The sequence below is a fragment of the Micromonospora sp. ALFpr18c genome (assembly GCF_008868155.1).
GTDB lineage: Bacteria > Actinomycetota > Actinomycetes > Mycobacteriales > Micromonosporaceae > Micromonospora.
In genome coordinates this window covers 1-42009 of the sequence record NZ_WBKR01000028.1, presented here as the reverse complement: position 1 = coordinate 42009, position 42009 = coordinate 1, and the positions used below count along the sequence as shown (strand labels likewise).

44 protein-coding genes, 2 pseudogenes and 1 riboswitch are annotated in these 42009 nt (G+C 70.8%); of the genes and pseudogenes, 22 read left to right on the top strand and 24 right to left on the bottom strand.

What is annotated here, in order from left to right; genetic code table 11:
- The coding region (locus F8271_RS33035) for a hypothetical protein (RefSeq protein ID WP_225854267.1) at positions 1 to 208 on the bottom strand (208 nt) is incomplete at its 3' end.
- Between the two features lie 320 nt (positions 209 to 528).
- On the opposite strand from F8271_RS33035, the gene F8271_RS08440 reads away from it, so the two are divergent.
- The gene (locus F8271_RS08440) at positions 529 to 1263 is read left to right on the top strand and encodes a hypothetical protein (protein ID WP_151489130.1); all 735 of its coding nucleotides are present in this window, start codon (positions 529 to 531) and stop codon (positions 1261 to 1263) included.
- A 426-nt stretch (positions 1264 to 1689) separates the two neighbouring features.
- Here F8271_RS08440 and F8271_RS08435 read toward each other — a convergent pair whose 3' ends face one another.
- From F8271_RS08435 to F8271_RS08415, 5 genes are all read right to left on the bottom strand, one after another.
- Entirely contained in the window at positions 1690 to 2715 is a 1026-nt protein-coding gene (locus tag F8271_RS08435; protein ID WP_151489129.1) for a YihY/virulence factor BrkB family protein, read from the bottom strand.
- A gap of 63 nt (positions 2716 to 2778) precedes the next feature.
- Complete coding sequence (locus tag F8271_RS08430) at positions 2779 to 3588, bottom strand: ABC transporter permease (protein ID WP_151489128.1); 810 nt, start codon at positions 3586 to 3588, stop codon at positions 2779 to 2781.
- A gap of 9 nt (positions 3589 to 3597) precedes the next feature.
- The gene (locus tag F8271_RS08425; RefSeq protein ID WP_370461884.1) at positions 3598 to 4386 is read right to left on the bottom strand and encodes an ABC transporter permease; all 789 of its coding nucleotides are present in this window, start codon (positions 4384 to 4386) and stop codon (positions 3598 to 3600) included.
- Between the two features lie 268 nt (positions 4387 to 4654).
- On the bottom strand, positions 4655 to 4849 hold the full coding sequence (locus tag F8271_RS08420; RefSeq protein WP_151489126.1) for a DUF397 domain-containing protein: 195 nt from the start codon (positions 4847 to 4849) through the stop codon (positions 4655 to 4657).
- Positions 4840 to 5643, bottom strand: a complete 804-nt coding sequence (locus F8271_RS08415; RefSeq protein ID WP_225854265.1) for a helix-turn-helix transcriptional regulator — start codon at positions 5641 to 5643, stop codon at positions 4840 to 4842. The genes F8271_RS08420 and F8271_RS08415 overlap by 10 nt, the downstream gene beginning before the upstream one ends.
- Positions 5644 to 5881: 238 nt before the next feature.
- On the opposite strand from F8271_RS08415, the gene F8271_RS08410 reads away from it, so the two are divergent.
- Positions 5882 to 6109, top strand: a complete 228-nt coding sequence (locus F8271_RS08410; protein WP_151489125.1) for a flavin reductase — start codon at positions 5882 to 5884, stop codon at positions 6107 to 6109.
- Between the two features lie 81 nt (positions 6110 to 6190).
- Here the strand turns inward: F8271_RS08410 and F8271_RS08405 are convergent, their stop codons facing one another.
- On the bottom strand, positions 6191 to 7123 hold the full coding sequence (locus F8271_RS08405; protein ID WP_151489124.1) for an ABC transporter ATP-binding protein: 933 nt from the start codon (positions 7121 to 7123) through the stop codon (positions 6191 to 6193).
- 1192 nt (positions 7124 to 8315) lie between these two features.
- Between F8271_RS08405 and F8271_RS32255 the strand changes: the two are divergent.
- A pseudogene (locus tag F8271_RS32255) lies at positions 8316 to 8660 on the top strand (TRAP transporter large permease subunit); the annotation flags it as partial.
- Between the two features lie 148 nt (positions 8661 to 8808).
- The gene (locus F8271_RS08395) at positions 8809 to 9618 is read left to right on the top strand and encodes a TAXI family TRAP transporter solute-binding subunit (RefSeq protein ID WP_225854263.1); all 810 of its coding nucleotides are present in this window, start codon (positions 8809 to 8811) and stop codon (positions 9616 to 9618) included.
- A 6-nt stretch (positions 9619 to 9624) separates the two neighbouring features.
- Here the strand turns inward: F8271_RS08395 and F8271_RS08390 are convergent, their stop codons facing one another.
- A complete protein-coding gene (locus F8271_RS08390; RefSeq protein ID WP_151489122.1) occupies positions 9625 to 10161 on the bottom strand; it encodes a hypothetical protein in 537 nt (178 codons plus the stop codon).
- A pseudogene (dnaG, locus tag F8271_RS08385) lies at positions 10162 to 12064 on the bottom strand (DNA primase). It abuts the gene before it with no gap.
- Positions 12065 to 12241: 177 nt separating this feature from the next.
- Between dnaG and F8271_RS08380 the strand changes: the two are divergent.
- Both F8271_RS08380 and F8271_RS08375 read left to right on the top strand, forming a co-directional pair.
- Complete coding sequence (locus F8271_RS08380; RefSeq protein WP_151489120.1) at positions 12242 to 12526, top strand: type II toxin-antitoxin system Phd/YefM family antitoxin; 285 nt, start codon at positions 12242 to 12244, stop codon at positions 12524 to 12526.
- Positions 12523 to 12927 carry a type II toxin-antitoxin system VapC family toxin gene (locus tag F8271_RS08375; RefSeq protein WP_151489119.1) on the top strand — a complete coding sequence of 135 codons (405 nt, stop codon included), beginning with the start codon at positions 12523 to 12525 and terminating at the stop codon, positions 12925 to 12927. Before F8271_RS08380 ends, F8271_RS08375 begins: the two co-directional genes overlap by 4 nt.
- A gap of 7 nt (positions 12928 to 12934) precedes the next feature.
- On the opposite strand, the gene F8271_RS08370 is transcribed toward F8271_RS08375, so the two are convergent.
- The 3 genes from F8271_RS08370 to F8271_RS08360 are packed head-to-tail and all read right to left on the bottom strand — an operon-like array spanning position 12935 to position 15357.
- On the bottom strand, positions 12935 to 13756 hold the full coding sequence (locus F8271_RS08370) for a siderophore-interacting protein (RefSeq protein ID WP_151489118.1): 822 nt from the start codon (positions 13754 to 13756) through the stop codon (positions 12935 to 12937).
- 9 nt (positions 13757 to 13765) lie between these two features.
- Positions 13766 to 15013, bottom strand: coding sequence for a deoxyguanosinetriphosphate triphosphohydrolase (locus F8271_RS08365; RefSeq protein ID WP_151489117.1), 1248 nt, complete (start codon positions 15011 to 15013; stop codon positions 13766 to 13768).
- Complete coding sequence (locus F8271_RS08360; protein WP_151489116.1) at positions 15010 to 15357, bottom strand: VOC family protein; 348 nt, start codon at positions 15355 to 15357, stop codon at positions 15010 to 15012. Before F8271_RS08360 ends, F8271_RS08365 begins: the two co-directional genes overlap by 4 nt.
- Positions 15358 to 15611: 254 nt before the next feature.
- On the opposite strand from F8271_RS08360, the gene F8271_RS08355 reads away from it, so the two are divergent.
- A complete protein-coding gene (locus F8271_RS08355) occupies positions 15612 to 16112 on the top strand; it encodes a roadblock/LC7 domain-containing protein (RefSeq protein ID WP_151489115.1) in 501 nt (166 codons plus the stop codon).
- Between the two features lie 67 nt (positions 16113 to 16179).
- Here F8271_RS08355 and ppdK read toward each other — a convergent pair whose 3' ends face one another.
- Entirely contained in the window at positions 16180 to 18942 is a 2763-nt protein-coding gene (ppdK, locus tag F8271_RS08350; RefSeq protein ID WP_151489114.1) for a pyruvate, phosphate dikinase, read from the bottom strand.
- A gap of 258 nt (positions 18943 to 19200) precedes the next feature.
- Here ppdK and F8271_RS08345 point away from each other — a divergent pair, with 258 nt between their 5' ends.
- A complete protein-coding gene (locus tag F8271_RS08345; RefSeq protein WP_370461883.1) occupies positions 19201 to 20889 on the top strand; it encodes a beta-N-acetylhexosaminidase in 1689 nt (562 codons plus the stop codon).
- Between the two features lie 523 nt (positions 20890 to 21412).
- On the top strand, positions 21413 to 22069 hold the full coding sequence (locus F8271_RS08340; protein ID WP_151489113.1) for a C39 family peptidase: 657 nt from the start codon (positions 21413 to 21415) through the stop codon (positions 22067 to 22069).
- A 238-nt stretch (positions 22070 to 22307) separates the two neighbouring features.
- Here F8271_RS08340 and dusB read toward each other — a convergent pair whose 3' ends face one another.
- The 4 genes from dusB to F8271_RS08320 all read right to left on the bottom strand — a co-directional run bounded on the left by dusB (position 22308) and on the right by F8271_RS08320 (position 25884).
- Complete coding sequence (dusB, locus tag F8271_RS08335; protein WP_151489112.1) at positions 22308 to 23480, bottom strand: tRNA dihydrouridine synthase DusB; 1173 nt, start codon at positions 23478 to 23480, stop codon at positions 22308 to 22310.
- A 64-nt stretch (positions 23481 to 23544) separates the two neighbouring features.
- Positions 23545 to 24924, bottom strand: coding sequence for a glycine--tRNA ligase (locus F8271_RS08330; protein ID WP_151489111.1), 1380 nt, complete (start codon positions 24922 to 24924; stop codon positions 23545 to 23547).
- Between the two features lie 114 nt (positions 24925 to 25038).
- Positions 25039 to 25518, bottom strand: coding sequence for a hypothetical protein (locus tag F8271_RS08325; protein WP_151489110.1), 480 nt, complete (start codon positions 25516 to 25518; stop codon positions 25039 to 25041).
- A gap of 24 nt (positions 25519 to 25542) precedes the next feature.
- A complete protein-coding gene (locus tag F8271_RS08320) occupies positions 25543 to 25884 on the bottom strand; it encodes an antibiotic biosynthesis monooxygenase (protein WP_151489109.1) in 342 nt (113 codons plus the stop codon).
- 29 nt (positions 25885 to 25913) lie between these two features.
- Between F8271_RS08320 and F8271_RS08315 the strand changes: the two genes are divergently transcribed.
- From F8271_RS08315 to F8271_RS32250, 8 genes are all read left to right on the top strand, one after another.
- On the top strand, positions 25914 to 26171 hold the full coding sequence (locus F8271_RS08315; RefSeq protein ID WP_151489108.1) for a hypothetical protein: 258 nt from the start codon (positions 25914 to 25916) through the stop codon (positions 26169 to 26171).
- 54 nt (positions 26172 to 26225) lie between these two features.
- Positions 26226 to 27170: a metal ABC transporter substrate-binding protein gene (locus F8271_RS08310; protein WP_151489107.1), complete on the top strand. Its 945-nt coding sequence runs from the start codon at positions 26226 to 26228 to the stop codon at positions 27168 to 27170.
- Positions 27167 to 27928, top strand: a complete 762-nt coding sequence (locus F8271_RS08305; protein ID WP_151489106.1) for a metal ABC transporter ATP-binding protein — start codon at positions 27167 to 27169, stop codon at positions 27926 to 27928. The genes F8271_RS08310 and F8271_RS08305 overlap by 4 nt, the downstream gene beginning before the upstream one ends.
- 2 nt (positions 27929 to 27930) lie before the next feature.
- A complete protein-coding gene (locus F8271_RS08300; protein ID WP_151489105.1) occupies positions 27931 to 28803 on the top strand; it encodes a metal ABC transporter permease in 873 nt (290 codons plus the stop codon).
- A 37-nt stretch (positions 28804 to 28840) separates the two neighbouring features.
- Positions 28841 to 29140: a metalloregulator ArsR/SmtB family transcription factor gene (locus F8271_RS08295; RefSeq protein WP_151489104.1), complete on the top strand. Its 300-nt coding sequence runs from the start codon at positions 28841 to 28843 to the stop codon at positions 29138 to 29140.
- Positions 29137 to 29535, top strand: a complete 399-nt coding sequence (locus F8271_RS08290; protein WP_151489103.1) for a Fur family transcriptional regulator — start codon at positions 29137 to 29139, stop codon at positions 29533 to 29535. Before F8271_RS08295 ends, F8271_RS08290 begins: the two co-directional genes overlap by 4 nt.
- A gap of 158 nt (positions 29536 to 29693) precedes the next feature.
- Positions 29694 to 30302 carry a hypothetical protein gene (locus F8271_RS08285; protein ID WP_151489102.1) on the top strand — a complete coding sequence of 203 codons (609 nt, stop codon included), beginning with the start codon at positions 29694 to 29696 and terminating at the stop codon, positions 30300 to 30302.
- Positions 30303 to 30433: 131 nt separating this feature from the next.
- Complete coding sequence (locus F8271_RS32250; protein ID WP_192580195.1) at positions 30434 to 30601, top strand: hypothetical protein; 168 nt, start codon at positions 30434 to 30436, stop codon at positions 30599 to 30601.
- Positions 30602 to 30670: 69 nt separating this feature from the next.
- Here F8271_RS32250 and F8271_RS08280 read toward each other — a convergent pair whose 3' ends face one another.
- From F8271_RS08280 to F8271_RS08265, 4 genes are all read right to left on the bottom strand, one after another.
- Entirely contained in the window at positions 30671 to 32665 is a 1995-nt protein-coding gene (locus F8271_RS08280; RefSeq protein WP_151489101.1) for an acyl-CoA dehydrogenase family protein, read from the bottom strand.
- A 103-nt stretch (positions 32666 to 32768) separates the two neighbouring features.
- A complete protein-coding gene (locus tag F8271_RS08275; protein ID WP_151489100.1) occupies positions 32769 to 33272 on the bottom strand; it encodes a DUF6328 family protein in 504 nt (167 codons plus the stop codon).
- Between the two features lie 121 nt (positions 33273 to 33393).
- Positions 33394 to 34143 (bottom strand): sugar isomerase domain-containing protein, encoded by a 750-nt coding sequence (locus F8271_RS08270; protein WP_151489099.1) that lies wholly within the window; start codon positions 34141 to 34143, stop codon positions 33394 to 33396.
- Between the two features lie 100 nt (positions 34144 to 34243).
- A complete protein-coding gene (locus tag F8271_RS08265) occupies positions 34244 to 35074 on the bottom strand; it encodes an alpha/beta fold hydrolase (RefSeq protein ID WP_151489098.1) in 831 nt (276 codons plus the stop codon).
- 107 nt (positions 35075 to 35181) lie between these two features.
- A riboswitch (TPP riboswitch) is annotated at positions 35182 to 35286 on the top strand.
- Between the two features lie 74 nt (positions 35287 to 35360).
- On the opposite strand from F8271_RS08265, the gene F8271_RS08260 reads away from it, so the two are divergent.
- From F8271_RS08260 to F8271_RS08250, 3 genes are all read left to right on the top strand, one after another.
- On the top strand, positions 35361 to 35948 hold the full coding sequence (locus tag F8271_RS08260; RefSeq protein ID WP_151489097.1) for an ECF transporter S component: 588 nt from the start codon (positions 35361 to 35363) through the stop codon (positions 35946 to 35948).
- Between the two features lie 114 nt (positions 35949 to 36062).
- Positions 36063 to 37493: an ABC transporter ATP-binding protein gene (locus F8271_RS08255; RefSeq protein ID WP_151489131.1), complete on the top strand. Its 1431-nt coding sequence runs from the start codon at positions 36063 to 36065 to the stop codon at positions 37491 to 37493.
- Entirely contained in the window at positions 37490 to 38290 is an 801-nt protein-coding gene (locus tag F8271_RS08250; protein WP_151489096.1) for an energy-coupling factor transporter transmembrane protein EcfT, read from the top strand. Before F8271_RS08255 ends, F8271_RS08250 begins: the two co-directional genes overlap by 4 nt.
- A gap of 21 nt (positions 38291 to 38311) precedes the next feature.
- Here the strand turns inward: F8271_RS08250 and F8271_RS08245 are convergent, their stop codons facing one another.
- Positions 38312 to 38695: a hypothetical protein gene (locus tag F8271_RS08245; protein ID WP_151489095.1), complete on the bottom strand. Its 384-nt coding sequence runs from the start codon at positions 38693 to 38695 to the stop codon at positions 38312 to 38314.
- A 292-nt stretch (positions 38696 to 38987) separates the two neighbouring features.
- Between F8271_RS08245 and F8271_RS08240 the strand changes: the two genes are divergently transcribed.
- Positions 38988 to 39284 (top strand): MTH1187 family thiamine-binding protein, encoded by a 297-nt coding sequence (locus F8271_RS08240; RefSeq protein ID WP_151489094.1) that lies wholly within the window; start codon positions 38988 to 38990, stop codon positions 39282 to 39284.
- A 125-nt stretch (positions 39285 to 39409) separates the two neighbouring features.
- A complete protein-coding gene (gene gndA / locus F8271_RS08235) occupies positions 39410 to 40852 on the top strand; it encodes an NADP-dependent phosphogluconate dehydrogenase (RefSeq protein WP_151489093.1) in 1443 nt (480 codons plus the stop codon).
- A gap of 171 nt (positions 40853 to 41023) precedes the next feature.
- Here gndA and F8271_RS08230 read toward each other — a convergent pair whose 3' ends face one another.
- Together F8271_RS08230 and F8271_RS08225 are read right to left on the bottom strand one after the other, a co-directional pair.
- Complete coding sequence (locus F8271_RS08230; RefSeq protein WP_151489092.1) at positions 41024 to 41785, bottom strand: pirin-like bicupin family protein; 762 nt, start codon at positions 41783 to 41785, stop codon at positions 41024 to 41026.
- Positions 41782 to 42009: hypothetical protein (locus F8271_RS08225; RefSeq protein WP_225854261.1), on the bottom strand; the 228-nt coding region annotated here is incomplete at its 5' end. The genes F8271_RS08230 and F8271_RS08225, both read right to left, overlap by 4 nt.

Genomic DNA, 42009 nt, shown 5'->3' with positions numbered 1-42009 from the left:
ATTCGGAGTCGACCACGACGAACCCCATCACGATCCACCCGAACACCGGCGGACCGCAACCACCAACCAGCACCGAATCTTCGCGCACCATGCTGCGCCTCGAAGACGGCGCCGTGTTGCTGACCTGCAGAAATGGGCAAGAGCGGAATGGCTGATCGAAAACCAGGTCCACAACGTGCGAGATGTGACGTTCCGTGAAGATCTTCACCAGGCCCGCACCGGCACCGGACCCGCCGTCATGGCCACCCTGCGTAACACCGCAATCGGCTGGCACCACATCCACGGCGAACCCAACATCGCCCGCGCCAACCGACGCGCCGACCGTCGCTCACACGACCTCATAACCGCTGTGACCAGCAGTTACCCCAGAACGCAATAGCCCTGCACGACGGGGGCTGCGCTGGTGCTGACCTGCGCAAACGGACTACGCAATAGCCCTGTCTGCGGAACCCCGGCGTAAGGGATTCGGGCACTCCATGAACCAGCGGCAGTCGCCCTTCGTTACCTTATGAGTGGCCAATATCCTAGATGATTGGACGGTTTGAAGTGGATCCCACGCACATTAGTTCGCCAGGGCGCGGCCTGCATCATAACATCACTCAACTTGAAATGGCCGCTAAAGCCACCGCGAGGAACCTTCTCGCGGCCGAAGACCAACATCTGAACGAATGGGTAAGGTTGGTGAGAGAGACTGCGACCAACCCAATGCACTCCGCCTTCCGGGAGCAGACCGAGGAACTGAAGACGTCCTGCACGGAGTGGCAAAACAATGTAAATGTAGCAATGTTGATAGACTATATCTACAACACTCGAAACAATCGCCCTACGCAGTTTGAGGAATTTCTTGCTGCCCGCCGAGCAGCCAATTACCCCCCACCAGGCCACTTGCCACAGGCACCCGCACAGATGGCGCAGATGGCCAGCATTAGTTCGAGTCAGTACAGGCAGCAGCAGGTCACACCCCAGGCGTCGGAAAGGCGCGGAAGTGACGAATGGTGGAAAGCGCAGCTGATCAGTTTCGCGGATTCAGGAATTAGCCTTAAAGAGTTCGCGAAAAGGATCCAAGTTAATGGCTATTTGATGCAGAATATACTTAACGCGAGGGATAGTCCGCACATCTTTAACTCTTTACCTGACGACACCAAAACTACGATCGCAAAATCTCACTATCTTTGGCCGAATGCTATTCTTCCAGCGTCGACCGCTGCGACGACTTTCGCTGGCCATGCGCCAGGTGGCCAGGGCCGCCGAGGACCGAAGTGATCTCAGCAACGCATAAGGGTTGATTGCGCGACCAGGGCTATTGCGTAATCGCTTGAGTGCCGGCTGACCTGCGGGAACTCGCGGTCAACCGTCCGGTGCAGGTGGTCGGCTCGGCTGGGCACCGAAGCAGAAGTGGTGCGACCGAAGGCCCCGTAGCTCCGCAGGCCAATGGACCGGGACCACCAGGACAGGGGCTGCGCTGGAGTTGACCTGCGCAGACGGACTACGCAATAGCCCTGAGGTTGGCGCTTGACGCGAAGGAGCGCAAAGTGCAAAAAGCATTGGCTGGTTTTTTTGTGACTGAATAGGTGCCCGAGTCGAGACCAGAGCGACGCCGGGTCCGTTGGTGAGCCGCACCCCGAATTGAAGGGCTGCCTGCCGCGCTAATTGGTGCGGCAGGCAGCCCCTTCGACTCGATAACGCGAGTCACCGATCGGATTGCGCCCGGCGGGTCTTCCGCAGCTTGCGGTCGTCGCGCAGCTCGACGTACGGCTCGTCGTCGACCGCGTGACCGGCCGAGATGGCACGGCCGCGCTCCAGTTCCGCGTCGAACTCGGCGCCCAGCAGGATCGCGATGTTGCTCAGCCAGAGCCAGATCAGGAAGATGATCACCCCGGCCAGCGCCCCGTACGTCTTGTTGTACGAGCCGAAGTTGCTCACGTAGAGGGCGAACAGACCGGAGATCACCAGCCAGATCACCACGGCCAGCACCCCACCCGGGCTGACCCAGCGGAAACCGCCGTGCCGCGCGTTCGGCGAGGCCCAGTAGAGGATGGCGAACATCAGGCTGACGATGATCAGCAGCACCGGCCACTTCGCGACGTCCCACACCGTGACCGCCGTCGCGCCGAGCCCGATCACGTCACCGACCGATTCGGCGAGGCGACCGGTGAAGACCACGATCACCGCGGCGGCGAGCAGCAGCACCCCGATCACCGCGGTCACGCCGAGCCGGATCGGCAGCGTCTTCCAGATCGGCCGGCCCTCGGGCACGTCGTAGATAGTGTTCGAGGCGCGCATGAACGCGCCGATGTAGCCGGACGCCGACCAGAACGCGGCCACCAGACCGATGATCGCCGCGACACTGGCCAGGCCGCCGTTGTCCTGCGCCGTGCCGATCGCGTCGGTGATGATCTGCCGGATGCTGCCGGCCGGCACCGCCTGGTTCACGGTGTCCCGCACGCCGTTGGTGGCACTCGTGCCGAGCAGGCCGAGGATGGAGATCAACACCAGCAGGCCCGGGAAGATGGACAGCACGCCGTAGTAGGTCAGCGCCGCTGCCCAGTCGGTCAGGCTGTCGTCCTGGAATTCGGAAACCGTGCGGCGCATCGCCGCCTTCCAGCCACTGCCGGGCAGGTCGGTGGGGCTGTCCGGGCCGGCGTCGGGGCCGACCGGCGCGCTGGCGTCGTCGCGTTCACGGGCCTGGTGGGCGGAAGACTCGTCCGAGGCCATCGCCCCTCCTCATCGTCGGTGTCGTCACCTCCGACATGCCCCGTCGACGACGGCGCGTAACCACTACGGGTAGAGCAACCTGCCCATCCGTCGCGACGCCACCCGCAGGCCGACCCCCACCAGCACCAGCAGGTAGAGCACGTCGAGCAGCCACGCCCACCCACCGACGCCGAGGGTCACGTCGCGGATCAGGTGCACCGACCGGTACAGCGGAGTGACCTCGATCAGCCAGTGCAGCAGCATCGGGTACGCCTGCGCCGGCACGAACGTGCCGGAGAACAGGAACAGGGTGAACTGCGCCGAGCCCATCAGGTCGAAATCCTGCCAACTGCGCATGAAGGTGGACACCGCCATGCCGAGCGCGCCGAACGCGAACCCGACCAGCACCGCCGCCGGCAGAGCGGTCAGCGCCCGGACCACAGTGGTCAGGTCGAACGCGACCATCACCGCGAGGAACGCCGCCGAGTACGCGCTGCCCCGCAGCATCGCCCAGCCCAGCTCCCCGAGGGCGATCTCGAACGGCCGCACCGGGGTGGCGATCATCCCGTCGTACAGCTTCATGTACTTGAATTTGCCGAAGAAGTTGAACGTGGTCTCCGCCAGCGCCCCGGTCATCGCCGACGAGGCGAGCATCGCCGGGGCCACGAACTCGGCGTACGAGACCAGCCGCCCGTCGGGCAACGGCAGGTCACCGACCAGCGCCCCGACACCGATCCCGATGGAGAGCAGGTAGAGCAGCGGCTCCACGAAGCCGGAGAGCAGCAACAGCCAGTAGACCGACTTCAACGCCGCGACGTTGCGTTCGACCACCGACACCGACCGCCGGGACGCGGCGGAGACGTCGACCAGCCGGGGCAGGACCAGCGTGAGCACGAACCCTCCCTAGACGACGAGCTTGCGACGGAACGCGCGCAGCGCCAGCAGCCACCCGGCGACCGCCCAGGCGGCCAGGTAGAGCAGGTGCCCGACGATCGACCACTGCGGTGCGACGCCGAGCGTGGCGGCCCGGCACAGGTCGACGGCGTGCCACAGCGGCGTCGCGTACGCCAGCCAGCGCAACGCCTCGGGCAGCGACTCGACCGGGAAGAACACCCCGGCGAACAGCGTCATCGGGATGACCGCGAACCGGAACAGCATCGCCAACCAACTGTCGCTGGACACCGACGCCGCGTACGCGAAGGTCGGCGCGGCCACGGCGAGCCCGAGCAGCGCGACCACCGGCAGGGCGGCCACCGCCCACGGTGAGCGCAGCGCCCCGAACAGCCCGGTCACCAGCAGGAACGCCGCGATCGTGGTGAGCACCCGGAACAGCACGAACGCCAGGTGCCCGGCGACGATGTCGCCCACCCGCAGCGGCGACGCGCCCTGCGCGAAGTAGGTCTTGACCCACCGGAAGTTGCTGAACACCGGCCACGTCGAATCGCCCACGGCCACCTGGAGCGCGGTCGACGCGATCAGCCCCGGGACCAGCCAGTCGAGGTAACGCACTCCGCCGACACCCTGGTCGATGTACGCGCCGACGCCGAACCCGAAGCCCAGCACGGTCAGCACCGGCAGCAGGAACGAGGAGAACACCCCCGCCCGCCACGTGCGCCGCAGACCGACCAGGTAGTGCTCGAACACGGCCCACGCCGGCACCCACGGGACCCGCGCCCGCTGCACAACGCTCACCACGACCACCCCCCGTCCCCGACCTGTCTACCCCCGGGGTACGACAGACCGCCGGTCACCCTACGGCGACCCCGTCGACGTGTCGTCCGGGTTTCGGGCGCACTGATCGGCTCGGGTCACTGCAAACGGGGTGTCCGCAGCGGGACACCCCGAGATCGGCGATCCTGATTTGATCATGACCCGGTCCGAGTGGGCGGGGCCGAAATCTTGGTACGACACTGCCCCTGGAGGGGCACTTTCGTACCAAGATCTCCGAGGAGCGCTGCCGCTACAACTGGCGGACGGCACCGGGCCCGACGAAAGCGCGCCAGGCGTCGGGCGCGAAGACCAGCACCGGACCGCCCGGATCCTTCGAGTCGCGAACGGCCACCAGCCCAGGCAGGTTGTCGGCAACCTCCACACAGTTGCCGCCGTCCGGGCCGCTACGGATGCTCTTGCGCCACCGGGCGCCGGTTAGATCCATGTCTCCGCCACTTCCGCCATCAGGTCCAGGGACTGCCGGTGCGATAGTGCCTCACCCCGGATCGACTCCCACACCTCGACCATCTGACGGACGTACTCGACGCGGTCGATGACCTGCCCGTGGCGCTGGCCGGCGAGGTAGACGAGATCCTCCCCCTGCGGCGAACTCGCTATTACGAACGGCCCCCCGAGCCCAGCGTAAGCACCGACATGGGTCGGCACTACGTGGATACGGACCCTGGGGAACGCCGAGCCGAGTTTCACGAGGTGCTGAATCTGCTCCCGCATGACTCCAGGCCCACCGACAGTCCGACGCAGCACGTGCTCGTCGATCACGGCAGTGATCAGCGGAGGCCGGTCACGGGTCAGAAGTCCCTGACGGTCCAGTCGGGTCGTCACCTGTTGCTCGATCTCGTCCTGCGCGAACAGCCCGCCACCGGTCATCAACGCGCGCGCGTACCCCTCGGTCTGCAACAGGCCCGGCACACACAGCGGCTCGAACGAGCGGAGCGCGGTGGTTTCCTGCTCGATGCCGGCCCAGTCACGGAACCAGGGCACCACGGCCTCCCGGCTGATCCGCCGCTGGATGCGCTCGAACCGCCCGTCGGCCGCGAACACCGCGTCACACCGCCGCGCGAAGTCCAGACTCGGTCGACGCTCGGAGGTCTCCACCTTGGCGACCAGCGCCCCGGAATAGCTCAACGCCTCGGCCAACGCCGCCTGGGACATGCCACTGGTGGCCCGGGCCAGCCGTAGCTCCTCCGCGAAGTGCTCCAGCATGGACGAACTCTCCACGGACAGCCTCCGTACATTCCCGTACCGCGCCGGGCCGATCGCCGTACGCGCTGGTCGTCGGCGCGCGGAACCTCCCACGGTAGTCGGCTGCTCAGCAGACTGTCACGCAGCGGGACCGCTCACGGGATCGGACGACGGGCGGAACCAGGCCGGGAGCGCCCCGTGACCCCCGATCCGGGGCGCTCCCACCCACCCCGGTACGACTCGCCCGGCCGGCTCACGACCATGGGAGGCTCCGATGCCCCGCTACCGTCCGCACGTGGCGGCGCGCCCGTCCTGGCGTTGCCGGGTCTGCGGCGCCGCGTGGCCCTGCTCGCCGGCCCGCCTGGCGTTGCTGGGCGAATACCGCGAGAACCGGATCGGCCTGCTCATCTACCTCGCCACGCTGCTCGACGAGGCGACCGGGGACCTCGCCGGGCACGACGGGCTGACCGACCGTTTCCTCACCTGGGCCAGGACGCGATGAGCGGTGATCGTTGGCAGCTCAGCGGTACGACACGCCGGGGATGTGGTGGCTGAACTGCCAACGATCAGCCCGGCGGTGCGGTCAGTCGACCAGGGTGCGGCCGGTCAGGTGCAGGAAGACGTCCTCCAGGCCACTGCGCCGCACCAGCACGTTCGCCGGGTTGAGCCCCAACGCGGAGACCTCGGCGACCGCCGCGTCGCCGTCGGGCACGTAGAGCAGGACCCGGTCGGGCAGCACCTCCACCCGCTCCCCCAGCCCGTCGAGCTTGCCGGCGAACGGCTCCTGCGACTCGGCGGCGAAGCGCAGCTCGACCACCTCGCGGGTGGAGTGCTGCTCGATGAGCGCTCGGGGCGAGCCCTCGGCGACGATCCGCCCGCCGTCCATCACCACCAGCCGGTCGCAGAGCTGCTCGGCCTCGTCCATGTAGTGGGTGGTGAGCACCAGCGTGACGCCCTGCTGCTTGAGCCGGAACAGTCGCTCCCACACCAGGTGCCGGGCCTGCGGATCCAGGCCGGTGGTCGGCTCGTCGAGCAGCACGATCTCGGGATCGTTGACCAGCGCTCGGGCGATGGTCAGCCGGCGCTTCATCCCACCGGAGAGCGGCTCGACCTTGCTGTCGGCGCGCTCGCTGAGCTGGACGAAGTCGAGCAGCTCGTCGGCCCGCTCGCGGGCCGCCCGACGCGCGATGCCGAAGTAGCGGGCGTACACCGTCAGGTTTTCCCGGACGGTCAGCTCCGGGTCGAGATTGTCCAACTGTGGGCACACGCCGAGCCGGGCCCGGATCGCCGGCCCGTCGACCACCGGATCCATGCCGAGGATGCGCAGCTCGCCGCCGCTCGGTGGGGAGATGCAGCCGACCATCCGCATGGTGGAGGACTTGCCGGCGCCGTTGGGCCCGAGGAAGCCGAACGCCTCCCCCGAGCGCACCTCGACGTCGATGCCGGCCACGGCGGTGAAGTCGCCGAACCGCTTCACCAGCCCGCGAGCCTCAATCAGTGATCGCCCCGAAGTCACCGCCCGACCCTAACCGCCGGGTCCGACAGCGCTCCACGCACATACGCTCCCGCGACCAGCCGGACGCGCTGCCGCCCGGGCACCGCCACCGAAACGCCGGTCGATGCCCCACCGGTCGACCGATCGACGTGCATCGTCCCTTTGTGTCGCCCATCAGCTCGCCCGATGGTTCGTCGCCACCCGTCCGACCAGGCAACTCTCCCGTCGGCGGGCCGGCCGCGGGCACCGAGGACGCGCCACCCCGACCGCGAGCCCCAGCCGAACCAACCCCGCCCGGCAGCACCGAGCCGAGCAGCGCCGAACGGGCGACCCGCGACCTGGCATGAACCTGGAGGGCCATTTTCGCGTTCCTTACAAGAAAGAAAATCTTGTCACCGACCCAACGGTGGCGCTGCAACGCTGCAGCAGCCGTGAACGACGAGTCACTACATGGTCACGAGAGGGATGCAATGCGACCGCACGTTGCACTGATGATATCGGAGATCGACAAATGGCAAGCCGAGAACGGAACTAACATGCCGTCGCCCACAACTGACAAACACCTTTATTCAAGAATTTGGCGCTTCGGGAGGGGCGGAGTTGAAAATCTGGACGAAATTGCGGCTATGGAGAAGCGCGGTTTCCGATTTCAGTACTCTGCGGAGCACTCAAAACCCCAACTGATCTGGTGTAGTCAAAATGTAAAGTTGGCTGACTGGAATAGGCTGGCGAACAGCACTCCGTTGTATACGAGTCAAGACATGGATCTTCACAGGGGTATGAACGAACTGTTCTCGGCAGCAGCAGCACTTGGAGCGTTTGGAGATTGTGGTGTGATGTCCGCAGGAAGTCATTCCACTGCGGGTCAGGGTTCCCCTGCAAACCTGCCCCACCTCCACCGCGGCGGATCAGGCTCTGGCTCTAACCCAAATCCGGCTCAACATCCTTCCCGCCGGTGATTGTAATGCGCGGCATCTCGATTGATGACTCTCCCGGGACGTCAGGGTCTTTGCGTTGTCGCTGCGCGGGGCTGTGAGCTGGTCTGTCGAGACCAGAGCGACGCCGGGTCCGTCGGTGAGCCGCACCCCGAATTGAAGAGCTGCCTGCCGCGCTAATTGGTGCGGCAGGCAGCCCTTCGACTCGATACCGCGAGTCACCGATCGGATCGCGCCCGGCGGGTCTTACCGTCTCCGGGTTCGGCGCGGCGACGACGGTGAGCATCGGCGCGGTGACCTGGCCGCTGTTGCGCCGCGCCGGTTACCCCCCGAAGCGGGCCGGGGGCATGTTGGCCGCCGCCGGCGTCGGCGCGATCCTGTCGCCACCGACGCTGGGGGCGGCGGCGTTCATCATCGCCGAGTACCTGGGCGTGTCGTACCTGCAGGTGCTGGGCTGGGCCACGGTGCTCTACTACCTCGGCATCCTGCTCTCCGTGGAGATCGACGCCCGGCGCTCCGGCGTACGGCCGGTGGTGATCGACGTCGGCTCGCCGTGGCGTCTGCTGGCCCGGTTCGGCTACCACTTCGCCTCGCTGGTCGCCATCATCGTGTTCCTCGCCGTGGGGGTGTCCGCGACCAGGGCGGTCGTCTTCGCCACCCTCCTGGCGGTCGCGCTGTCCTTCCTGGACCCGCACGGCGGACCGGACGTACCGGCTCACCCCGGCCCGGCTGGTGACCGCACTCGTCACCGGCGTACGCGGCGTGCTCGCGGTGACCGCCGTCTGTGCCGCCGCCGGCATCATCACGGCGACCACCACGAAGACCGGCCTCGGGCCGCAGGCGGCGGCGCTGCTGGTCGGCGGCGCGTACGACGTGGCGTTCTCGCTGTTCGACACGGCGGTCAACGCGGTCGAGGGCAAGGGCAGCTTCAGCGCGCCGCAGCCGGTCGAGGCGCTCACCCGCATCGAAGATAACTACACGCAGGTGGTGGTGCGCACCGACTCCGGGATCACCTCGGTGGCCGGGATGCGGGGCAAGCGGATCTCCACCGGTTCCCCGAAGTCCGGCACCGAGGTCATCGCCAATCGGCTGTTGAAGGCCGCCGGCCTCGACCCGGCCAAGGACGTCAAGGCGCAGCGGCTCGACCTGACCAAGACGGTCGAGGGCGTCAAGGACGGCAGCGTCGACGGGTTCTTCTGGTCCGGTGGCCTGCCCACCGGTGGCCTGACCGACCTGTTCACCACGGCCGGCGACAAGGTCAGACTCGTCGACCTCGCGCCCCTGCTGCCGAAGATGGCCGAGCTGAGCCCCGCCTACCAGGCCGGCACCATCGGCCGAGACGCCTACCGGACGGCAACCGACACACCGACCATCGTGGTGCCGAACGTGCTGCTGGTGCGCAAGGATCTGGACGCCAACGTCGCCTGCGCCATCACCCGCACGGTGTTCGACAAGCGCGACGCCCTGGCCCAGGGGAACCCGGCGGCCAAGGGCATCTCCCTGGAGACCGCCCGCCGGACCGAGCCGGTGCCGCTGCACCGGGGCGCCGACAAGGCGCTGAAGGATCTCGGCGCCAACTGAGGCCGGTCAGCCGTCGACCGGTGCGGTGGCGGCACGGGCGACGGTGACCAGATGGTCGGTCTCGGCGAGCAGGGCCACGTCGTCCGCCGGGGTGCCGGGGTCGAGCCGGACGGTCCAGGTCAGACCGTCGACCCCGGCCACCCGCCGGGCCGCGACCCGTGCCGCGCCGCCGGGCAGTCGGTGGTGTTCGGTGTACGCGACCGAGCGGGTCACCCGAGCCCGCACCTGGTGCGGCAGCTCACCCGGGTCGAGCAGCAGGTACGTCTCGGCGGAGCCGTCGGCGACCAGCGCGTAGCCGTCGCGTTCGGCGACGTGTTCGGTGGGAGTGACGGTCAACTCCCGACCGGACCACACCGCCTTGAGGATGTCGTGCCAGCCGAGGCGGTGGCCCCGGCCGGGCAGCCACAGTCCGAGGTTGCTGGCGACCACCACGCCGTCGCCCTCGCCGTTGCCGGCCGCCGCCCAGGCGAGCACCCGCTCGTCGGCGGCCAACGGCGGCCGGTCGGTCGGGGGCAGCTTCGGCTTGCGGCTGAACAGTCCCATCTAGAGCCCTCCCGCGGCCTGCTCGCGCAGCGCCCGGGCGTGCTGCTCCAGTGACAGCAGCTCGCCGAAGGCGGCGAAGTACTCGTCCCTGTTGTTCACCGGGTTGATGCGTTGGATCCGGGACTTGAGGTCCCGGATGCGGGCGGTCACCGACCCGAACTGCACCCGTGCCATGGTGATCGACACGTAGCGCGGATCCGGTTCGCCGTCGATCCGCACCGGCTCGACGGCCAGCTCGCCGACGAGCGCCGCCGACGCCAGATCGTCGCAGGAGTCGCGGACCTTCTCGATCCAGACCGCGCCACCCGTCGCCGACGCGGCCCCACCGGCCGCCGCGATGGCCGTGCGGACCGCGACGTGCACCGGGTGGCGGTATTCGGTGGCCTCGACCGCGTCGAACATCGGCCCGGCCAGCACCGGTTGTTGGAGGGCGAGCTTCAGCGCCTCCCGTTCGACCATCGACTGCGGGCTGTCCAGGACCGGTTCGGGGCGGGCCGGGGCGGGCCGCGCGGCGGATGCGCCGTCCCGGCCGCCGGACGGCGGGGTGTTGGCGGCGGCGAGCACCGCCCGTTGCACCGGCTCGATCTCCATGCCGAGGTCCATGGCGAGCTTGCGGACGTACTCGGGGCGTTTTTCCCGGTCCTTCAGTTGCGCGACCAGCGGCGCGGCCCGGCGCATCGCTTCGACCCGGCCGTCGACGGTGTCCAGGTCGAAGCGGCTGATCTCGTGCCGCAGCGCGAAGTCGACAAGCGGCTCGCGCCGGGCGACCAGGTCGCGCACCGCGAGGTCGCCCTTGGCGAGCCGCAGCTCGCACGGGTCCATGTTGTCGGGGCTGACCGCGATGAACGTCCGGCCGACGAAGCGCTGGTCGTCGGAGAAGGCGCGCAGCGCGGCCTTCTGACCGGCGGCGTCACCGTCGAAGGTGAAGATGATTTCGCCGGCCACCGAGTCGGTGTCCAGCAGGAGCCGGCGCAGCACGCCGATGTGGTCCGCGCCGAACGCGGTGCCGCACGTCGCGACCGCCGTGGTCACGCCGGCCAGGTGGCAGGCCATCACGTCGGTGTATCCCTCGACGATCACCGCCCGACCCTGCTTGGCGATCTCCCGTTTGGCCTGGTCGATGCCGTAGAGCACGTGCGACTTCTTGTAGATCGGCGTCTCGGGGGTGTTCAGGTACTTCGGGCCGTCGTCGTCGTCGAAGAGCTTGCGCGCCCCGAAGCCGATCACGTCGCCGGCCAGGTCGCGGATCGGCCAGAGCAGCCGGCGACGGAACCGGTCGATCAGCGTGCCGGAGCGGGCCTCCCGGGACAACCCGGCCGTCACCAGCTCCTGATGCGTGAAGCCCTGCTGGCGCAGGTGCTTGGTGAGCGGATCCCAGCCCTCGGGCGCGAACCCGCAGCCGTAGCGCTCGGCGGCGGCCCGGTCGAAGCCCCGCTGGGCCAGGAACTCGCGGGCCGGCCGGGCACCGGCGGTGCTGAGCTGCGCCCGGTAGAACTCCACGGCGGCGGCGTGCGCGGCGACCAGACGTTGCCGCTGGCCCTGCTGCGGACGCGGACGCGGGGTGCCCCGGTCGTCCTCCACGTAGCGCAGCTGGATGCCGGCGCGGCCGGCCAGCCGCTCGACGGACTCGACGAAACTCAGGTGGTCGGCGTCCATCAGGAACTTGATCGCGTCACCACCGGCGCCGCAGCCGAAGCAATACCAGACGTTGCGGGCCGGGGAGACGTTGAACGACGGGCTCTTCTCGTCGTGGAACGGGCACAGACCCTTGAGGTTGCCGCCACCGGCGGACTTCAGGGTGACCGTCTCGGAGATCACATCCCCGATCGAGGTGCGTTCCCGGACCAGTGCGATGTCCTCGTCCCGGATCCGCCCAGCCATGCGCCACCCCCTCGCCGTACATCCTGCCCTGCCGGACCGACGACGTGCCCGCCGGGGGACGCCGGGTGTGGCGGCCACCGTCGCCCGGTGGTGGCCTGGACGCTCTGCGGGCTGGTCCTCTACTGGCATTCAACGTGCCACACCTGGCACTCACGTGGGTACGATGAGCAGCATGTAGGTACATGTGGGAGGTGAAGGAATGAGCAGTGTCTCCGTTCGCGAATTCTCGTACAACCCGAGTGGCATGTTCGCCCGGGCCGAGCAAGGCGAGACGATCGAGGTGACCAGACACGGCAAGGTGATCGCCGTGCTGCTGCCGGGCTCGGGCACCCTGGGACGGTACGCTCCGCTCGTGGCCAAGGGTGCGATCAAGCTCAAGGCCACGACCACGAGCGACCTCGACCGCGTTGCCCGATATGCCATACCCGACGACATGTCTCCGCTGGACCAGCTTCTCGGCGAGCGAGCCGAGGACGAACGGTGATCTACCTCGACGCGTCCGCCATCATCACCTTGGTTTCGGGCCGCTCGTACGCGTCCGAGTTGCGGGACTTCCTTGCCACCCATCCCGGCCTGCCAATGGCGACGAGCACCATCGGTTTCGTGGAAACCGTCCGAACGCTGGACCGCGTCGGCGACTTTCCCGACACAATGAGTGATCTCGTGCGCACCTTCACCGAAATCCTCCTCACCGAGGAGGTGCGCGACACTGCTGCGTTACTGCCTGCCGGAGTCAGGACGCTCGACGCCATTCACGTCGCCAGCGCGCAGATCATCGGTCCGGCGCTGACCGCCCTGGTCACCTACGACAGGCGGATGCTCGACGTTGCCCGCTCCATCGGGCTGCCCTGTTCGGCCCCGGGCCTCGACGAACGGCAAGCCTGACCCCCGCTCAAGCCGGAAGAGCGGAGGTTTCCTCGGCCGCCACCTGCCGGTTCCAGTCGGCCTTGGTGGAGCGCCACCCCTCGTCGTCCATGCCGCGCCGCCAGTAACCGGAGATGGACAGCCGGTCGGCGGGCACGCCCCGCTCGGCGCGCAGCAGCCGGCGCAACTCCCGCACGAAGGTCGCCTCGCCGTGCACGAAGGCGTGCACCTGCCCGGGCGGAAACTCCAGCTCCCGTACCGCCGTCACCAGCGCCTCGCCCACCGGGCGGCCGCCGCGGTGCAGCCAGGTGAGCTGGACGGCACCGGGGCTGAGCAGCTTCTGCTCGTCCGCCGGGTCGGCGACCTCCACGAAGACGTGGGCCGGGGCGCCGAGCGGCAGCCGTTCCAGGGCGGCGCCGATGGCCGGCAGCGCGCTCTCGTCACCGACCAGCAGGTGCCAGTCCGCGTCCGGGCTCGGCGCGTACGCCCCGCCGGGGCCGACGAAGTGCACCGGGTCGCCGGGGCGCAGCGCGGCGGCCCACGGCCCGGCGAGCCCCTCGTCGCCGTGGTGCACCACGTCGACGGTCAACTCCTCGGCCAGCGGATCCCAGCGCCGCACGGTGTACGCGCGCAGCCGGGGCCACTGCTCGCGGGGCAGGTCCCGGCGGATCACCGCCATGTCCAGCGGCTGCGGGTACGCGACGCCGGGCTGCGGGAAGACCAGCTTGATGTAGTGGTCGGTGAACTCTCCCACCGGCAGATCGGCCAGCGCGTCCCCACCGAGGACGAGCCGGATCAGATGCGGGGTGGGTCGCTCGGTGCGCAGCACCCGGACCGAGGTGACCGTCATATTGTTAGGTTAACCTAAGTCGCCCGATGCGCTGTCGCCGACCAGACGGGTGTGCCAGGTCACCGCCGCCGGGTCGGTGAGCGAGGCGACCTGGTCGATCACCACCCGCAGGCGGGCGGCGTCGTCCGGCGCGGCCCGCCACAGCGGCGCGAAGATCGGATCGAGCCCGTCCGGCGCGCGCCGGACCAGCGCGGCCACCAACTCGGCCAGCATCGTGCGCTGCCGCTCGTAGCGGCCCCGGAAGCCGGAACGGCGCATCACGTAGCGCAACGCGATGCCCTTGAGCAGGGCGCACTGGGCCCGGACCAGCCGCGGCACCACCAGATCGGCCGCGTAACGGAGGTGTGGGCCGGGGCCGAAGCGCTCCTCGGTGGCAGCGACCGCGGCGGAGACGAACCGGCCGGTCAACCCGCTGGTGGTGGCCTTCAGGGCCACCTGGGCCCGGTGACTGCCGTCGTAGCCGGCGAGCGGGGCGAGCAGCGGGTCGGACAGCAACGCGACCAGCACGTCGGCCAGGTCGGCGGCGGACTCCCCGGAGTACGTGGCGGCTACGTCGGCGCAGAGCGCCGCCCGTTCGTCGGCGTCGTCGAGCAGCGGGCGCAGCGTGACGTACCCGCCGTGGATGCCGTCCTCCACGTCGTGCACCGAGTACGCGACGTCGTCGGTCCAGTCCATCACCTGCGCCTCCAGGCAGCGCCGGTCGCCGGGCGCACCGGCCCGGATCCAGTCGAAGACGGCCCGGTCGTCGGCGTACACCCCGAACTTGCGCTGCCCGGGACGGCGCGGCCACGGGTACTTGCCGATGGCGTCCAGCGATGCCCGGGTCAGGTTCAGGCCGGCGGACGAGCCGTCCGGGGCGAGCACCTTCGCCTCCAGCCGGGTCAGCACCCGCAGCGTCTGCGCGTTGCCCTCGAAGCCACCGCAGGGCGTGGCGAGCAGGTCCAACGCCGCCTCGCCGTTGTGCCCGAACGGCGGATGCCCGAGGTCGTGGGCGAGCCCGGCGACGTCCACCACGTCCGGGTCGCAGCCCAGCCGGGCACCCATCTCCCGGGCGATCTGCGCCACCTCCAGCGAGTGCGTCAGCCGGGTACGCAGGAAGTCGTCCGTCCCGGCGGTGTGCACCTGGGTCTTGGTGGCCAGCCGACGAAACGCCGCGGAGTGCAGCACCCGGGCACGGTCACGCTCGTACGGTGACCGGCGGTGCCCGGTGTCCTTGGGCGACTCCCCGACCAGCCGGGCGTCCGGCTCACTGCTCACTGCTCACGCAGGACGCAGAACTCGTTGCCCTCGGGGTCGGCCAGCACCGTCCAGTCGACGTCGCCCTGGCCGATGTCGACGTGCCGGGCGCCCATGTCGACCAGACGCTCGACCTCGGCCTCCCGATCGGTGGGGCGCAGGTCGAGGTGCAGGCGGTTCTTGCGCTCCTTGCCCTCGGTCACGAGACCGAAGAACAGAGCGGGAGACCGGTCCGCGGACTGGCGGATCTCCACGCCACCCGGCTTCTCGGCGACGATCTGATAGCCGAGCGCCTCGGCCCACCAACGGGCCAGCCGGGCCGGATCGCGGGCATCGACGGTGAGGCTCTCCCAGACGCTGGTCATTCAGTCACCCTTCCCGTTCTCCGGCATACGCAATCAGCCGTGTGCGAGCGTGCCAAGGTTACGCCCGCCGACCCCGCTCGACCCGCCCGCGACGCATCGGTGGCGGGTCCACAACCGCCGATCGGCCGGCAGTTGTCGACCGATTGCCGACGGTTACGGGCTCGCGGACGGAGGGTGGCCGCCGGTAGCGTTCCCAGCGCGGAACGTGACCAGCCGACCGACGCGCAGAGCCCGACCGGTAAGGGGACAATCTCGTGGACGCAGACCCGGTGGTGGGAACGGAACTACGCGGGCTGCGCCGACGCCGCCCCGAGGTCACCGGCACCGTCCTGGCCGGCACCGACGGACTGCTCATCTCCAGCGACCTGCCCAGCACCGACGCCACCCATCTCGCCGCGCTCGCCGCGGCCAGTTTCGGGCTCGGCCACCGGGTGGCCGACACCGTCCGCCGGGGCGAGTTCCGGGAATCGGTGGTACGCACCAGCGCCGGTTGCGTGGTGACCTACCCGGCGGGGCGCACCGCCCTGCTGACCCTGGTCACCGCGTCGGCCACAGAGGACCTGGAGGCGCTGCACGAGGAGGCTCGGGCGGTGGCCCGCCGGGCCGGTTCGGTGTTGGACACCCGTGGCGGCGGGATCGGCGCCACCCCCGTTCCGGACGCGCACGCCCCGCTGGCCGTGCGTACCCCGATGGCGACCCTGCCCACGCAGCTGCGCCGCTCGGCCCGACCGACCTGGCGTCGCCCGCCGATCTGAGCGTCGCCCGCCGATCTCAGCGTCGGTGCCGACGGCGGCCGGTCGCCCGGTCCGCCGCCGGCCCACGTCAGCGGCTGTCCGACCCGCCGGTCTCCACGGCCGCCCGGCCGGCCTCCAGCCGCGCCACCGGCACCCGGAACGGCGAGCAGGACACGTAGTCCAGCCCGACCTCGTGGAAGAAGTGCACCGAGTCGGGGTCGCCGCCGTGCTCGCCGCACACACCCAGCTTCAGCCCGGGGCGGGCCGCCCGGCCCTCCTCGGCGGCGATCCGCACCAGCCGGCCGACGCCGTCGCGGTCGATCGACTCGAACGGTGAGATGCCGAAGATGCCCAACTCCAGGTAGCGCCAGAAGAACGCGCCCTCGACGTCGTCGCGGGAGAAGCCCCAGGCCATCTGGGTCAGGTCGTTGGTGCCGAAGGAGAAGAACTGCGCCGCCTCGGCGATCTGCCCGGCGGTCAGCGCCGCCCGGGGCACCTCGATCATGGTGCCGATCAGCACCTCGACGCCGCTGTCCCCGACCACCTCGGCGATGATCTTCTCGGCCTCCGCGCGGACGGTCTCCAACTCCTGCACGGCACCCACCAGCGGCACCATGATCTCCGGCTTGGCCACCCCGCCGCCCCGGGCGCAGGCGACGGCCGCCTCGGCGATGGCCCGCACCTGCATCGCGAACAGACCCGGGATGACCAGGCCGAGGCGGACGCCCCGCAACCCGAGCATCGGGTTCTCCTCGTGCATCCGGCGGACGGCCGCGAGCAGCGCCTCCTCCTTGGCCACGTCCTCGCCGCGCTCCTGAGCGACCGCCACGTTGACCGCGAGCTGCTCCAACGGCGGCAGGAACTCGTGCAGCGGCGGATCGATCAGCCGGACCGTGACCGGCAGCCCGTCCATCTCCCGGAAGATCTCCCCGAAATCGTCCCGCTGCAACGGCAGCAGTGCCGCCAGCGCCGCCTCCCGCTCACCCTCGGCCCGCGCCAGGATCAGCCGCTCGACCAGCTCCCGCCGATCGCCGAGAAACATGTGCTCGGTGCGGCACAGCCCGATGCCCTCGGCGCCGAAACGCCGGGCACGCGCGGCGTCCGCGCCCGTGTCGGCGTTCGTGCGGACCGCGAGCCGCCGCTTCCCGTCGGCGTGCGTCATGATCCGGTGTACGGCCCGGACCAGCGCGTTGTCGATGTGCTCGGGGTCGAGGCTGCCCTCGAAGTACTGCACGACCTCCGACGGCATGACCGGCACCTCACCGAGGTAGACCTTGCCGGTGGTGCCGTCGATGGAGACGACGTCACCCTCGTTGACGGTCTGTCCGGCCACGGTGAACCGCTTCGCCGGCACGTTCACGTCGATCGCGTCGGCACCGGACACGCAGGTCTTGCCCATGCCTCGCGCCACCACGGCGGCGTGGCTGGTCTTGCCGCCACGGGAGGTGAGAATGCCCTGGGCGGCGATCATGCCGTTCAGGTCGTCGGGGTTGGTCTCCCGGCGGACCAGGATCACCGACTGCCCCTCGGCGGCCAGCTCCACGGCCCGCGCCGAGGTGAAGACGACCGTGCCGGACGCCGCACCGGGCGAGGCGCCGATGCCCGTGGCGACCGCCTCGAACTCGTGGTCGATCTGGAAACGGGGGAACATCAACTGCGCGAGCTGCGCGCCGTTGACCCGGTGCAGCGCCTCGTCCAGGTCGATCAGACCCTCGTCGACGAGCTGCCCGGCGATGACGAACGCGGCGGCGGCCGTGCGCTTGCCGACCCGGGTCTGCAACATCCACAGCTTGCCGCGCTCGATGGTGAACTCGATGTCGCAGAGATCCTTGTAGTGCTCCTCAAGCCGGGCCATGATGCCGAGCAGCTCGTCGTAGGACGACTTGTCCAGCTGCTCCAGCTCCTGCAACGGCACCGTGTTGCGGATGCCGGCGACCACGTCCTCGCCCTGGGCGTTGGCCAGGTAGTCGCCGTAGATGCCCTGCGCCCCGCTCCCCGGGTCGCGGGTGAACGCGACGCCGGTGCCGGAGTCCGGGCCGAGGTTGCCGAACACCATGCTCACCACGTTGACCGCGGTGCCGAGGTCGGCCGGGATCCGCTCCTGGCGGCGGTAGAGCACCGCGCGCTCGGCGTTCCACGACTCGAAGACGGCACGGATGGCCAGGTCGAGCTGTTCGCGCGGCTGCTGCGGAAACTCCCGGCCGGTGTGCTTCAGGAAGATCTTCTTGTACGCGTCGACCAGCCCGCGCAGGTCGTCGGCGTCCAGATCCAGGTCGTTGTGCGTACCCTTGGCGCTCTTGATCTCGTCGAGGGCGTGCTCGAACTCCTCGCCCGGCACCTCGCAGACGGTCTTGCCGAACATCTGGATGAGTCGCCGGTAGGAATCCCAGGCGAACCTGTCCGCGCCGCCGGAGGCGGCCTGGCCGGTCGCGCCGCCGGAGGCGGCCTGGCCGGTCGCGCCGCCGGCCTGCCGCGCGAGACCTTCCACGCTCTGGTCGTTGAGGCCGACGTTCAGGACGGTCTCCATCATGCCGGGCATGGAGAACTTCGCGCCGGAGCGGACGGACACCAGCAGGGGGTCCTGCGGGTCGCCGAGGCGCTTGCCCATGGCGCGCTCCAACGATTCCAGGTGCCTCTCGATCTGACCGGCGAGCCCGTCGGGCTCCCGACCGGTCGCGAGGTACGCCTGGCAGGCCTCGGTGGTGATCGTGAAGCCGGGGGGCACCGGCAGGCCGAGGTTGGTCATCTCGGCGAGATTGGCGCCCTTTCCGCCGAGCAGGTCCTTGAGGTCCTTGTTGCCCTCGGAGAAGTCGTAGACGTATTTGTGATCGACGGTCTCTTGCGATGCCACCAGAGCCTCCCACGCGCGCCGGGATTGACACTTAACGAAGGTTCAGGGCGAAGGTTAAGCGAACATCGAGTGGGCTGCGACCGTTCGGTGACAATAGGCACAGCCATCACGACTATCCGCGTTCGTACCGGTTTTTGGGAACGCTTCCACGCGCAGGATCACGCATCCCGGCCCAGCGCCGTACGCTTGACGGCACGCCAGCCGGCGAACCTCACTTTTGCCATAACCGACGCGAATACACCCCTCGGAGTCGCTGCCGTGTCGACCATTCCCTCCCCCGGTCTCACCCCCGGCGCGACCGGACCCACCGGCCCGGTGCCGCTGCCGTCGCACGAACCGGACGCTGCCGCGCTGGCCCGGGCCGCCGAGCGGTCCGCCGGCGATCTGCTCGCCCCACCGACTCCGATCCGGCTGTCCGACGTCGTACCCGCCCCGCGGCAGGTCGAGCCGGCTTCGACCGACGACTGGCTGCTGCCACCCGACGCGGTCATCGTGGCCAGCGCCGACCCGGCCGCGCTGACGGTCGCCACGCACCTCGCCGACCTGCTGCGCCCGGCCACCGGATACCCGCTGCCGGTCACCGATTCACCCCGACCGACGCAGGACGGGGGCATCACCCTCACGCTGGTCGGCGACGACAGTCTGGGCGCCGAGGGGTACCGGCTCGCCGTGACCCGCGCCGGCGTCACCATCACCGCCGCCACGGCCACCGGCCTCTTCTACGGCGGGCAGACCCTGCGTCAGCTGCTGCCGCCGTCGATCGAGAGCCCGACCCCGGTCAGCGAACGGTGGACGTTGCCCGGCGGCACCATCACCGACGCTCCCCGATTCCCGTACCGGGGCGCGATGCTCGACGTGGCACGGCACTTCTTCACCGTCGAGGACGTCCTGCGCGTCGTCGACCACCTCGCCCGGTACAAGCTCAACCACCTGCACCTGCACCTCACCGACGACCAGGGCTGGCGCATCGCGGTCGACTCCCGGCCGAAGCTGACCACCGTCGGCGCAACGACGGCGGTCGGTGGGGCGCCCGGCGGGTCCTACACGAAGGCCGACTACCAGCGGATCGTCGCCTACGCGGCCGACCGCCACATCACCGTCGTCCCGGAGATCGACCTGCCCGGCCACACCAACGCGGCGCTCGTCGCGTACCCGGAACTGGCGCCGGACAAGGTCGCACCCCCGCCGTACACCGGCACCGAGGTCGGTTTCAGCTACGTCGACCCGACCGACGAGCGGACGTACGACTTCATCGCCGACGTGCTCGGTGAGGTGGCCGCGCTCAGCCCTGGCCGGTGGCTGCACATCGGCGGCGACGAGGCGTTCAAGGTCAAGGGTGAGGTGTACACCGGTTTCGTCGAGCGGGTGCAGCGCATCGTGGCCGGGCTCGGCAAGACCGTCGTCGGCTGGCACCAGCTCGCGCCGGCCGGGCACGTCGACGGGAGGGTCCTGCAGTGGTGGGGCACGAACGGCGGCGATGACCCGACGACGACCGAGGCGGTACGCCGCGGTGCACGGCTCATCGTCTCCCCCGGCAACCACGCCTACCTGGACATGAAGTACGCCCCGGACACCCCGATCGGGCACGACTGGGCGGGTCTGATCGACGTGCGGAGGGCGTACGACTGGGATCCCGCCACACACGTTGCCGGCGTACCCGCCACGGCCGTACTCGGCGTGGAAGCCCCGCTCTGGACCGAATCGGTCACCTCGCTCGCCGAGATCGAGTTCATGCTGCTGCCCCGTCTGCCCGCCATCGCCGAGCTGGGTTGGTCACCCCGGGCCACGCACGACTGGGACGACTTCCGCGAGCGGCTGGCCGGGCACGGCCCGCGCTGGACGACCGCCGGCGTCACCTTCCACCGCGCGCCCGAGATCCCCTGGCCGTCCGCACCGACCGTCCCCACCCAGCGCACCCCGACGCGCGAGGACGTCAACCCGACATAGGCCCCTGATCCAACTCGGCTTCGCCGATGTCGGGGTGTCCCCGCCCGCCCGGCATCGGAAGACCGCGACATGACCGACCCGAAATCGATCACGCGGCCTGTCCGTTTTGTCGGGATGTCCGGCGCGCATATCGTCCCGTCTGACCATCACCGTCCCGTGGTCAAGGCCACCCGCCCGACGGAATCGGCGGCGGGCCGGGGTCGTTATACCTGGCACGCCACCGCGACTGCACGGTCGCTGGCGCACGGCGGTCGCCGGGAACACCGGCCAGGCCGCCCCGGTTACACCCCCGGCACAAGCACCACAGGCCCGACGGCCCGACGGCCCGACGGCCCGGCGGCCCGGCGGCCCGGCGGCCCGGCGGCCCGGCGGAATGATCCGCCGCTGCGGACCGTTACACCCTGTCCCGACGCCGGCCCCCCTGTGGGTCGCCGGGCAGATCCCCTTGAACTTCCCCCGCACCGGCACGCACCCCCAGCGTGCCGTTGCGGTATTCCCCCGACAGGCAGAGGAGCACGCCATCATGCGTACCGATCTGATCCGTAAGACCGCCCTGACCGCCGCTGGCCTCGCGTTCACCGGCGGCGCCATCGCCGGCCCCGTCACCGCCGCCTACGCCGCGTCGCAGACCACGCCGAGCACCCACACCCAGAGCGACCGCAAGAGCGGTGAGCGGGAGCTGGGCGTGCGCTACGAAGCCCAGCCGAACTTCTACTACTGCGGCCCCGCCGCCACCCGCAACGCCCTGTCCGTACAGGGCAAGAACATCAACGTCGACGACATGGCCAAGGAAATGGGCACCACCGAGGCCGGCACCAACTCCATCAACGACATCACCCCCGTGCTGAACAAGGAAACCGGCAAGCCCGACGCCTACCACTCCGTCGAGATCCCCAACCCGGACGCCGACGCCACACAGACCGACAAGCTGCGCGCCGACATCGTCACCACCGTCGACGACGGACGGGCCGTGGTCGCCAACATCGCCGGCACCAGCACCGACACCGACGGCATCACCCACTCGTTCGAGGGCGGGCACTACATCAGCGTCGTCGGCTACCGCGACGGTGGTAACACCGTGAAGATCGCCGACTCGGCCAACCCCGACACCGCCTCCTACTGGATCAGCGTCGAGCACCTCGCCGACTGGATCGCCACCCGCGGCTACTCCACCAGCTGACCCACACACCCACACACCGAAAGGGCCGGACCCCAACCGGGGCCCGGCCCTTCGGCATGTCCCGGGGGCGGGTGTACCTCGCTAGTCCCTGGAGTTGATGTCGTCAACGAATCAGGCGCGGCCGCCAACGTCAGCCGGCCGCAGGCAGCGGACCGCGGGCATCAGGCTGCCGGCCGCAGGCAGCGGGCCACGGGCGGGGACGGGACCACCACCGTCCGCTCACCGGTCGCGGAGCGGCTCAGCCGCCGGAGTCGTCCATCTCGGCACCCTCGGGGACGGTGTCGTCGTCCCGGCTGGCGAGCCACCCGTCGGGCAGGAAGACCTTGCCCGGCGAGTTGGTACGCCCGCGCGGCTGGCCCAGGGCCGCGACCGGGAACGGCTCCGCCGGGTCTAGCTTGCCGAGCAGGTCGTCGAGCTGGGCCAGGCTTTCGATCATTGCCAGCGAGCGGCGCAGCTCACCGCCGACGGGAAAGCCCTTGAGGTACCAGGCGACGTGCTTACGGAAGTCGGTGCAGCCGTCCCGCTCGCCCCGCGCCGGGTTGCGCGCGCCCGCCACGAACTGGTCGACCAGCAGCTCGGCGTGCCGGCGCATGGTCACCGCCACCTCGCCGAGGGTGGGCAGCCGCCGCTCCGGCCGACCGTTGAACGCGGCCTCCAGGTCGGCGAAGAGCCACGGCCGGCCCAGACAGCCACGCCCGATCACGACGCCGTCGACGCCGGTGTGCGCGACCATCCGCAGCGCGTCGTCGGCCTCCCAGATGTCGCCGTTGCCGAGCACCGGCACGTCGAGGGCCTGCTTCAGGGTGGCGATGGCGTCCCAGTCGGCGGTGCCCGAGTAGCGCTGCGCGGCCGTCCGCCCGTGCAGGGCCACCGCGGCCACGCCGGCGTCCTGGGCGGCGAGCCCGGCTTCGACGTACGTCAGGTGGTCCTCGTCGATGCCCTTGCGCATCTTGACCGTGACGGGCACCCCGGCCGGCGACGCGGCAGCGACCGCGGCCTTCACCAGCCGGGCGAACAGCCGACGCCGCCAGGGCAGCGCCGCGCCGCCGCCACGTCGGGTCACCTTGGGTACGGGGCAACCGAAGTTGAGGTCGATGTGGTCGGCCAGGTTGCGTTCCACGACGATGCGCACGGCCGCCGCGGTGATCTCCGGATCGGTGCCGTAGAGCTGGAGGCTGCGCGGCTTCTCGTCGTCACCGAAGGCGATCATGCGCAGCGTCTTCGGGTTCCGCTCGACCAGCGCCCGGGTGGTGATCATCTCGCAGACGTAGATGCCGCCGCCCTGCTCCCGGCAGAGCCGGCGGAACCCGACGTTGGTGATCCCCGCCATCGGCGCGAGGACCACCGGGGGCCACACCTGGTGCGGCCCCAGGGTCAGCGGGCGCAGCGCGGGCACGGTCGACGCAGTCACCGCACAAGTGTACGGGGCCCCGACCGGCGCTTTCCGCGTCGGCCGGGGCCCCGTGCCCACCGTCTCAGCAGCCGGGGAGGCGCTCGATCAGGTAACGCTCGACCTGGTCCAGGGACACCCGCTCCTGGGCCATGGTGTCCCGGTTGCGCACCGTCACGGCGTTGTCGTCCAGGGTGTCGAAGTCGACGGTCACGCAGAACGGGGTGCCGATCTCGTCCTGCCGGCGGTAGCGGCGGCCGATCGCCTGCGAGTCGTCGAACTCCACCACCCACCGCTTGCGCAGCAGCGCGGCGAGGTCCTTCGCCTTCGGCGACAGCGCCTCGTTGCGGGACAGCGGCAGCACCGCCACCTTCACCGGGGCCAGCCGCGGGTCGAACCGCATCACGGTGCGCTTGTCCACGCCGCCCTTGGTGTTCGGCGCCTCATCCTCGTCGTACGCCTCCAGCAGGAACGCGAGCACCGCGCGGGTCAGACCGGCGGCCGGCTCGATGACGTACGGCATCCAGCGCTCGCTCTTCGTCTGGTCGAAGTACGACAGGTCGACGCCGGAGTGCTTGCTGTGCGTGGAGAGGTCGAAGTCGGTGCGGTTGGCGACACCCTCCAGCTCGGCGAACTCGGTGCCGCCGAACTGGAAGCGGTACTCGATGTCGACGGTGCGCTTCGAGTAGTGGGAGAGCTTCTCCTTCGGGTGCTCGTAGAGCCGCAGGTTGTCCGCCGACAGGCCGAGGTCGAGATACCAGTTCCAGCGTTCTTGGAGCCAGTACTCGTGCCACTGCTCGTCGGTGCCCGGCTCGACGAAGAACTCCATCTCCATCTGCTCGAACTCGCGGGTCCGGAAGATGAAGTTGCCCGGGGTGATCTCGTTGCGGAACGACTTGCCGGTCTGCGCGATGCCGAACGGCGGCTTCTTGCGGGCGACCGTCTCGACGTTCTTGTAGTTGACGAAGATGCCCTGCGCGGTCTCCGGGCGCAGGTAGTGCAGCCCCTCGTCGCTCTCCACCGGGCCCAGGTAGGTCTTCATCAGGCCGTTGAACATCTTCGGCTCGGTGAAGGTGCCCTTGTTGCCGCAGTTGGGGCAGTTCAGCTCGGCGAGCGAGGTCAGCGGCTTGCCGTGCTTCTCGGCGTACGCCTCCTCCAGGTGGTCCGCCCGGAAGCGCTTGTGGCAGAACTGGCACTCGGTGAGCGGGTCGACGAACTCGGCGATGTGGCCGGACGCCTCCCACACCTTGCGGGCCAGGATCACGGCGGAGTCGAGACCGACCACGTCGTCACGCTGCTGGACCATGGTCTTCCACCACTGCCGGCGGACGTTCTCCTTGAGTTCCACGCCGAGCGGGCCGTAGTCCCACGCCGATCGGGTGCCTCCGTAGATCTCGCTGGAGGGGAAGACGAAGCCTCGGCGCTTGGCGAGACTGACGACGGCGTCGATACGGTCGACTGGCATGTTTCCTCCTACGCCGGCTGGCGGTCGGCGGGGGCGAGATGTGGATGGAACGGTCGGTTCGGGACAACGGTACGACCACCGTCACCCCAAGCCCAGCAGAATACCGGGGGCGGGTCAGCTCACCCCGCAGACCTCCATACCTCCGGTCTGGCCGTCCTGGCCCAGATCGACCTGCTGCTGCTCCCGGTCGCCGCCGTCGAGTGTCACGTCGACCGGGACGGTCAGGTTGGTGGTGTCCACCTCACCCACCCGGAAGGCTGCCACCTGGGGCTCGGCGGCGGCCCGTCGTTCGAACTCGGCGCGCGACTCGCGCCGCTGCGCGTCGTCGCAGAGCTGGTCGTACGCCCGCCCGTAGTCCTTCTCGACCAGCGCCTGGTAGTAGTCGCCGGTCACGGTGCGGCCCTGCTCCCGGACGGCCTGCACCCCACTGACGGCCAGGCCGACGACGGCCGTGCCGCCACCGCCACAGCAGAGGAGTACGGCGAGCGCGCCGACGCCGAGGCCGATCCAGAGCCGGGTCCGTCGGCCCTCGGTGGGCGGCGCGGCGAACGGCGGAGCCACACCGGGACCGGGCGGCGGGGCGGGTGCGGTCATAGGAGCAGCGTAGTGTCCGGCGGCTCAGCGGTAAGGACCCGCAGCCCGATCACTCTCGGCGACGACCACGGCCCCGCCGGGCGCGGCGGTGGCCAGCGCCTCGTACGCGGACGGTTCGTCGACCGACTGCGCGAGCAACGGAACGGCGCTGACCTTGACCTCGAAGGCGCCCAGTGCCCGCCGGTACGTGCCGACCGACTCCCACTCGGTGACCAGGGACCAGTACCGGGGGTCGTCGAGCGCCCGGACCAGTTGGCCACGCAGGTAGCCGGGGCAGGCGGCCAGCGCGGTGAGGGCGGCGTGCGCCCGTTCGGTGAAGTCGTCGGCGACATCGACGTCGACCACGAACCGGTTGGTCACCAGCACCGGGGGTTCCTCCTCGTAGAGTCTGTGGCATGCAGCGTACGCAGCGCCCTCTGCTGGCCCGTCTGGCCGGGGCGAACCCGACGTCGGTGTTCCTGCTCACCCTGGTGGTGGTGCTGGTGGCGTTCTTCACGCCCGGCGTGATCGGCGGGCTGCTGACGCTCGCTCTCGCGGCGGTGCTGATCGCCCTGTTGGCGACGACCTGGCCGGTTCAGGCGCCGCAGACCCGGATGATCCGGCTGCTGATGCTGACCCTCCTGGTGGCGGTGGGCCTCGCGAAGCTGCTCTGACATGCAATCATGCTTTTTTGACAATCATTATCGTTGCCACGGACAGTTGACGACATGACCAACCGCACCACGTCCCGCGTCCTGGCCGCCGCGACCGCCCTGCTCGCCCTGGGCGCCGGGGCCGGCTGCTCCACCGGCGGTCCCGCCGGCGCCGACCCGCAACGGGTCGACGTGGTGGCCGCGTTCTACCCGCTGCAGTTCCTCGCCGAACGGATCGGCGGCGACGCGGTACGGGTGACCAACCTCGCCAAGCCCGGCGCCGAGCCGCACGACCTGGAACTCACCCCGAGCCAGGTCGGCCAGGTCACCGAGGCCGAGCTGATCGTCTACCTCAAGGGCTTCCAGCCGGCGGTGGACGACGCCGTCGCGCAGAACGGCGGCGACCGGACGTTCGACGTGACGAGCGTGCAACCGCTGCTGGACGCGACCGCCGGCGGCCACAACCACGAGGGTGAGCACGCCGAGGCGGAGAACGCCGGGGGCAAGGACCCGCACGTCTGGCTCGACCCGACCCGGCTGGCCGCCATCGGTGACCAGCTCGCCCAGCGGCTCGGCAAGGCCGACCCGGGCCACGCCGGCGACTACACCTCGCGCGCCACGGCGCTACGCGCCGACCTGACGGCCCTGGACGGCGAGTTCACCCAGGGCCTGGCGACCTGCCAGCGGCGGGAGATCGTCACCAGCCACGCCGCGTTCGGTTACCTCGCCGACCGGTACCGGCTCGACCAGGTCGGCATCACCGGCCTGAGCCCGGACGTCGAGCCCTCCCCGCAGCGGCTCGCACAGGTCATCGAGGAGGCGAAGGAGCACAAGACCAGCACGATCTTCTTCGAGACGCTGGTCAGCCCGAAGGTCGCCGAGACCATCGCCGGTCAGGTGGGCGCGAAGACCGCGGTGCTGGACCCGATCGAAGGGCTCGCAGCGGGCAGCAACGGGGACTACGTTTCGGTGATGCGTACGAACCTGCAGGCACTGCGGACGGCCTTGAGCTGCTCGTGACCACACCTGTCATCGCCGTGCGGCACGCGACGGTCGGCTACGACGGCCGTCCCGTGCTCCGGGATATCTCGCTCACCGTGTCCGCCGGCGAGGTGGTCGCGCTGCTCGGCGCCAACGGCTCCGGCAAGTCCACGCTGATCCGCGCCGTGCTGGGGCTGGTGCCGCTCAGCGCCGGCTCGGTCACCCTCTTCGACCGCCCGTTGCGCCGGTTCCGGCAGTGGGAGCGGATCGGGTACGTCCCGCAACGCCTGGGCGCCGGCGGCGGCGTACCGGCCACCGTCCGCGAGGTGGTGGCCTCCGGCCGGTTGGCCCGCCGAGGGGTGCTCCGCCCGCCGGGCCGAGCCGACCGGGCCGCCGTCGACGCCGCGCTGCGCGCCGTCGGGCTCGCCGACCGGGCCGCCGACCCGGTCGCCACCCTCTCCGGCGGCCAGCAGCAGCGCACCCTGATCGCCCGCGCGCTGGCCGGTCAGCCGGAACTGCTCGTCCTCGACGAACCCACCGCCGGGGTGGACGCGGCCAGCCAGGAGGCGTTCGCGAGCGCGCTGCGCGACTTCGTCGCCGGCGGCGGGACGGTGCTCCTGGTGGCACACGAACTGGGTCCGCTGCGGCCGGTGATCACCCGTTGTGTCGTCGTACACCAGGGTGGTGTCTGCCACGACGGCGCGGTGCCGGACCCGGCCGGCCATCACGCGGAGCCCGACCACGACCACGTGCATCCGCACGGTCCCGACGAGCCCGCCGGGCTGTGGAGCAACTGAGCATGGAACTCTTCCAGTACCCGTACATGCAGCGGGCCCTGATCGCCGCGTTGGTGATCGGCCTGGCCGCGCCGGCGCTCGGCATCTACCTGGTGCAGCGTCGCCTCGCGCTGATCGGCGACGGGATCGGGCACGTGGCGTTGACCGGTGTCGGCGCCGGGCTGCTGCTCAACCGCTCCCCGGTGCTGGTGGCGGTGATCGTGGCCACCGCCGGCGCGATCGCCATCGAGGTGGTCCGTGCCCGTGGGCGTACCTCCGGCGACCTGGCCCTGGCGCTGCTCTTCTACGGCGGCATCGCCGGCGGCGTAATGCTGGTCGGCCTCTCCGACGCGACCAGCGCCACCCTGAACGCCTACCTGTTCGGGTCACTGATCACCATCTTCCCGGGCGACCTGATCACCATCGCGGTGCTCGGCACGGCGATCCTGGTCGCCATGATCGCGTTGCGTCCGGCGCTCTTCGCGATCAGCCACGACGAGGAGTACGCGCGGGTCTCCGGACTGCCGGTGCGCACGCTCAACCTGCTGATCGCGGTCACCACCGCGATCACCGTCACCATCGCGATGCGCGCCGTCGGTGTGCTGCTGATCAGCGCGCTGATGGTGGTGCCGGTGGCCACCGCCCAGCAGGTCACCCGGGGCTTCCGCAGCACGATGACCGCCGCGATGGCGCTCGGGTTGTTCGCCGCCGGCACTGGCGTGTGGGTGGCGGCCACCGCGGACACCGCCCCGGGCGCCTCGGTGGTGCTGCTGGCGATCGCCTCCTTCCTGGTGGTGGCGGTGGCGGCCGGGGTCTGGCGGCGGCTGCGTCGCCGGGCGACGCCGGCCGCCGCGCCGACGGCGGAGCCGCACGAGGTGGTGCTGGGCTCATCCTGATCAGCGAAAGGCCGGCGGTATTGGTTACCGTTGCACGATGACCAGCACCACGGGGTACGACGGGTTCGACGGGGCCAGCGAGCTGCTCCGCGCCCTGTCGGCGCCCATCCGGCTGGCCATCGTGAGCGAGCTGGCCGACGGTGAGCGGTGTGTGCACGAGTTGGTGGAGAAGCTGGGTGCCGCGCAACCGCTGGTCTCCCAGCACCTGCGGGTGCTGCGCGGGGCGGGCGTCGTCCGGGGCTCCCGCAGAGGTCGGGAGATCGCGTACACCCTTGTCGACGAGCACGTCGCGCACATCGTGGCGGACGCGGTCAGCCACGCCGGGGAGGGATCATGAGCGAGGGCAGCGCCGCGGTGCGCAACACCCGACAGCGCTCGGCGGTGAGCGCGTTGCTGGGCGAGATGGAGGGCTTCCACAGCGCTCAGGACCTGCACGCGATGCTGCGCCAGCGCGGTGAGCGGGTCGGCCTGACCACCGTCTACCGCACCCTGCAGGGGTTGGCGGACGCGGGCGAGATCGACGTCATGCGCCCGCCGGGCGGCGAGCACCTCTACCGCCGGTGCAGCGAGGGCCACCACCACCACCTCGTCTGCCGGGCCTGTGGCCGCACCGTCGAGGTGGCCGGCCCGGCGGTGGAGAGCTGGGCCGACCGGGTCGCCGCCCAACACGGGTACGCCGATGTCAGCCACACGATGGAGATCTTCGGCACCTGCCCGGCCTGCGTCCGCTGACACCTGGCCGCCGAGCGGCACCGTCATGATCACTTTGTCGTCAGCAGTTCTTCGAGCCCGCTGGCAACTACTGGCGACAAAGTGATCATGGTTTGTGTCGTCCCGAGCGCTGATTCGACGGGTGTCGGGCCGAAGGCGTTCGTGGCACGCTGTCCGGCGTGAAAATCTATGCCGATCGGTTTCCGACCGCCGCCCGCCAGTTGCTCACCGACCTGCTCGTCGTCGCCTGGGTGTACGTGGCGATCCGCGGCGCGCTCTGGCTGCACGACCTGGTGGAGAAGCTCGCCGTGCCGGGGCAGAAGTTGGAGGGCGCCGGCAGCGGACTCGCCGACAACCTGGGCGACGCCGGCAGCAAGGTCCGCCGGGTGCCGCTAGTCGGCGACGAGTTGACCGCGCCCTTCCAGCGGGCCGCCGACGCCGCCCGGGGGCTCGCCGACGCCGGCCGCGACCAGCAACACTTCGTCGACCAGCTCGCCCTCGCCCTCACCATCGCGGTGTTGATCTTCCCGCTCGGTCTGGTGCTGTTCGGGTGGCTGCCCCTGCGGGTGCGCTGGATGCGCCGGGCCGGATCGGCCGCGAAGCTCGCCGCCGGGCCGGCCGGGCGGGATCTGCTCGCCCTGCGCGCGCTGGCCACCCAGCCGCTGGGCCGGCTGACCCGGATCGCGCCCGACGTCGCCGAGGCGTGGCGGCGCCGCGACGACGAGACCGTCGACGCCCTGGCCGCACTTGAACTGCGCCAGCTGGGCCTGCGCGGCAGAGGCCGCTGAGGCCGGCCATACCGCCGGACGTACGTCGGCGGCGCTCTTCGGAAGGGCCCGGACGGCCGCCCCGGCGGCGATCCACGCCATCCCCGCCTGCCGCAGCCGACCTGCGGCGATGGTGCCGTTAAGGTCTTCGGGTGTTCTACTTCCTGGTCGTCATCGCCGTCCTGCTGCTCGTGTACGCCGCCGTCCTGGTCTCCTTCGTCCGCCGGGGCAGGAAGATTCCGCCCGCGGCGTACCTGGGTCTGGCGGTGCTCAACGGCCTGATCCTGGCGGCGGTGCTGGCCTGGGCGGTCGCCCGCTGACCGCTGACCGCTCTCGGCTCTGCGCGGCAGCGGGCAGCTAGCAGCGGGCAGCGCGATAAGCAGCGCGCGTTACGGCTTCGGCGGGATGCGACGGCGGACGTCCTCGGCGGTGGACGGGCCGGGCGACCAGCGGGCCACCCAGGGCAGCTCGTCGGACGGGGTGATGACGCCGTCCTCCAGGCCGGCGTAGCGGCCGGCGAGGATCCGCTTCGCGGCGGCGGTGTCGACCGAGTCGGTGTTGTCCCACAGGGCGTTGAACAGCGCGTCCACCCGTACCCGCGCCTGCCGGCAGAACAGGTCGGCCAGCTCGACGTTCTCCGGACGGCTGTCCCGCTCGGCGGACGCCCGGACGCAGACCGCGGACATCGCGAACAGCTCCGCGCCGATGTCCACGACACGGCCGAGGAACGCCTGCTTGCGCTCCATCTTTCCCTGCCAGCGGGACATCGCGTAGAACGTCGACCGGGCCAGCTTGCGCGACGACCGTTCCACCTGGCGCAGGTGGGCGGCCAGTGGCCCGAACTCGGCGTACGCCGACGGGCTCTGGCCTCGGCCGACGGCCAGGGTGGGCAGCCACTTCGCGTAGAAGGCACCGGCGCGGGCCTTGCGGCCGAGCCCCGCGTCCGGGTCGATGATGTCGCCGGCCACCGACAGGTGGGCGTCGACGGCCTCCCGGGCGATCAGCAGGTGCATGATCTCGGTGGAGCCCTCGAAGATCCGGTTGATCCGCAGGTCACGCAGCATCTGCTCGACGGCGGCCGGGCGTTCGCCGCGGGCGGCCAGCGAGTCGGCCGTCTCGTACCCGCGCCCGCCCCGGATCTGGATCAGCTCGTCGGCGATCTTCCAGGCCATCTCGCTGGCGTACAGCTTGACCAGCGCCGCCTCGATGCGGATGTCGTTGCGGTCGTCGTCGGCGAGCAGGCAGCACAGGTCGAGCATGGTCTCCATGCCGTACGTGGTGGCGGCGATGAAGGAGAGCTTCTGCGCGACCGCCTCGTGCTCGCCCACCGGCCGACCCCACTGGACCCGGTCGGCGGCCCACTCGCGGGCCACGTTCAACGCCCACTTGCCGGCGCCCACGCACATCGCCGGCAGCGACAGCCGGCCGGTGTTCAACGTGGTCAGCGCGATCTTGAGGCCCTTGCCCTCGCCGCCGATGACGTTCTCGGCGGGCACGAACACGTCGTGGAACCGGGTGAGGCTGTTTTCCAGGCCGCGCAGGCCGACGAACTCGTTGCGCCGTTCCACGGTGATGCCGGCGCTGTCGCCGTCCACCACGAACGCGGTGATTCCGCCGCGCCGGCCCTCGCCGGCCGGCACCCGGGCCATCACCACCAGCAGGGTGGCGACGATGCCGTTGGTGGCCCAGAGTTTCACCCCGTTGAGCCGGTAGCCGGTGCCGTCCTCGGTCGGCTCGGCGATGGTGGCCAGCCGGGCCGGGTCGGAGCCGACGTCCGGCTCGGTGAGCAGGAACGCGGACACCTCGCCGGCGGCGAGCCGGGGCAGGAACCGCTGCTTCTGCTCGGCGGTGCCGAACATCTTCAACGGCTGCGGCACGCCGATCGACTGGTGTGCGGAGAGCAGCGCGCCGATGGCCGGGCTGACCGAGCCGGCCAGCATGAGTGCCCGGCAGTAGTGCAGGTTGCTCAGCCCCAGACCGCCGTACCTACGGTCGATCTTCATGCCGAACGCGCCGAGGTCGGCCAGGCCGTGGAACACGGTGTCCGGGATGGACGCGTCCCGCTCGATGGCGGCACCGTCCACCTCGGAGGTGAGAAAGGCGCGGAACCGAGCGAGGAACTCCTCGGCGCGTGCCACGTCGTCCGGGTCGGAGCGGGGCCACGGGTCGATGAGGTCGAGCCGGAACCGGCCGAGGAACAGCTCCTTGCCGAAGCTGGGCCGGTCCCAGGTGGACTCGCGGGCGGCCTCCGCGACCTGCCGGGCCTCCTTCTCCGAGACCTGCCCGGCCTCGGCCGGAAGTGGCGCGGCGGCACCGGCGGTGCCGGGCGTGGTTTCGGCGTCAGGGCCGTCCGGTGCCGGTCGGCCGTCCTGCGTCGTGGTCACGGCTGCCCCCTCGAACTCGGTGCGGCTGCGTCGACGTGCGCGACTACCGCCACGCTACCCCCGGTTGTTACCCAGGGGTAGCGCTGCGTGAAGATCGGCCCGATCAGCGACCGCTGAGAGTGTCCGGGTCGTCGTCCTCGTCGTCGATGTCGTCCTCACCCCAGCTGCGGCGGGCGAACGGCAGCATCACCCAGAACGTGAGGAACCAGAGCCCGGTCAGGGCACTGAGCACGAAGGCGATCGGCCGGTCCAGCACGAAGTCGGTGATCAGCAGGACGGCGCTGACCATCGCGATCAGCATGAAGGCCAGGCCGCCGGTGGCCATCCGGTGGGCGAAGCGGACCAACTCCGGCTTACGCCCCTGACGGAACAGCGCCCGGTGGAACGCGACCGGCGAGATGATCATCGCGGTGGCGGCGGCCGCGGCGAGCAGCGCCACGATGTAGACGTCGCGCTGGAACTCGGTGGTCTGGGTGAAGCCGTTGCTGAACGGCAGCGTGAGCAGGAATGCGAAGAGGATCTGCACGCCGGTCTGGGCGACCCGCAACTCCTGCAACAGGTCGGCGAAGTTGCGCTGCCAGCGCTGCTTCTCGGTCTCCTTCGACACGCGCTACCTCCGGTGAGACGCTACTGCCGGCGGTCCCGGCCGCCGGCAGCAACGCCAATGCCCCACCCGGCCGAGCGTGAAACAGGTTCACGACACCTGCCGTTCATCTCGGCGACGTGTGTCAGGACCCGCGCCGGATCCGACCCGCGTACCGGGCCTCCAACTCCGCGTTGTGCGCGTCACCGTCGGGGATGTTCGCCGACAGGTAGACCGGGGGCCGCTCCCCCGCCGCCAGCAACCGGGCCACCACCTCCACGGTGACCTGCTGGGCCAGCAGCGCCGCCGTGATCGAGGAGACCGCGCCGACCGCGCCGCCGCCGGGCAACGGCAGGGTCGCGTCGCCGTACGGCGCACCGTTGTCGAGCACCACGTCGGCGAGGTCGGCCAGCTTGCGACCGGACGGGTGCCGGGAGGTCATCCGGCCGGAGTGCAGCGCGGAGGTGATCGCCACCAGCCCGTGCCCGCGTTCCTTCACCAGCGCGGCGAACTCCACCATCGCGCCGTTGACCCCCGAGTTCGAGGCCAGCACGAACACGTCGGTGGGCCGTACCGGGGCCAGTTCGTAGAGCCGGTGGGCCACCTCCGGGTCGCGCTCCAGCAGCGGGCCGAGCCGCTCGGCCGGTTCGCCGCCGAGCAGCACCAGGTCACGCAGCGCGATCCGGTTGGTCGGCACCAGGCCACCCGCCCGCCCGGCGATCTCCATGGCGAGGGCCTCCGAGTGGCCGGTACCGAACGCGTGCACCACCCCGTCGGCACGGACCGCGTCGGCGATCAGGTCGGCGGCCCGCCCCACCGCCTCGCGCTGACTGGCGGCCACCCGCCCGATCGTCTCGGTCACCACGGCCAGGTAGTCCTCGGCACTCACCGTCATGCGTCCTCCGTCGTCCGATTGCGGGCCAGCCAGTGCACGCGAGGTCGACCGCCGCCCGCCGGCGCATCGACCCGCCACATCCCGATGTCGACCGCCCGGCTCAGGCCGTTGCGGTGGCCCGGGCCAGGATCGCCTCGGCGAGCGGCCCGGGCGCGGTGTCCGGGATCCAGTGACTCACCCCGGGCAACGCCACGAAGCGGTAGTCGCCGGTGACGTTGGCGGCGCACGCCTCGGCGGCGGTGCGGCCGATCGCGACGTCCCGGTCGCTCCACACGTACGTGGTGGGCACCTCGACCGGGCCGACGCCGGCCAGGTCGGATCGGGACATCGCCCGGTACCAGTTCAGGGCGGCGGTGAGCGCGCCCGGCTCACGCATCGGGTCCGCGTAGCGGGCTACCCGGGACGCGTCACCCACGCTGCCGAGCATCTTGCGCAGGGCCGCGGCGTGGAAGGCCAGCAGCACCCTCTCGGCCGTGCCCGGCTTGCGGAACAACGCCATGTACGACGAGCGCGCCTTCTGCTCGGTGTCGGTGGCGAGGGCGTGCGCCATGGCCGCGGGATGCGGCACCGACACCGCCGTGAGCGTGCGGACCCGCTCGGGGTGCGCGGCCGCCACCGCCCAGGCCACCACCGCGCCCCAGTCATGGCCGACCAGGTGGACGGCGTCCAGGCCGAGCGCGTCGAGCACCGCCACCACGTCGGCGACCAGTTCCGGGATCCGGTACGCGTCCACCGCCGCCGGTCGGGCGTCGGGCGAGTAGCCGCGCTGATCCAGCGCGTACGTGCGCAGCCCGGCCGCGTGCAGCGCGGGGACGACGTCGTCCCATTCGCCGCTGTGCTGGGGGAAGCCGTGCAGCAACAGGACGGCCTCGCCGTCCGGCGGCCCACCGGCGCGTACCTCGAACATGAGACCTCGTGCGTCGACCCGCATGATCGTCAGCCTACCCAGCCGGCTTCCGCCGGGCCGGACGCCGAGGTGGGGCGGACGCCCTGCTGGGCTGGCACCCCTGGTCGGTGCTAGCGTCAGCGAGACAACTTCACATCCGACAGGGGAGCGCACAGCGCTGAGAGTGCGGGCACGCCCGCAGACCCTCGAACCTGATCTGGGTAATGCCAGCGCAGGGAGTTCGGTCGACCTCCAGCCGCGCCGTCGTCCGGTGCCACCGGGCGCGGCGTGCGTCTTCTCCTGGTTCTTTTCCTTGAACTGGGAGCACAGCATGGACAACACCACCAACCGTTGGCGCACCATCGACATCGTGGTCGCCTCGGTGATCGCGGTGGCCTTCGGCGTCATCTTCTGGGCCTGGGGCCTGGTCTGGAGCGCCACCGAGGGGGCGTTCGCCTTCTTCCCACCGGCGCAGACCCTGCTCTACGGCGTGTGGCTGATGCCGGCCGTCATCGGCGGCCTGGTCATCCGCAAGCCCGGCGCCGCCCTCTACTGCGAGACGGTGGCGGCGGTGCTCTCCGCGCTGCTGGGCAGCCAGTGGGCCGGCACGGTGATCCCGCAGGGCATCGTGCAGGGCCTCGGCGCCGAACTGGCGTTCGCCGCCTTCCGGTACCGGTCGTTCCGGCTGCCGACCGCCGTGTTGGCCGGCGCGTTGACGGGTCTCAGCGCCGCGCTGTTCGACTTCTTCATCTGGAACGTCGACTACGCGCTGGTCGACTACCGCATCCCGTACGCGCTGCTGACCGTCGTCAGCGCCACCGTGATCGCCGGCGTAGGCGGCTGGCTGCTCACAAAGGCCCTGGCCAACACGGGCGTCCTGGACCGCTTCCCGGTGGCCCGGGACCGAGCCCCCATCTGACCCCACCCACTCGCGTCGATCATGAGGTTGACGGGTGGATGGATCGTCAGAACCACCGTCAACCTCATGATCAGCCGTGCAGGGTGGAGCCCGGGTCGGAAGGGGGTGGGTGTGGTGGGCGGGGTACTGCTGCGCGGGTTCGGGTGGCGGCACGCCGGGCGGCGGGCGTGGGCTCTGCGCGGGGTTGACCTGCGGGTTGAGGACGGCGAGCGGGTTCTCCTGCTCGGTCCCTCGGGGGCCGGAAAGAGCACCCTGCTCAGCGCGCTCGCCGGGCTGCTGCCGGAGGACTCCGGCGAGCAGGAGGGCACCGTCGAGATCGACGGGCTCGACCCGCGCAAGGGCCGGGAACGGGTCGGCATCGTCTTCCAGGACCCGGAGACGCAACTGGTGATGGCCCGCAGCGGCGACGACGTCGCGTTCGGGCTGGAGAACCGGGGCGTACCGACCGGCGAGATCTGGCCCCGCGTCGACGAGGCGCTGCGCCGGGTCGGCTTCCCGTACCCCCGGGACCGCAACACGGCGGCGCTCTCCGGCGGGGAACAGCAACGTCTCGCCCTGGCCGGCGCGCTGGCCCTGCGGCCCGGCCTGCTGCTGCTCGACGAGCCGACCGCCAACCTCGACCCGGCCGGCGCGGACCTGGTCCGGCAGGCGGTGGCCGGCGCCCTGGACGCCGACACCACGCTGATCCTGGTCGAGCACCGGGTCGCCGAGGCGCTGCCGCTGGTCGACCGGGTGGTCGTCCTGGAACCCGGCGGCGGGGTCCGCGCCGACGGGCCACCCGAGGCGGTCTTCGCCGCGCACGGTGCCGCCCTCGCCGCCCAGGGCGTGTGGGTGCCCGGTCACCCCATCACGCCCCGGCCGGCCACCGCCGCCGCCGGGGACCTGCTGATCACCGCCGAACGGCTCGGCCTGCCGCCCCGGCTGGGCCCCACCGACCTCGCGGTACGCGCCGGCGAGGCACTCGCCGTACGAGGTCCCAACGGCGCCGGCAAGTCCACCCTGGCCCTACTGCTCGGCGGGCTGCTGCGACCGGGCACCGGCCGGGTCACCGCCTCCGCCGAGCTGGCCGGGCCGGATCACCGCACTCCCCCGCACCGCTGGCGTGCGCCCGCGCTGGCCCGGCGCATCGGGTCGGTCTTTCAGGACCCGGAGCACCAGTTCGTCACCGGCACCGTCTTCGACGAACTGGCCCTCGGCCCGCGCCGCACCGGCCAGACCGAGGCAGCCGTCAAGGACACCGTGGCCGCGCTGCTGGAGCGGCTACGACTGGCACGGCTCGCGGCAGCCAACCCGTACACCCTCTCGGGTGGGGAAGCGCGGCGGCTGAGCGTGGCGACCGCCCTGGCCACCGCGCCCCGCCTGCTGATCTGCGACGAACCCACCTTCGGCCAGGACCGGCGGACCTGGCGGGAACTGGTCGACCTGTTCGCCGACCTCCGCGACGCCGGGCACGGCATCGTCGCGGTCACCCACGACGCGGACTTCGTCGCCGCGCTCGCCGACCGCACCGTCACCCTCCAGCGGGCCCCGGCCGGCAGCCGATGATCAGTATCGAGCCGGTCGCCGCGCCCGGCGCGCCCCTGGCCCGCCGCAACCCGGTGGCGAAGGTCGCCGCCGCGCTGGCCTTCTCGTTCATCCTGCTGGCCACTCTGGACCCGGTCGCCCCGGCGATCGCCATCGCACTCGAACTCGCGCTGCTGCCGCTGTTCGGCATCCGCTACCGGGTGCTGGCCCGGCGCGCCCTGCCGCTACTGCTCAGCGCCGCCGGCATCCTCGTCACCCTGGTGCTGTTCGCCGCCGACCGCTCCGGCCGGGTACTGCTGGACGCGGGGCCGGTGCTGGTGAGCACCGGTGTGCTGCTCACCGCACTCGGTCTGGTGCTGCGCGTGTTCGCGGTGGCCCTGCCCGGCGTGATCGTCTTCGCCACCACGGACCCCACCGACCTGGCCGACGCGCTGATCCAGAACGCGAAGGCACCCGCGCGGTTCGCCATCGGGGCGCTGGCCGCGTTCCGGCTGGTGCCGCTGCTCGGCCAGGAGTGGCAGATGATCAGCATGGCCCGGCGGGCGCGGGGCGTCGACGCCGGACGCAACCCGGTGGCGAAACTGCGGCTGTTCACCTCCACCGCGTTCGCGCTGCTGGTCGGGGCGATCCGTCGGGGCACCCGGCTCGCGGTGGCGATGGACGCGCGCGGCTTCGACGCCGGCACACCCCGCACCGTGGCCCGCCGGCAGTCCTTCACCCGCGCCGACGCCCTCCTGATCGCCGGCTCGGTCCTGCTCGCCGGAGCAGCCCTGACAACAAGCGTCCTCCTGGGCACCTTCCGCCCCCTGCTCAGCTGATCCCCCCGCCCCGCGGGGTGGTCAGCTGCGGCGGAAGGCGTAGCGGCGGGGCTGGCCGGCTCGCTGGCTCTTGCCGCCTGCCGAGCGGGCTCCGCCGGTCTGCGGCGGGCCGGCCTTCGGTGCCACCGCTTTCGCGGCCGGCGAGGGGTCGACCGGCGAAACGTCCGGCACCGCGGGTGCTTCCAGCACCGCGGGCACGTCCAGCGCAGGCGGTGCGTCGAGCACCGCGGGCACGTCGACCACGACCGGCACGTCGGGCGTCGGCGTCCCGGCCGCTCCCACCTCGACCGGCAGCGCCGACTCCACGGGCAGGGTGGGGAGCGGGCCGTGGCCGGCCGCCGGGTCGATGCCGAGCGGTGTCGCTTGCGGGGTACGGGACTTCTTCGGATTACGCCTGGCGGGCATCCGGGCCTCCTTCGGTGCCGACCGGCACGGCCGGTCCCGCGCTCCGGCGGCCGGTCGGATCGGCTGGCGACCGCCGCAAACGCGACGGTCGAATGGGGAAGGGACTGCTCACCGGGGTCGGGCAGCGCCAGCCGTGTCACGGCGGCGGGGAGATGCGGGACGCCCGGGAGCGCACGGACCGCGACGCCGGGGCGGCGGACCGGCTCGGAAGATGGGGCGTCAGTTACGCATGCCCGAAACCCTAACCACCGCCCGGCCGGACGCGCACCCGAATTACTGGCACGATCGGCACATGCTGATCGCGTTCTCGATCACCCCGCTCGGTGGCGGTGACTCCGTGGGCGACCTGGTCGCCGAGGCGGTGCGGGTGGTCCGTGAGTCCGGCCTGCCCAACCGGACCGATGCCATGTTCACCACCGTCGAGGGCGAGTGGGACGAGGTGATGGCGGTGGTGAAGCGGGCGGTCGACGTGGTGGCCGCGCAGGCACCCCGGGTCAGCGTGGTGCTCAAGGCCGACGTCCGGCCCGGGGTCACCGATGCGCTCGCCGGAAAGGTCGCCCGGATCGAAGCCCGCCTCGCCGAGGGCTGACCCCCGGGGGCCACCGTCGGCAGCACCGAAACTACCAGGAGTAACGGGACGTCGATCACTGGTCCGTATCGGCGCGCGTCACGATAGGTTCAAGTCAATAGTGGCGACGAAGGGTGGCGGCACGGATGGCTGAGCAGGCGACGGCGCAGATCGGTGTGACCGGGCTGGCGGTGATGGGCCGCAATCTGGCCCGCAACCTGGCCCGCAACGGCTTCACGGTGGCGGTGCACAACCGATCACCGGAGCGCACCCGCAGCCTCGTCGCCGAGCACGGCGACGAGGGCACGTTCGTGCCCGGCGAGACGATGGCCGATTTCGTGGCGTCACTGGAACGGCCCCGCGCGGTCATCGTGATGGTCAAGGCCGGCGCGCCCACCGACGCGGTGATCGACGAACTGGTGCCGCTGCTGGAGGAGGGCGACATCATCGTCGACTGCGGCAACGCCCACTTCGCCGACACGCGCCGCCGTGAGGAGGCGCTGCGCGCGCAGGGCCTGCACTTCAGCGGCACCGGCGTCTCCGGTGGCGAGGAGGGCGCGCTGCTCGGGCCGAGCATCATGCCGGGCGGCTCCGCCGAGTCGTACGCCAAGCTCGGGCCGATGTTCGAGAAGATCGCCGCCCACGTGGACGGCGTCCCGTGCTGCACGCACATCGGGCCGGACGGTGCCGGGCACTTCGTGAAGATGGTGCACAACGGCATCGAGTACGCCGACATGCAGCTCATCGCCGAGGCGTACGACCTGTTGCGGGCCGGTCTGGACGCGACGCCGGCGGAGATCGCGGAGATCTTCCGCGACTGGAACAACGGCGAGCTGGAGTCGTTCCTCATCGAGATCACCGCCGACGTGCTCGCGCACACGGACGCGGCGACCGGCCGCGCGTTCGTCGACATCGTGCAGGACCGGGCCGAGCAGAAGGGCACCGGACGGTGGACCGTGCAGAGCGCCCTCGACCTGGGCATCCCGATCACCGGGATCGCCGAGGCGACCTTCGCCCGCTCGCTGTCCGGGCACGTCGACCAGCGCGAGGCGGCACGCCGGGCGTTCCCGGACGCCGGTGAGAAGTGGCAGGTCGCCGACCGGGACGCGTTCGTCGAGGACGTCCGCCGGGCGCTGCTCGCTTCCAAGATCGTCGCGTACGCGCAGGGCTTCGACCACATTCGCGCCGGCAGCCAGGAGTACGACTGGGACATCGACCTCGGCGGCACGGCGACGATCTGGCGGGGCGGCTGCATCATCCGGGCGCGCTTCCTGAACCGGATCCGCGAGGCGTACGACGAGCAGCCGGACCTGCCGACGCTGCTGGTGGCACCGTACTTCGCCGAGGCGGTCGGCGCCGGCGTGCCGAGCTGGCGGCGGGTCGTGGCCGACGCGGCGCGGGCCGGGGTGCCGACGCCCGCCTTCTCGTCGTCGCTGGCGTACTTCGACGCGCTGCGCGCGGAGCGGCTGCCCGCCGCGCTGATCCAGGGTCTGCGGGACAACTTCGGCGCGCACACCTACCAGCGGGTCGACCGCGCGGGTTCGTTCCACACCACCTGGGCCGGCGACCGCACCGAGTCCCCCGCGTAGGCGCAACGGCGCGCGGGCGCTCCACGCCCGCGCGCCTCGCGGCCCGCGCGCCCGCGCGGGTGCCCGCAAGATCGTGCTCGATCCAGGATGTAGTGGCCTCCGTATCCGGGGAGGCCACTACATCCATGTTCGAGCGTGATCACGGGAGACGCAGGTGCGAGCTGTCACCGGTCACGCGACGGTGGCGTGCATCTCCCAGACGAGGATCTCGGCCGGTTCGTCGGCGGTGACCCGTCGTCCGCCCGTCATGGTGAGCCGGGCGGCGTCGCCGGTGGCGAGTGGGCCGCTGTCCTCCAGGGTGACCGTGCCGTCGGGCACGTACAGGTGCACGAAGGGCGCGTCCGGGATGGTGACCTCGTCGCCGGGGACGAGCCGGGCGGCGTGCAGGGTCGCGTAGCGGTTGCGGATCCGGATCGCCGACGCGCCGTCGTAGCGGTCCATTCCGGAGGCGATCGGCACCAGGCCGCCGCGGAGCAGCTCGTCCTCGATCTCCAGTTGCTCGTAACCGGGGTCGACGCCCTGCTCGTCGGGGAGCACCCACATCTGCACGAAGTGCACGGGGTCGCTGTGCGGCTCCTGGTTGTTGAGCCGCCAGGCGTCGTTCTTCTCGGAGTGCAGGATGCCGGTGCCGGCGCTCATCCGCTGCGCCAGACCCGGGTAGATCACCCCGGAGTGGCCGGTCGAGTCCTGGTGCACCAGCGAGCCCCGCAGCACCCAGGTAACGATCTCCATGTCCTGGTGCGGGTGGGTCTCGAAGCCGGCGCCCGGTCGGACCACGTCGTCGTTGTTGACCAGCAGCAGGCCGTGGTGGGTGTTCGCCGGGTCGTAGTGCCGGGAGAACGAGAACGAGTGCTTGGAGTCGAGCCAGGAGATCCGGGTGGCGAACCGGTCGTCGGCACGGCGTACGTCGACCGCCGGGGCGGGGGCGGTCACCAGGCACGCTGCCCGGCGTCGGGGGTGGACGGCGCCCAGGTCAGGGCCGGCTCGCCGGTGGCCAGTTCGGCGATCTCGCCGGTACGCAGCGCAGGCGTGTGGCCGAACTCGGCGCAGTGCTGCTCGGCGATCTCGGCGCAGATCTCGGCCACCTGCTCGCAGATCGGGTCGCCCAGATCCGCCGCGTTCAACGCCATGATCATCTTGTACCGGAGATCCCGCAC

Excerpts from the sequence above, each read along its gene's own strand:
- F8271_RS08440 (WP_151489130.1), top strand. The coding sequence starts at position 529 with ATGATTGGACGGTTTGAAGTGGATCCCACGCACATTAGTTCGCCAGGG.
- F8271_RS08435 (WP_151489129.1), bottom strand. The coding sequence starts at position 2,715 with ATGGCCTCGGACGAGTCTTCCGCCCACCAGGCCCGTGAACGCGACGAC.
- F8271_RS08420 (WP_151489126.1), bottom strand. The coding sequence starts at position 4,849 with ATGGATCTAACCGGCGCCCGGTGGCGCAAGAGCATCCGTAGCGGCCCG.
- F8271_RS08410 (WP_151489125.1), top strand. The coding sequence starts at position 5,882 with ATGCCCCGCTACCGTCCGCACGTGGCGGCGCGCCCGTCCTGGCGTTGC.
- F8271_RS08390 (WP_151489122.1), bottom strand. The coding sequence starts at position 10,161 with ATGGGACTGTTCAGCCGCAAGCCGAAGCTGCCCCCGACCGACCGGCCG.
- F8271_RS08380 (WP_151489120.1), top strand. The coding sequence starts at position 12,242 with ATGAGCAGTGTCTCCGTTCGCGAATTCTCGTACAACCCGAGTGGCATG.
- F8271_RS08370 (WP_151489118.1), bottom strand. The coding sequence starts at position 13,756 with ATGACGGTCACCTCGGTCCGGGTGCTGCGCACCGAGCGACCCACCCCG.
- F8271_RS08360 (WP_151489116.1), bottom strand. The coding sequence starts at position 15,357 with ATGACCAGCGTCTGGGAGAGCCTCACCGTCGATGCCCGCGATCCGGCC.
- F8271_RS08340 (WP_151489113.1), top strand. The coding sequence starts at position 21,413 with ATGCGTACCGATCTGATCCGTAAGACCGCCCTGACCGCCGCTGGCCTC.
- F8271_RS08330 (WP_151489111.1), bottom strand. The coding sequence starts at position 24,924 with ATGCCAGTCGACCGTATCGACGCCGTCGTCAGTCTCGCCAAGCGCCGA.
- F8271_RS08325 (WP_151489110.1), bottom strand. The coding sequence starts at position 25,518 with ATGACCGCACCCGCCCCGCCGCCCGGTCCCGGTGTGGCTCCGCCGTTC.
- F8271_RS08315 (WP_151489108.1), top strand. The coding sequence starts at position 25,914 with ATGCAGCGTACGCAGCGCCCTCTGCTGGCCCGTCTGGCCGGGGCGAAC.
- F8271_RS08310 (WP_151489107.1), top strand. The coding sequence starts at position 26,226 with ATGACCAACCGCACCACGTCCCGCGTCCTGGCCGCCGCGACCGCCCTG.
- F8271_RS08300 (WP_151489105.1), top strand. The coding sequence starts at position 27,931 with ATGGAACTCTTCCAGTACCCGTACATGCAGCGGGCCCTGATCGCCGCG.
- F8271_RS08295 (WP_151489104.1), top strand. The coding sequence starts at position 28,841 with ATGACCAGCACCACGGGGTACGACGGGTTCGACGGGGCCAGCGAGCTG.
- F8271_RS08290 (WP_151489103.1), top strand. The coding sequence starts at position 29,137 with ATGAGCGAGGGCAGCGCCGCGGTGCGCAACACCCGACAGCGCTCGGCG.
- F8271_RS08270 (WP_151489099.1), bottom strand. The coding sequence starts at position 34,143 with ATGACGGTGAGTGCCGAGGACTACCTGGCCGTGGTGACCGAGACGATC.
- F8271_RS08265 (WP_151489098.1), bottom strand. The coding sequence starts at position 35,074 with ATGCGGGTCGACGCACGAGGTCTCATGTTCGAGGTACGCGCCGGTGGG.
- F8271_RS08260 (WP_151489097.1), top strand. The coding sequence starts at position 35,361 with ATGGACAACACCACCAACCGTTGGCGCACCATCGACATCGTGGTCGCC.
- F8271_RS08250 (WP_151489096.1), top strand. The coding sequence starts at position 37,490 with ATGATCAGTATCGAGCCGGTCGCCGCGCCCGGCGCGCCCCTGGCCCGC.
- F8271_RS08245 (WP_151489095.1), bottom strand. The coding sequence starts at position 38,695 with ATGCCCGCCAGGCGTAATCCGAAGAAGTCCCGTACCCCGCAAGCGACA.
- F8271_RS08240 (WP_151489094.1), top strand. The coding sequence starts at position 38,988 with ATGCTGATCGCGTTCTCGATCACCCCGCTCGGTGGCGGTGACTCCGTG.
- gndA (WP_151489093.1), top strand. The coding sequence starts at position 39,410 with ATGGCTGAGCAGGCGACGGCGCAGATCGGTGTGACCGGGCTGGCGGTG.